The following is a 54,396-nucleotide window of genomic DNA, read 5'->3' as shown; positions in this document are numbered from 1 at the left end:
GCTCATGGGGGCGTTCGGGTTCGCCACCGTGCCGGCACTGCAGACGCGGGTGATGCAGTACGCGGACCACGCGCCGACCCTGGCGAGCGGGGCGAACATCGCGGCGTTCAACCTCGGGAACGCGCTCGGCGCCTGGATCGGTGGGCTCACGATCGCTGCGGGGCTCGGGTACACCTCGCCGATCTGGGCGGGGGCCGGGATCACGGCGGCGGCCGTGGTGCTGACGTCCGTCGCGGCGGGCGCGGCGCGGCGCGCGCGCTCGCGCGGCGCGGGGCCCCCCGGCAGCGGCGCGACGGTCTGACACGCGGGCGCGGGCGCGGGGGGCCCCGCGAGGTTTCGTGAGCAGAAATGGTCGGGTCACGTGCGCGCACCCGACCATTTCTGCTCACGACATGCGCGGCAGTAACGGCGCGCACGTACGGACGGGAGGCGCGGTGCGAGCTGGCACCGTGCCTCCCGTCCGGCGGTGGTCGCGCCGCGCACTGGATGCGCCCGGTGCTCCCGGTGTTCCTCGGGAACGACGAAACCCCCGTCCTGGAGGACCGGGGTTTCGTGTGCCGCGGAGACGGAGGGATTTGAACCCTCGGTCCCCTCAAAGGGGACTCCACCTTAGCAGGGTGGTGCACTCGGCCGGACTATGCGACGTCTCCAAGCACTCTCGCGAGCGCTCCCACCACCATACAGGAGGTCGAGCACTGTCTCGACACCGACCCTGTGTCGGGCGCACGGCAGGGTCCCCCGAAGTGGGGACAGTCGGGGGTTGTCCACCCGTACCCCGGTCAATAGCATCGTCGAGGCGCGGCCATCACATTCCGGGGTCTCACCCCGTCGCCGCGACACAGCACCGACGTCGCTCCTGGGCGGCGAGCCCGACGCGCGCCCGATCGCGCGAGGCTCAGACCGAGGAGTGACCAGGGGGCGCGGCCCACCACCGCGCCCCCGCTCTCGGTGGTTCGGGCGCGGTGGGCTCGCTGGATTCGCGGGCGGTTCTTCGCGCTGGGCGACATCTCACGGGCCGGGGAGCGCGTGGAGTGTCGGTGGGCGCGAAACCTCGGGGACCGGGGTCAGGAGCCGAACGCCTTCGAGCAGGTCTGCTCGTCGGCGGACTGCCCCTGCAAGCCGTCGAGGGTCTCGGCCGGAGCCGTCGCCGCGGGGCTGCTCGCGGGCGTGGAGGCTCCGCCGGCAGCGGCACCGGCTGCACCTGCGCTCGCACCATCCGTACCGAGGCCCGCACCCGTACCGGCAGCCGCGCCCGCGCCGCTCGCACCGGCACCCGATCCCACGCCGCTCGCACCGGCACCCGATCCCGCGCCGGCTGCCGAGCCGCGGGCGCCCGAAGCCGACCCCGCGCCGGCAGCCGAGCCGCCGGCGCCCGAGGCCGACCCCGCGGCCGCAGCGGACCCAGCGGCCGACGACCCCGCAGCGGACCCCGCAGCCGACGCGCCCGCGGCAGACCCCGCGCCCGCCGCGCGCTCCGCCCCGATCCCGGTACTGTCCGCGCCGAGCGAGAACGACTGGTCCGCCCGGATCTTCGCGAACAACTGCGCCGCGAGCTCCGCCGACGGCTGCACCTTCCCCGAGTACACCCCCGTGCCACCGGTCGTCCCCGGGTACTGCACGAAGTTGACCTGCGCGAGCGGGAGGTCCTGGAGCGCCCGCCCCATCTCCACCATTGTGCCGGCGTCGTTCAGGCTCTGCGACAGCTGCATGTTCGAGGCCGCTGCCCGGGCCAGCTTGTACAGGGTGGGCGGCGAGGTGAGGGTGTCGTTCGACTTCACCGTGCGGAGCAGCGAGGACAGGAAGGCCTGCTGGCTGGAGATCCGCCCGAGGTCCGAGCCGTCTCCCACACCGTGCCGGGAGCGGAGGAACGCCAGCGCCTGGTCGCCCTGCAGCGTCGAGGTGCCCTGCGGCAGGTCGAGCCCCGTGTAGCGGTCGTGGATCGGCTGCGCGACGCACACCGGCACACCGCCGATCGCGTTCGACATCTCGATGACGCCCTGGAACGACACCGCCGCCGAGTACTGCACGTCGAGGCCGGTCAGCCCCTGCACGGTCTGCACGACGCAGTTCAGCCCGCCCTCGCCCCACGCGCTGTTGATCGGCTGCGCAGCCATGGCGGGTGTCGTCCCGGAGCCGTCCTGCTTGCGGCACGCAGGGATCGGCGTGACGAGGTCGCGCGGGATGCTCACCGCGGTGGCGTTGGTGTGGTCGGCCGAGACGTGCAGCAGGATGTTGACGTCGTTCAACGTGGCGTCGCGTTCGCCGTACGCCGTGCCCTGCTCGGGGTCGTTGTCCGTGCCGACGACCAGCATGTTGAAGCCGCCCTGGTACGAACTCAGCGCTGCCGGTCCCTTCGCCGGCTGCGCGGGCTGCCCCTGGATCGCGACGCCGTCGCCGAAGTCATCGGTGACCTGCTTGGCGGCGATCGCGGCGACCGACGCCGTGCTCACGAGGGCGACCGCGGCCACGCCGGAGAGCGCCTTCATCGCGGTGCCGACGGGGTTGCGGTGCCGGAGACGTCCGTGCCGTGCGATCCCGGTCGCTCGGTTCAGCCGGTGGGATCGGTCGCGGACGTCGTTCACGGGCACTCCTGTCGTGTGCGGACACGGTGCGTGCTCGAGCGGACGAGCACGCGGGCAGTGCCCTCCCTGTCGGGCACCGAGGGGTCCCGCGCTGGCCCGGTCGATCCCGGTGCCGCGGGGACGGCAACCGGACCACCCTGCCATGCGCCCGCCTGTCGATTCGGTGCGAGCGGCCCCGGAATCCGCGGTGAGTGCTCAGGCGGCCGCCCGGAACCGTTCCGGCAGGCCGATCAGGGCATCGGCGAGCTCGACGAGTGCCACCGCGCACTCGTCGAGCGCGTCCCGCTCGGCCGCGGCGGTCGCGCGTTCGGCGATCTTCCGGCGTTCCCGACGAGCGACCACGGCGTCGATCCCGTTCGCCAGCGCCACGTCGTCCGTGAAGAACGCGTCGAGCACGGCACGCTGCGACAGGAGCCAGTCGGCACTGACGGCTGCACCGCTCCGGCGGAGCCACCACGAACCGAGCTCGACGAAGACCCCGCCCTCGGTCACGCACTCGCGGAGCCAGGCGACGTCGAAGCGATCCGCGCACCGCACCGCGCCGGCCGAGGGTTCGGTGATCATCGTCCGCGCGATCCTGATCCGCTCGATCATGTGGTCGACGGTCCAGTGCGCGACGACCACCCCGACGTACCGCTGCACCGAGACGAGCCGCAGGTTCTCGAGCGGCACGAGCGCTTCGCGCACCGGCGTCCGGGACACCCGCATGTCCGCCGCGATCGTGTCGAGCCGGATCCGCTGGCCACGCCTGTAGACCCCGCGCAGCACGTTGTCGAGCAGCCGCGCGAAGACCGCGTCCCGCAGCAGACTCCGTCGGATGCCGTGCGGATCGTCGTCGTCGCGACCCGGTCGGTGCTGTGCTCGCTCCATGCCGCCAGGATCACGCACGGCCCACGCCGCCGGCTTCGCGAGTGGTCGGCCCGTGGACCGTGCAGGACACTGTCGTGCTGTGGAGGACTGCCATGCGAGGACGATGACAGACCCCGGAGCGTGGCGCTAAACACTCCGCATACGGAATACTACTTCCGCGCCGCGTCCGCTTCCTTGGTCAGGACCGACAGGGGTTGCGTGACGTCCTCGAGCCCCTTCCGGGCCGCGTCGACGCCGAAGATCAGCGCCACGACACCGCCCGCGATCATCACCGCGGACCCGAGCAGGTACCCCCAGAACAGCGGCTCGCGGGACGACCCGTCGCCGATGAGCGCGCCGTAGATGAGCGGCGCGACGGCACCGAAGATCTGCGCCAGCGCGAAGAAGTACGAGATCGCCTGCGACCGGAGCTCGAGCGGGAAGATCTCGCTCACGGTCAGGTAGGCGCTGGACGCACCCGCCGAGGCGAAGAAGAACGAGATGCACCAGAAGACGACCTGCACCGGCGCGGTGATCGCATCGGCCTGGAACAGGAACGCCGAGGTGGCGAGCACGAGCCCGGACACCAGGTACGTCGAGAAGATCATCTGCCGACGACCCCAGGTGTCGAAGAACCGACCGAGGATGATCGGTCCGAGCAGGTTGCCGATCGCGAACGGGAAGAAGTACACGCTCGTCTCGGCGGTCTTCAGGCCGAAGAAGTTCGTGAGCACCAGTGCGTAGGTGAAGAAGATCGCGTTGTAGAGGAACGCCTGCGTGATCATCATCGTCGCGCCGACCAGGGTCCGGGTCGGGTACTGCCGGAACAGCACCTTCACGATCGTCCGGAACTTCACGTTGTCCGTCGGCGTGACGGTCATCGCCTTGGACTCGTCGACCTCCGGCAGCCGGTGCCCGGTGGACTTCTCGACCGACTCCTCGATCTGCGTGACCGTCGCCTCGGCTTCCTCTTCACGTCCGTGCGTCATGAGCCACCGCGGACTCTCCGGGATGTGCCGCCGCAGGAAGATGATCGCGATGCCGAGCACCGGGCCGAGGAAGAAGCCGATGCGCCAGCCGATGTTCTCGGCGAAGTTGGCCGTGTCGAGCAGGTAGATGTTCGCGAACGCGCCGAGTGCCGCGCCGCCCCAGTAGGTGCCGTTGATCGCGATGTCGACGTGCCCGCGGTACTTCGCGGGGATGAGCTCGTCGATCGCCGAGTTGATCGCGGCGTACTCGCCGCCGATGCCGAGCCCGGCGACGAACCGGAAGGCCGCGAGGAACCAGAAGTCCTGCGCGAGCCCCGCGATGCCGGAGCCGATGAGGTAGATGGCCAGCGTGAGGATGAAGAGCTTCCGACGACCCAGCCGGTCGGACATCCGACCGAAGACGATCGCGCCGACGACCTGGCCGACGAGGTAGATGGTGCCGAGCGAGGTCACCTGCTGCGTCGACAGGTTCAGGTCGGCCTGGAACCCGGCGTTCGACACGATCTGGATCTCGAGGCCGTCGAGGACCCACGAGACACCGAGTCCCACCACGACGCTCCAGTGGAACCGTGTCCACGGCAGTCTGTCCATCCTGGCGGGGACCAGGCTCTTGATCGCCCCGTTCGTCGTGCTGCTCACGAGAGGGGAACGTACGCCCAGATCGACGAGATGGTTCAGATCCGGAAACGAACGGGTCCCGGGCCCGGAGCCGGATCCCCCTAATCGAATCCGGCTCCGATGCCGGTTCCTCAATAATTGCAATTGCTATGAAAACTCACAAGCAGGAGGCCAGGAGGCGCGGTGCCAGCTGGCACCGCGCCTCCTGGCCCGAACGGCGTAACCTCGAAGAGGTGACCCGACCCGACATCAGAACGGTCGGCGAGCTCCGCACCTCTGGCCACGTCCAGAAGACGGTCCGCGCCGAGATCCGCGACAACCTGCTCAGCGCCCTCCGCGAGGGGCGCGACCCCTGGCCCGGCCTCCACGGCTTCGCCACCACCGTCGTCCCGCAGCTCGAACGCGCCCTGATCGCCGGGCACGACGTCGTCCTGCTCGGCGAACGCGGACAGGGCAAGACCCGACTCCTCCGCACCCTGCAGGGCCTGCTCGACGAGTGGACGCCGGTCATCACCGGCTCCGAACTCGGCGAGCACCCGTACGAACCGATCACGACCGCGAGCATCCGCCGGGCCGCGGACCTCGGCGACGCCCTGCCCATCAGCTGGCGGCACCGCGACGACCGCTACGTCGAGAAGCTCGCGACGCCGGACACGAGCGTCGCGGACCTCATCGGCGACGTCGACCCGATGAAGGTCGCCGAGGGCCGCAGCCTGGGTGACCCCGAGACCATCCACTTCGGCCTCGTCCCCCGGGGCCATCGCGGCATCGTCGCCATCAACGAGCTCCCCGACCTCGCCGAGCGCATCCAGGTCGCGATGCTCAACGTGATGGAAGAGCGCGACGTCCAGATCCGCGGCTACGTCCTGCGGCTCCCGCTCGACGTGCTCGTGGTCGCCAGCGCGAACCCCGAGGATTACACGAACCGCGGTCGGATCATCACCCCGCTGAAGGACCGCTTCGGCGCCGAGATCCGCACCCACTACCCGATCGAGCTCGAGGACGAGATCGCCGTGATCCGCCAGGAGGCGCGGCTCACCGCCGACGTGCCGGACGCGCTGGTCGAGATCCTCGCCCGGTTCACGCGTGCCCTGCGCGGATCGAGTGCGGTCGACCAGCGCAGCGGCGTCAGCGCCCGCTTCGCGATCGCCGGCGCGGAGACGATCTCCGCCGCCGCGGTGCACCGCGCTGCGCGGCAGGGCGAGGAGCACGCGGTCGCGCGGCCGATCGACCTCGAGACCGCGATCGACGTCCTCGGCGGGAAGATCGAGTTCGAGAACGGCGAGGAGGACCGCGCCGACGAGGTGCTCGAGCACCTGCTCCGGACCGCGACCGCCGAGACCGTCCGGGCGCGCTTCCGCGGGCTCGACTTCGCGGTCCTCGTCGAGGCGCTCGACGGGGGCACGATGGTGACCACGGGTGAGCAGGTCAGCGCCCGCGCCTTCCTCGAGGGCCTGCCGTCGATCGGCGAGTCCGACCTGTACGACCAGATCTGCGAACGGCTCGGTGCGACCGACGACGGCGAGCGTGCCGGCGCCATCGAACTCGCGCTCGAGGGGCTGTACCTCGCCCGGCGGATCAGCAAGGAGTCCGGCGGGGGCGAAGCCGTCTATGGCTAGGGCGAACCGACGCCTGGCGCGGGACGCGCGCTACGGGAAGTACGCGGACGGCCCGGACCCGCTCGCTCCCCCGGTCGACCTGGCCGAGGCGCTCGACGCCATCGGCGAGGACGTCATGGGCGGCACCTCGCCCGAGCGCGCCATCCGGGAGTACCTGCGCCGCGGCGGTCAGGACCAGCGCGGCCTCGACGACCTGGCCCGCCGCGTGGCCGAGCGACGTCGCGAGCTGACGGCGAAGAACAACCTCGACGGCACCCTGCAGCAGGTCAAGCAGCTGCTCGACGAGGCCGTGCTCGCGGAACGCGGACAACTCGCCCGCGACACCGAGATCGACGACGGCGACCGAGCCCTCGCCGAGATGCAGCTCGACAGCCTGTCACCGTCGCCCGCCACCGCGGTGCAGGAGCTGAGCGGCTACGACTGGACGAGCCCGACCGCGCGCCAGAAGTACGAGGAGATCAAGGACCTGCTCGGCCGCGAGGTGCTCGACCAGCGGTTCGCCGGCATGAAGCAGGCGCTCGAGGGTGCCACCGACCAGGACCGCGAGGACGTCGCCGCGATGATGCGCGACCTCAACACCCTGCTCGAGGACCACCGTGCGGGGACGGACACGCAGGAGCAGTTCGACGCGTTCATGGCCGAGCACGGGCAGTACTTCCCGTCGGACCCGCAGAACGTCGAGGAACTGCTCGACGACCTCGCTGCCCGGGCAGCCGCGGCGCAGCGCATGCGCAACTCGATGACCCAGGAGCAGCGCGACGAGCTCGACGCCCTCGCCCAGCAGGCGTTCGGCTCCCCCGACCTGATGGGACAGCTCGCCCAGCTCGACGACACCCTCCGCTCGCTCCGGCCGGGCGAGGACTGGGGCGGCTCCGAGCGGATGGAGGGCGAGCAGGGACTCGGCCTCGGCGACGGGACCGGGGTGTTCCAGGACATCGCCGACCTCGACGCCCTCGCCGACCAGATCGCGCAGGCCGGACCGGGCTCCGACCTCGACGACCTCGACCTCGACGCCCTCGGCCGCCAGCTCGGGAACGACGCCGTCGTCGACGCGAGGACCCTGCAGCAGCTCGAGAAGGCCCTGCGCAACTCCGGTGCGATGCGCCGCGGTGCCGACGGTCAGCTCCGGCTCACCCCGAAGGCGATGCGGCAGCTCGGGAAGAGCCTGCTCCGGGACGTCGCCGAGCGCATGTCCGGCCGCCAGGGCGCCCGAGACCTCCGCCGCTCCGGTGCGTCAGGCGAACCCTCCGGTGCGACCCGGCAGTGGCAGTACGGCGACACCGAGCCGTGGGACGTCACGCGGTCGATCACGAACGCGCTCACCCGCACCGCTGCCTCGGGACGGATGGGTCCCGGCGTCCGCCTGGAGATCGACGACGTCGAGGTGCAGGAGACCGAGGCGCGGACGCAGGCCTGTGTCGCACTGCTCGTCGACACGTCGTTCTCGATGGCGATGGAGGACCGGTGGGTGCCGATGAAGCGCACCGCGCTCGCACTCCACACCCTCGTGTCCACGCGCTTCCGCGGCGACGACCTGCAGCTCATCGCCTTCGGCCGCGAAGCCGAGGTGATGGAGATCGAGCAACTCGTCGGCCTCGACGCGATGTGGGACAAGGGCACCAACCTCCACCACGCCCTGCTGCTCGCGAACCGGCACTTCCGGAAGCACCCGACCGCCCAGCCCGTGCTGCTCATCGTCACCGACGGCGAGCCCACCTCCCACCTCGAACCGAACGGCCAGGTGTGGTTCGGGTACCCGCCGGACCCGATCACGATCGCGCTGTCCGTCCGGGAGCTCGAGAACGCCGGACGACTCGGCGCGCAGACGACCTTCTTCCGGCTCGGCGACGACCCGGGGCTGGCGCGCTTCATCGACGCGATGGCGAAGCGGGTGGACGGCAAGGTCGTCGCGCCCGAGAACGACGACCTCGGCGTCGCGGTGGTCGGGTCGTACCTGGGATCGCGCCGCGGTGGAGCGCTCTTCCGGGACGACTGGAAAATCTGACGGCAGGGTCTGTTCCTCCGGCTGTCTCGGTCGTATGCTGACGCCACAGCTGCCCCAGACCCCGGCCGCGATCACCGCTCCACCTGACCGACCTCGTCGGTGTACCGACCACGTCGGTGAACCGACGCTGTCGGGACACCGACAGCGTCGGTGAGGTGGTGATGACCGACCGATGGCACCTGATCCGTCCTCGGCCGGTCGACCCCCGTGGGGTCCCGGAGGACAACGGCGCCCTCCGTCCGACCGCCACGGGTCACCGCGACCCGGCAGGCGGGACGCGGTACGGGTCGGTGGGTTCCGCACCCGACGGAACCTGCCGACCCGATCTCCGCGCCGGAGGCCGAGCGGGTCGCTAGAAGAGCGGCCAGGGCACGGCGGGCCCGTGTCCCGGTGGCGGCGGGAAGACGCCGACGGCCCGCAGCGCCGCGCACCGGGCGCGCAGGGTGTCGACCTCGGCCACCGTGAGGTGTTCGTCGAGTGCGGCACCGAGATCGCCCTGCAGCGCGTCGGTCACCCGGTCGATGCCCTCGAGCTCGTCCGCGTCGAGCGGTTCGCCGATCCACCCCCACAGCACCGAGCGCAGCTTGTGCTCGACGTGGAAGGTCAGCCCGTGGTCGACGCCGAAGCGGTGACCGTCCGGCATCGCGAGGACGTGACCGCCCTTGCGGTCGGCGTTGTTCACCACGACGTCGAACACCGCCATCCGCCGCAGTGCGGTCGTGTCCTCGTGCACGAGGGTCACCGGACGGTCCGCTTCGTCGATCGCCTCGAGCACCGGCCGCCAGCGGGGTGCGCCGTCGCCGGACAGCTCGGCCTCGGCGTCCTCGGTGGGGACGAGGTCGACCGCGTCCTGCTCGGGATCGACGTCCTGCCACCGCTGGACCATGCCGCGGCCGAACGGCCCCTCGCCCATCCACGTCGGGGGGACGACGTCCCAGCCGAACGCCTCGGACACGAGGTACGCCGCGACCTCTCGATCGGCGAGGGTGCCGTCCGGGAAGTCCCAGAGCGGCCGCTCCCCCTCGATCGGCTTGTAGACGACCGCCTCGCCGTCGAGGTCGGCGAGGAAGGTGGCGTTCGAGGCTTCCCGGATGCGTGCCCGGATGGACAGCGACCCGTCGCTCATGCGGCCCCTGGGGGACGGCCGGCGGCCACGATCTCCCGCGTGCGCTCGACGAACGCGCGGGCGGTGCCGACCGGGATCTTCACCTGGAACAGCTCGGCGGGCTCGGGGATCTCGACCACGGCCTCGATCTCCTCGCCGTCCTCGGTCGTCTCGGCGACGATCTCGAGCTCGTCGTCGATGGGGTACGCCTCGATCACGACCTGAGCGGTCGCGGGGTCGAACCCGAGGCTCAGGGCGCCGGCACGGAACTCGGCCTCGACCGGCTGGTCGAGCGGTTCACCGTCACGGAGTTCTGCGGGCGCGGACGGCGGGACGCTGAACCGGTTGTCCTCGACGGTCGCGACCTCGTCCAGGAGCTCGTCGATCTTGTCCGCGAGGACGGCCGACTGCTCCTTCTCGAGCGCGACGCTCGTGACTCGGCGGCCGTCACGCGCCTGGATGTAGAAGGACCGCTCGCCCGGACGGCCGACGGTCCCGACGACGAGACGGTCCGGCCAGTCGAAGCCGTGCACGATGGTGGGCATACCCCGCATTGTAGGAGCGCCGGGCGACAGTCGTTCAGGCTCCGGCAGGAGCCGGCCCGGTGGCGGGGTCGTCGTGGCCGGCGCCGCCCCCGACCGCGGCGTCCGCACTCGGCGCCGGTGCGGCCGCGAGCCACGTCAGGTCGCCCGACTCGGTGTTCGACGCGACGACCTCGGGACGGTGCTCGCCGTAGCGCACGATGGACACCGATGCCGGTCCGACCGCGATGCGCTGGAACAGGTCGAGGTGCATGCCGAGGGCGTCGGCGAGCACGGACTTGATCACGTCGCCGTGGCTCACCGCGACCCAGACGGCGCCCGGACCGTGCGTGGCCTCGACCTCGGCGTCGATCCGGCGGACGGCGGCGACCGCGCGCGACTGCATCCCCTGCATGGACTCCCCGCCGGGGAAGACGACGGCGCTCGGGTTCGCCTGGACCGTCCGCCAGAGCGGCTCCTTCGCGAGGTCCGCGAGCTTCCGGCCCTGCCACTCGCCGTAGTCGCACTCCGTGATCGCCCGCTCGATGCGGGTCTCCGGCTCGCCGGCCTGGCGCCCGAGCAGCGCGCGGGCGGTCTGCCGACACCGTTCGAGCGGGCTGGACACGACCGCGGCGAGCGGGACCGCGGCGAGCCGCCCGGCCGTCCGTGCGGCCTGTTCGCGGCCGACGGCGTCGAGCGCCACCCCTGCCGTCCGTCCGGCGAGGACGCCGGTCGCGTTCGCGGTGGTGCGTCCGTGCCGGACGAGGAGGACGGTCGCCATGTGCCCGATCCTAGGCCGCCGACCGCGTTCCCTTGACTCGACCGGGGTGGGACGTTCTGATGGACCCATGATCGAGCGCCACCGCGCGGCACTCTTCGCCACGTCGACGATGACCGGGTTCGGGATCGCCTCGTGGATCACCCGCACGCCCGCGATCCGCGACGCGCTCGGGGCCTCGATCGAGGCGATGGGCATCGTCATCCTCGGGCTCTCGATCGGCTCGATGATCGGGATCCTCGGCGCCGGTGTGCTCGTCCGGCGCCTTGGGACCCGGCCGCTCATCGTCCTCGGCGGGGTCCTGCCCGTCGTCGGCATGCTCCTCGTCGCCCTGTCCGCCCCCGCGCAGCTCGCCGCCGGGGTGTGGGGCGGGCTGTTCCTCATCGGCTTCGGGTCCGGCGTCGCCGAGATCGGTCTGAACGTCGAGGCGGCCGCGGTCGAACGGCGGATCGGTCGGCCGGTCGTCCCGCTGCTCCACGCCTGCTTCAGTCTCGGCACGGTCCTCGGCGGGGTGGCGGGCATCGCGGTGACCGCTGCCCGGACGCCGGTCCTCGCGCACCTGCTCGGCGCCACCGTCGTCATGGCCGCACTCGCCGCGTTCGCCGCGCTGAACCTCCGTCCGGTCCCCCGCGCTGCGCCCGAGGCGTCGTCCGCGGTCGCACCGGCTCCGCGGCTCCGGGCCGTGCTCACGGTGCAGGTGCTGCTCATCGCCGTGATCACCCTGGCGATGGCGTTCGCCGAGGGTGCCGCGAGCGACTGGCTCCCGCTGCTCATGACGACCGACCACGGCGCCCCCGAGGCCGTCGGATCCCTGGTCTTCACCGGCTTCGCCCTCGCGATGTTCGTCGGGCGGACGGCCGGCACGCCCCTCGTCGCCCGGTTCGGTCGTGCACCGGTCGTCCGGGTGTGCGCGGCGGTCGGCACCGTCGGCGTGCTGCTCGTCGTGGTGTCGCCGAGCCCCGTGCTGACCGCGGCCGCCGCCGGGGTGTGGGGTCTCGGCATCGCCCTCGGCTTCCCGCTCGCGATCTCGGCCGCCGGCGACCACCCGACCGATGGTGACCGACGGGTGTCCGTCGTCGCGACCGCGGGCTACATCGCGTTCCTGGCCGGTCCTCCGGCACTCGGGTTCCTCGGCGAGCACCTCGGCCTGCAGGCGGCGATGCTCGTCCCCGCCGCACTCCTCGTCGTGGCGCTGCTCGCCGCCCCGGCGACCCGGAACCGCACCACGCTCGACGTGCGGGAGCCCCCGGTCGGCGCACCGGCCCCGTCCGCGGACTGACGGGACGGTTCCGACCCCGGACTACGTGTAGCGGACACCATTTCGTGTCGTCGACGGCCCGCGCCAAGATGGAGCCGTGCTCGTCTCCATCGTCTACATGAGCCGGGCGGCCACCCCCTTCGACGACGCCGCCCTGACCGAGCTCCTGCGTGGATCGCGGCTCCGGAACGAGGCGCTGGGGGTCTCCGGCATCCTGCTGGCGAAGGACGGCCGCTTCATGCAGCTGCTCGAGGGCCCGGCGTGGAGCGTGGACGACCGGTTCGCCGCGATCGCGCGCGACCCCCGCCACGGCGAGGTGAAGTCGCTCGTGCGCGAGGACATCGAACGCCGTCGGTTCGACGGCTGGTCGATGGCCTACCGGTCGCTCGACGACTCCGACATCGCCGCCGAGGAGGGCTTCAGCCCGTTCCTCACCGACGGCGTCGACTTCCCGCGGTCCTTCGACCGCACGAGCGCGGCCTGGCTGCTGAAGTGGTTCCGCGACCGCGAGCTCCACGACCGCTGACCCGCAGCAGCCCGGCCCCCGTGCCGTCCCGCGTCAGTGCGCTCGTCGGCGCCGGACACGGGTGACCGCGGCCGCACTGCCCGCAGCGGCGAGCACGACCAGCCCGAGCGCACCGACGCCCAGGCCGAACACCCCGAGGATCCCGGCGCCGATGTTCGCGCCGCCACCGTCGTCGACCGTGACGAACAGGGACCAGAGCGTCACCGCGACGGCGACGAACCCGACCGCGAGCAGCACGGTCGCGACGACGTGCAGCGCGACGACGCTCGCCGACCACCCCACCCGCTCGACCCCGGACGTCGCGAGCGCGGGGTCGCCGTATGGAGGGGTGCCGTGCTCGCTGGTGTCCACGGCGTCAGTCTGCCGTGCCGAACGCGTCCGCCACGACCCCCAGCAAGCGGGGCCGGTGCCGGGGGTCCGCGACGGCGGTGAGCACCATCCGCCACATCGTCGCGACCGCGGGGAAGAGGTCCTGCCGGCCGGTCCGCACCGCCGAGACGAGCTGGACCCCGGTGAACATCGGGACGACGGTCGCGCCGAGCTGCTCGGGTGTGAGGTCCGTCCGGAGTTCGCCGCTCGCGATCGCGAGGCGGAACAGGTCGCTGATCCCACCGATCCACTGGTCGTAGAAGGCGGCGGTCGCGGCACCGAACTCGCCGCGTTCGAGCGAGAGCCGGATGCCGGCGCTCACGACGGGGTCGGTCAGCAGCATGCCGGCGATGCCGCGGGAGGCCCGGACGAGCGCTTCCGTGGGCGACGCGTCGTGGTGGCTCACGACGTCGAACGTCCGCACGTTCTGCTCGTCGATCACGCCGAGCGCGAGGGACGTCTTCGTCGGGAAGTGGAAGTGCAGGGCGCCCTGCGAGACGCCCGCCTCGCGGGCGACGGCCGCGATCGTCGTGGCGGCGAAGCCGACACGCTCGAACTCACGGGCGGCGGCCTCCAGGATCAGTGCGCGTCGTTCCACGGTTCCAGTGTGCCGGTCGGGAGGCGCGGTGCGGGCCCGCACCGCGCCTCCAGACCGAGGGTGGTCACCGTCGGACCGCTCGCTCACCCGTGCAGCGAGTCGGTCCGCTCCTGCCGCTCCTCCGGACGCAGCCAGACCTTCACGACCGGGCCGGAATCGGGATCGGTGCCGGTCGGCACCACGACCTCGAGCGCCGTGGCGGTCTGCGTCCACTGCACCTCGCCGTCGGCGCCGAGCACCTCGACGCTGCGGACCGGCCGTCCGAGCAGGTTCGTCCCGCTGCCGAACGAGCGGATGCGCGCGACACCGTCCGCCGGGTCGGCGAGCAGGACCGCGTAGACGTACTCGCCGGTGACGTCGTGGCGGGTGGTGAACCGGACGTCCTCGGACGTGTAGGCCGGAGCGGCGCCGTCGACGAACGACCCCGCCTGCACGTGGGTCGGCCCCTCGCCGAAGACGCGCCAGGGACGGGTGCCGTAGATCGCCTCGCCGTTGGCGGTCAACCACCGGCCGATGCCCTCCAGCAGCCGCTGCTCGGGCTCGGCGATCGTGCCGTCCGGCTTCGGGCCGACGTTGAGCAGGAGGACGCCGTTCTTCGCGACGACGTCGACGAGCTCGGCGACGAGGTCGCGCGCGGTCTTGTAGTCGTGCCCCTCGATCCAGCACCAGGCGGACTTGGACACCGAGGTGTCGTTCTGCCAGACGACCGGCGGGATGTCCCCCATCGCACCGCGCTCGATGTCGTAGACCGCGGAGCCGTCCGCGAACGCCTGCCACTTGTAGTTGATGACGACCTCGCGCCCCCACTCGGCGGCACGGTTGTAGTAGTACGCGGCGAGCGTGCGCAGCCACGGCTCGAACGCGGGCTGCTCGATCCACCAGTCGAACCAGAGCACCTGCGGCCGGTACTTGTCGATGACCTCGACGGTCCGGAGCAGCCAGTCCTCGAGGTGTCGCTCGTTCGGCGCGGTCTCCTCGCGCTGGGCCGGGCCGTAGAAGTCGATGAACCGCGGGTCGAGCACGTCCGAGTCGAACCGGGCGCCCCCGTTCATGAAGAACCAGTGCTCGGCCCGGTGCGAGGAAGCGCCGCGGACCATGAACGCGTCGTCGACCGCCTGGAGCAGGTCGCCGAACACGTCGCGCTCCGGCCCCATCCGGGCCGCGCTCCACCGGGAGCGGTCGGTGTCGTACATCGCGAAGCCGTCGTGGTGCTCGGCAACGGGGACGACGAACTGCGCCCCCGCGCGACGGAACAGGGTCGCCCAGTCCTGCGGGTCGAAGTGCTCCATCGTGAACGACGGGATGAAGTCCTTGTACCCGAACTCCGACTGCGGTCCGTAGGTGGCCACGTGGTGCTCGAACTCGGGGGTGCCCGCGCGGTACATGTCCCGCGAGTACCACTCGTTCCGGAAGGCCGGCACCGAGTAGACGCCCCAGTGCAGGAAGACCCCGAACTTGGCGTCCTCGTACCAGCGCGGTGGCGTGTACCCGCGGAGCGACTCCCAGGTCGCCTCGTACGGGCCGGCAGCGACGACCGCGGCGACGGCGGCGAGCGCCGCGGAGTTGTCCGACACGTCGACCGGCTCCGGCAGGGCCGCCGGGTCGATCCGTGGCAGGTCGTGGGGTTCGGGCATGACTCCTCCTCGAGTCGAGCGAAACGTTTCGTCCTGGAGACGGTTCTACGGTAGCGTGCATTGCACCCGCATGGGTGAAACGTTGAGTGATGCGCGCCGACGCGCAGGAAGCAGGCCACCGTGGACGTCCCGACGAGCCGACCCCTGCGGACCGGCGCACACATCCCGACGATCGGGCTCGGCACGTTCGGCTCCGACCGGTACGGCCCGGACGAGGTGGCGGCGGCGGTCCGCGGCGGCCTCGACGCCGGCTACCGGTTGGTCGACTGCGCCTCGGTCTACGGCAACGAGCCCGAGGTCGGTGCGGTGATCGCGGCGAGCGGTGTCCCGCGCGAGGACCTCTTCGTGATGTCGAAGGTCTGGAACGACGCGCACGACCCGGCCGATGCGGTCGCGTCGGTCGAGCGATCGCTCCGGGACCTGCGGGTCGACCACCTCGACGCGGTGTTCGTGCACTGGCCGTTCCCGAACCACCACGCGCCGCACGCCTCGGTCGAGGACCGCGACCGGTCGGCCCGCCCCTACGACCACGCCGCGTACCTCGCGCTCTGGCGGGCGCTCGAGGGGCTCGTCGACGCCGGACTGGTCCGGCACCTCGGCACGTCGAACACGACGGTCCCGAAGCTGCGGCTGCTGCTCCGCGACGCCCGGGTCCTCCCCGCGCTCAACGAGATGGAGCTGCACCCGACGTTCCAGCAACCGGAGCTGTTCGACTTCTGCCGCGCGAACGACATCCAGCCCGTGGGCTACTCGCCGCTCGGGTCACCGTCCCGCCCGGAGCGCGACCGCGAGGACGACGACCCCGTGGACGTCGACCACCCCGTCGTCCGGCGGATCGCCGAGGCGCACGGCGTGCACCCCGCCGTGGTCTGCCTCAAGTGGGCGGTCGCACGGGGGCAGGTCCCGATCCCGTTCTCGGTGAAGCCCGAGCAGTACCGCGCCAACCTCGACGGCGCGCTGACGGACCCGCTCACCGACGAGGAACTCCGGGCGATGCAGGACGTCGACCGCGGCGTCCGGCTCATCAAGGGGCAGGTGTTCCTGTGGTCGGGCGCCGACAGCTGGCACGACCTGTGGGACGAGGACGGCACGATCCCCGGGGGCGTCGGGTGACGGCGACCTACAAGGACCTGCAGCGGGCGACGGGGCTCTCGCTCGCGACGATCTCGAAGTTCTACAACGGCGGCACCGTCCGTGACGAGAACGCACAGGCGATCGAACGGGCCGCGGCGACGCTCGGGTTCCGGCCCAACGGGTTCGCCCGGAGCCTGCGCTCCCGGCGGTCCGGCACGATCGGCGTCCTGCTGCCGGCGCTCGACAACGACTTCCACCTGACCGTGATCGCCGGGGTCGAGAGCGCACTCCGGGCGCACGGGACGAGCGTCATCGTCTCGTCGAGTCCGGACGCCGCCGCGGGCGCGGTCGACCTGCTCCTCAGCCGGATGGTGGACGGCATCATCGCGGTGCCGTCGGACCACGACGTCGAGGCGCTGGCGCGTGCGGCCGAGCGCGTGCCGGTCGTGCAGATCGACTGGCGTGCGGACGCCCTCGCCGCCGACGGCGTCTTCCTCGACAACCGCGGGGCCGGCGCCCTCGCCGCCCGGCACCTGCTCGACCACGGGCACCGGCGGGTCGGGGTCGTCGCGGGCGACCCCGCGGTCTCCACCATGCGGGAGCGCACCGCGGGCTTCCGTGCGGTGGTCGAACGGGAGGGCGGTGTCCTCGGACCGGACTCGGTCGTCGAGGGTCCCCTCACGGTGCAGCACGGGCAGGCGGCGATGCAGCGGCTCCTCGTGCAGCCGGACCGCCCGACAGCGGTCTTCTGCGCGAACTACGAACTCACCCTCGGAGCCGTCATCGCACTGAACGAGTCCGGGCTCACCCTCGGCCGGGAGCTCTCCGTGCTCGGGTTCGACGGCCTCGAACTCGCCCAGGCCACCGTCCCGAAGCTCACCGTCATCGTGCAGCCCACGCACGAGCTCGCCGTCCGCGCCGCCGACCTGATCCACGCGCGCCTGACGGACCCCGAGGCCGACCCGGCCCCCGTCGACGTCGTCGTCGCACCCCGTCTGGTCGCCGGTGGATCGGTCGCCCGACTCGTCACCCCCACGGAGGCATGATGCTGCGCTACACCCTCACCCACCAGCCGACGCTGAGCGCGCTCGCGTCGCTCGGGCACGGCTCCAAGGTGCTGGTCGCCGACGGGAACTACCCGTTCGCGACGGCGATGCGGCCCGGCGCCGCGCTCGTGCACCTCAACTTCCGCCCCGGACTGCTCGACGTCGACGAGGTCCTGACGACCCTGCTCGACGCGGTCCCGGTCGAGGCGGCGACGGTCATGGAGGCTCCGGCGGACACCGTCGTCGCGGCGCACGAGGGTTACCGGCGCATCCTCGGGCCGGACGTGCCGCTCGGTGCGCTCGACCGGTTCGCGTTCTACGACGCGGTCCGGGCGCCCGAGACCGGGTTGGTCATCGCGACCGGCGACCAGCGGTCGCACGCGAACCTGCTGCTCGAGATCGGCTTCCACGCGGCGTCGGAACGGTAGGGACCCCGCGGCGACGGGACGCGAACCGGCCACGTCGTCAGGCGGCGTGCCTCGCCAGGGTGATCCGCGCCTCCTGGACCTCCTGCAGGTCGCGTCCACGGAACCAGCGGAGCAACCAGTCCGCCGGCGACCCCGCGACCCCGGCCGGCAGGCCGGAGCGCTCGCTGAGGAACGTGCTGAAGCCGGGCTCGTCGCGGACCTCGGGGTCGGAGGGGTTGCCGAACGCCATCGCCCAGCCGTCGAACCGCCGCGCGTCGATGCGCTCGCGCGACAGCGACTTCACCTCGCGGTGCCTCGGGTCGCGCTGGATCGCGGCGAAACGGTCCTCGACGCTCCATGCCGGACCTTCGAGGACCTGCATGAACCGCCCGCCCTTCGCGAGGAGCAGACCGGAGACGCCGAGCGCCTCGTTGCGGAGCCGCGCCTCGCGCAGCATGGCGACCAGTTGGTCGTCGGTGAGGTCGTCGACGGCGACGGACATGTACACGAGTGATTCGAGGGAGGACATCGGCGTCAGTCTCGGACCTGGCCCCTGCGGCGTGCAAGGTTCGTCCGCACACCGCACCGGCGGGTGCGGTGTGCGGACGAACGCGGCTCAGGTGAGGGCGAGGAGGTTGTTGACCTGCTCGTTCACCCCGGTCAGCGTGCTGATCGGCTTGCCGTTCGCGTAGATGTCGTCGAACGCGGGTTGCACGATGGCCTGCACGTCGGCGGGGTTGCGGGTCACGGGGAACAGGAACGTCGTGCCGTCCTCGACCTGCTCGGTGAAGGCCGTCACGTCGAGGCCCCGCTTCGCGTACGCCGCCACCGCTGCGTCGGTCCCCGATCGGCGTGCCGGGAAGACGATGCCCGCCCGGCCGACGATCTCCTGGGCGGCAGCGCTGCCGAGGTACGCGACCCACTTCGCCGCTGCCTCCGGGTTCCGCGCCTGCTTCGTGATCGAGTCGCCGAGCCCGTTGAACATCGACGCGCGGTGCCCGATCGGTCCGGTCGGCGTCGGCGCGATCCCGACGTCGATGCCCGGGAGGTTCGCGTACGTCCCGATCATCCACGAGCCGTTGAACGAGAGCGCCACCTTCTTCGAGCCGAGCTGGACGTCCGGTCCGGTGGTCGTGGAGAAGACCCCGTACTTCGGCATGTAGCCCTTCTCGGCGAGCCCGAAGTACCACGAGATCGTCTTCTGGAACCCGGCGTCGTCGTAGCGGAACCGGTTCCCCCAGGGGTTCTTGTTCGTGTAGAACCAGTCGATCGACCCGGTGAACGGCGACCACTGGGTCTGCCCGAACCCGTCGCCCCCGCTGCCGTTGGCGCTCATCCCGTAGACGGCGACGTCCGTCTTGTCGAAACCCGGCTCGTCCCCGCGGCGCCCCTTGCCGTCGATCGTGAGGTGCGCGACGGCACGCTCGAAGGTGCCGCCGTCATCGGGGTTCCAGGACAGGGCGGCCAGGTCGTCTGCGGTGTACCCGGCCTTCGCGATGACCTTCTGGTCGTAGAACATCGCGACCGTGTCCCAGTCCTTCGGCGAGCCGTACCGGTGGCCGTCCCGCCCCTTCCAGAGCTGGGCGAGCCCGGACTGGTAGTCGTCGTCACGGATCCCCGACGTCGCCTCGAGCTCGTCGAGCTCGTACAGCACGTCGAGGTCGGCGAACTGCGGGAACTTCGACAGGTGGTCCGTGAACACGTCCGGAGCGGTGCCGGCGATGAACCCGGCGGTGAGCTTCGTCCAGTAGTCGGCCCACCCGAGCTGGGTGATCCTGATCGTGATGCCGGGGTTCTCGCGCTCGAAGGCCTTGGCGACGGCCTGGTACGCCGGCAGCTGGTTCGAGTCCCAGAGCCAGTAGGACACCGTGCCGGTCGCACCGCTCCGCGGGTTCGGGGTGCCCGTGGTGGAGCAGGCGGCGAGCGCACCGAGCGCCAGGGCGGACGCTCCGCCGGCGAAGAGGGCGCGGCGGGTGATGGAGTTCGTCATGTGCGGATCCCTACTTGATGCCGGAGAAGCCGATGGAGTTGACGATCCGCTTGGCGAAGACGCCGAAGAGCACGATCATCGGGAGCGCCGCCACGAGCGTCGCGGCCATGAGCCCGGCCCAGTCGGTGCCGGACTGCGGCGACTGCGACTTGAAGACCCCGAGCGCCACCGTGAGCACGCGGGAGCTGTCGGTGTACGACACCATCAGCGGCCAGAAGTAGTCGTTCCACGCCGTGATGTACGTCAGGACGGCGAGCGTCGCGATCGGGGCGGAGGCCATCGGGAGGATGAGCCGGAAGAAGACCCGGACCTTGCCGGCGCCGTCGATGAGTGCCGCCTCCTCGACCTCGCGGGAGATCCCGAGGAAGAACTGCCGGAGGAAGAACACCGCGAACGGTGTCATGAGCATCGACGGCAGGGCGATCCCGAACAGGGTGTCGACCAGGCCGAGCGACTTGATCAGCGTGAAGTTCGGCAGGAGCGTGAAGATCGTCGGCACCATCAGTCCGGCGAGGAAGACCGCGAAGACGCGGTCGCGCCCGGGCCACCGCAACCGCGCGAACGCGTAGGCCGCCCCGGCGGAGAAGAACACCTGGCCGACGGTGATCATCGTCGCGGTGAGCACGGAGTTCAGCAGGTACTGCCAGAAGTTGATGGCCGCGCCGGACCCGCCCTGGGCGAGCGCCTCCTTCGTGGACTGCAGGCCGAACACGCGCTCGAAGCCACCGAGGCTGAAGCCCGTGGGGAGGAGCGAGGTGGGGTCGGCCGAGATCGCACCGTTCGAGGACAGGGCGGTGCGGAGGATCCAGTAGAACGGGAACAGAGTCACGACGATGACGGCGATCATCGCGATCCAGGCGATGACCCGTCCAACGGAGGGCTTCCGACGAGGCGGTCGGGGGCCGCCGCGGGTGGTGATCGCGCGGGTGGTCTGCGGTTCGACCACCGGGGGCAGGGTGCTGGTCATCTTCGACTCGCTTCCGTGTGCTCTGGCCGTCAGTCCAGGTCGCTCTCGCCGGAACGCGAGAGTCGGTACTGGATGATCGTGATGATGCTGAGGACGATGAGGAGGGCCACCGAGACGGCGGACGCGTAGCCGAACTGGAACCGGCCGAACGCCAGGTTGTAGATGTAGTTCTGCACGACGTTCGTGGCGTTCGCGGGTCCGCCCTGGGTGGCGATGGCGACGGTGTCGAACACCTGGAACGACCCGATGATCGTGATGATGAGCACGAGCGAGAGGATCGGTCGGAGCAGCGGCACGGTGATGCGCCAGAACATCTTCCACTCGCTGGCGCCGTCGATGCGGCCGGCTTCGTAGACCTGCTCCGGCAGCGCCTGCAGGCCCGCGAAGATGAGGAGTGCCGTGTAGCCGACGTTCCGCCAGACGTTGATGAACGCGATGGTCGGGATGCCCCAGAAGTCGCTCTGCAGGAACGGGATGCGGCCCACACCGATCGCCGACAGGATCTCGTTGCCGATGCCGAGCTGCGTGTCGAGGATCCACAGCCAGATGAGCGCCGCGACGACGTTCGACACGAGGTACGGCGCGAGGACGATGCCCCGGACGAAGGTCGACTTGGTGAGGCGGTGCATCATCACGGCGATGAACAGCGCGAGGATCGTCTGGAACCCGATGTTCAGCAGGACGTACTCGACCGTCACCGCCATCGAGTGCCAGAAGATCGAGTCCTGCACCAGGCGCTCGTAGTTCTGCAGCCCGGTGAACACCGGCGGCGTGAGCAGGTTGAACGACGTGAAGCTGAGGTAGATGCCCCGGACGGTGGGCCACGCGAGGAACACGGCGAAGCCGACCGATGCCGGAGCGATGAAGATCAGCGCCAGCCAGAGGTCGTTCCTGGGCCGGCGTCGCGGGGAGGTGGTGCCGGCACGGGCGAGGTCGGTCGCCCGACTCCGCCGTCTCGTGCTGACCGTCGTCAAGGGTGACGACACAGGGCTCTCGGTGGCCATCGCGACTCCTTCGTCTGCGGTGGACTGACGTGCAGCAGTCCGTGAGCCGGGAATCTACACGTGGGGACAGCGGGTGGCAAGAGGCTTTTTCTTCGTTTGAATCGGGGGTTGTCACGTGTAGACATTGGTGTCAGGATGTCCCTCGATCGCATCGGAGCGACCTGCCCGGCGACGCATCCCCCACCTGGAAAGGTCACTGATGATCTCTGTCGGAATGGTCGGCGCGGGCCAGTTCGCCCCCCAGTTCGCCAAGCTGTTCAAGCTGCACCCGGACGTCGACCGCGTCTTCGTCACCGACCTCGTCGACGACCGGGCGTCCGAGCTCGTCGAGTCGCAGCACCTCGACGGCACGTTCCCGGACTTCGACGCCGTGCTCGCCTCGGACGTCGACGCCGTCGCGATCTTCACGCAGCGCTGGACGCACGGGCCGCTCGTGGTCAAGGCCCTCCGCGCCGGCAAGCACGTCTACTCGGCCGTGCCGATGGCGATCTCCGTCGAAGAGATCGAGGCCATCATCGAGGCCGTCCGCGAGACCGGGCTCACCTACATGATGGGCGAGACGAGCTACTACAACCCCGCGACGGTGTTCGCCCGCTCGAAGGTCGCCGAGGGTGCCTTCGGCCGCGTCTTCTACGCCGAGGGCGACTACGTGCACGACATGGACCTCGGCTTCTACGCCGCGTACCAGTTCAGCGGCGGCGAGGACTGGAAGCGCACCGCCAGCTACCCGCCCATGCTCTACCCGACACACTCGGTCGGCGGGGTCCTCGGTGCGATCCCGGGGCACGCGGTCAGCGTCAGCTGCATCGGCGTCAAGGACGACCGCGGCGACGGGGTCTTCGACAAGGACGTCAGCCAGTTCGACAACGACTTCTCGAACGCCACCGCCCTGTTCGAGCTCGACAACGGCGGGGTCATGCGGATCAACGAGATGCGCCGCGTCGGCTACCCGTCGCACATCCGCGAGTCCCGCTTCCGCTACTTCGGCACCGAGGCGAGCTTCGAGCAGCTCGCCAAGGTCAGCGTCTGGCAGGACAAGGAGGACTCGCACGACATCAGCGACCAGATCGACACCCAGGCCACGATGGAGCTCGACGACCCGCGCCTCGCCGGCGTCGACCCCTCGCTCCGTGACGCGTTCGTCTCCGGCTACGCGGCCGTGCACGACACGTCGCGCCTGCCCGCCGAGTACGCCGGCGTGCCGACCGGACACGAGGGCAGCCACCAGTTCCTCGCCGACGACTTCGTCCGCGCTGTCGTCGACCGGACCCTGCCGCCGGTGAACGCCTGGACCGCCGCCCGGTTCACGCTGCCCGGCATCATCGCCCACCAGTCCGCACTGCAGGGCGGCGTCCGCCTCGAGGTGCCGGACTTCGGCGACGCCCCGGAGACGGTCGAGGCGGTGGGCTCGTCTAGTATCGCCAGCGACTAGCAAGTGGTGTTCGGGTGTCGGTCCGCACGGGCCGGCACCCGAACGCGACTTCCGACCCGACGAAGGTGGCACCCGTGACCGTCCCGACGACCCCGAGGGCGGTCACCCGCGCCGACGTCGCCCGGTACGCCGGCGTGAGCACCTCCGTCGTGAGCTACGTCGTGCACGACGGACCCCGTCCGGTCGCAGCGGCCACCGCGGCACGCGTCCGCGAGGCGATCCGCGTCCTCGGCTACCGCCCGAACGCGAGCGCCCAGGCCCTCCGCACCGGGTCCTCGAAGATGCTCGGACTCATCGTCCCCGAGCTCGACAACCCGTTCTGGTCCGAGCTCGGTGTCGCGGTGACGCACGCCGCCGCCGCGCGCGGGTACGACGTCCTGCTCGCCAACAGCGACGGCGATGCCGCACAGGAACGGGAGCGCCTGCGCAGCCTCTCCGCCCGGCAGGTCGACGGCATCATCGTCACGAGCATCATGACGCGGCCGGACCTGTCCACCGTGACGGACCCCGGCATCCCGATGGTCCTGCTCAACACCTTCTTCGAGGTGCCCGACTACGCGAGCATCGGCGTCGACGCCCTGCGCGGCGCGTACGACGGCACGCAGCACCTCGTCGAGCACGGCTACCGCTCGATCGGCCTAATCATGGGACACGCCGGCTCGATGGAGCTCCGCGAGCAGGGCTGGATGCGCGCGCTCCGCGACGCCGGGCTGCCCGACGGCCCGATCGTCCGCTGCGACTTCACCCGACGGGGCGGCTACGAGGCCGGTCTCCGCATGTTCGGCGAGGGCTCCGGCCCCCGAGCGGTGTTCGTCAGCTCCGACATGCAGGCGGTCGGGCTCCTGCGCGCCCTCTTCGAGCTCGGACTGTCCGCGCCCGACGACGTCGCGATCGTCTCCTTCGACGGCGCGGTCGAGGCCGACTACACGAACCCGCAGCTCACCACGGTCCGGCAGCCGATAGAGACGATGGCGACCGCCGCCGTCGACCGGGTGCTCGGCCTCGACGCGGACAACCAGTGGCACCGGGACCTCGTCCCCGCCGAGTTGGTGCTCGGCGCCAGTTGCGGGTGCGGCGTGCGTCGCTGACGCACCCGCCTGTGGTCCGGGAGGCGCGGTGCGGGGCCGACCCGCGCCTCCCGTCCGACGCTGGTCACGCCAGCCCGCCTGCTCGCACCGTCAGCCCTCCATGACCGCCTCGAGCGCGTCGAGCGCGACGCGGCGGTGCCCGCTGCGCGTCACGGCGACCGCCTCGACCGGCTCGCCGGTGGTGGCCTCGACGAAGCGGAGGTCGGACGTGCGTTCGGACGGCCGGTGCCGGTCCGCCCACCCGCCCAGTGCGAGCAGCACGAGCGAGAGGTCGCGGCCGGCCTCGGTGAGGACGTACTCGTCACGGACGCGTCCACCGTCCGGCTTGTAGGCGTGGCGTTCGAGCACGCCGCCCTCGACGAGGGAGCCGAGGCGGGCCGTGAGGACCTCCCGCGGGACCCCGAGGCTCTGCTGGAACTGGCTGAAGCGGGTCGACCCCGCGAGGGCGTCGCGGACGATCATGAGCGTCCACTTCTCGCCGAGGACGTCGAGGGACCGCGCGATGGGGCAGCGCTCGTCGCCGCCGAGGATGCCGAGCATGTGTTCATCCTACCTGGGTTCGGAATCCAGACACACCGTGCTAGGTTCACTTTTCGTACCCAACCTCTTCGACAGGAGCACACCATGACCACCCTCACCGACGCGACCGTCCTCGTCACCGGAGCGAACGGCGGCCTCGGCGCCGCGTTCGTCCAGCAGGCCCTCGACCGCGGCGCCGCCAAGGTCTACGCCACGGCCCGGACCCCGCGCACCTGGGACGACGAGCGCATCGTGCCGCTCGCCCTCGACGTCACCGACCAGGCGAGCGTCGACGCCGCCGCCCGCGCGGCAGCCGACGTCACGGTCGTCGTGAACAACGCCGGCATCGGTGGCTCCGCGCCGCTCCTCGAGACCTCGGTCGACGAGGTGGAGCACGTCTTCGCCACGAACGTCTTCGGTGCGCTCCGGGTCGCCAAGGCCTTCGCGCCGTCGCTGGCCGGGGGCGCGCTCATCGACGTGCACTCGGTGCTCAGCTGGATCGCGCTGGCCGGGGGCTACTCCGCCTCGAAGGCCGCGTTCTGGTCGATCACGAACTCCCTGCGCCTCGAGCTCGCACCCCAGGGGACCCAGGTCCTCGGAGCGCACCTCGGTTACACGGACACCGGCATGACGGCCGACCTCGACGTCGAGAAGGCCGACCCGGCGGACATCGTGGCGGCGATCTACGACGCGCTCGAGGCCGGCGAGCACGAGGTCCTGGCCGACCAGGTCAGCCGCGACGTCCGCGCCGGGCTGAGCGCCCCGCTGACCGCGCTCTACCCGGCGCTGGCGTCTGCCTGACGCCTTCGCTGTCGACGGCGCCGGCGGGGCTCGCGACCCCGCCCGCCGTTCCGCGCGACGGCGAGGCGTCGGGACACGCCGCGGCGCGCTGCGGCGTCGGGACGGCCGGTTCCGCGGGGCGCGTGACCGTTCCGGTTCGCGGATCCCGTGATCCGCGAACCGGAACGGTCACGACGGCGGGAGGACACGCGCACGACCGCGGCGAGTCGGCCGATCGCAGCCGGTCGGGGCACACCCGCGCGTCAGGGGTCAGCCGTGGGCACCTCGGCCGGTGATGCCCGCGGTGGCGTCGGCGATCGAGGCGCGCTCGGAGTCGGTGAGGCCCGCCGCGCGCAGCACCCGGTCGAGCACCGCGGTCTTGCGCACGAGGTAGTCGTCGATGTCCAGCGCCTCGGCGGCAGCCCGACGCTTCACGGCGGCGTACTCCTCGCGGAGTACGCCGTCCGCGCGCAGGACATCACGCACGCCGAGGTGGTTGCGGAGCGCGAGCGATCCCTCGACCACGACGTAGGTGTTGCTCGGGGCGAAGCGCTCGGGCGTGCGGAACGCCTGCCGCCCCGGGATGCCGAGGTCGCCGCGCGGCACGAAACCGATCGCAGCGAGGGCCTCGACGGCCGCGGGCACGTCCGCCGCCCCGACGACCACGTCGACGTCGATCACGGGCTTCGCCGCGAGGCCGGGCACCGCCGTGCTCCCGACGTGCTCGATGCGGTGCGGGACGCCGGCGGCGAGGAGCGCCGCGCCGTACGCCGTCCGCAGCACCGCGAAGCGCCGCGGCCACTCCGCTCGGTACTCGACGACCCCGACCACACCGCCCCCTGGATCTCCTCGCGCACGGTGCACGGTACGCGTCCCGGTGTCCCGACGGTCGGCGGCCCGTGCGATCATCGATCAGTGCAACTCCCTCCCCCGATCGCGGTCGTCATCGCCGCCATGAGCGAAGAGGTGTCCGCGTTCGCCGGGCTCCTCGGCGGTGTCCCGATCCTCGACGGTCCGGTCGGCGGCCACGACGAACACCACCTGCTCGACGTCGGTGGCGCCACGGTCGCCGTGCGCCGCAGCGGCATCGGGTTCACGAACGCCACGGCAGCGGTCGCCCACGCGTTCCACGACTTCGGCTCGGGCATCCCGGTGATCAGCGTCGGGACCGCCGGTGGGCTGATGCACGGCGTCGAGATCGGCGACGTCGTCGTCGGGGACCGCTACGTCAACCTCAACGCCGACGCGACGACGTTCGGGTACGCGCTCGGCCAGGTCCCGGGCATGCCCACCGGGTACGAGCCCGACGACCGGCTCGTCGAGCTGGCACTCGCCTCGGACGCCGGGTACCGCCTCCGCTCGGCCACGATCGGCTCGAGCGAGATCTTCGTCACCGAGGGTCGAGCACGTCTGCTCCGGACGGCGTTCCCCACGGTCGCGGCGGTCGACATGGAGTCGGCGGCGATCGCGCAGTTCGCGCACGTCCACGCCATGCCGTTCGTCTCCGTCCGGTGCATCAGCGACCTGTGTGCGCCGGACGGCGACGAGTTCAAGGAGCACCTCGACGATGCGGCCGCCCGTGCCGCCCGCGTGGTGCACGACGTCGTGACGGGGCTCGTGAGCTGAACCGGGGGCTCACCGGTCGGTCGGAGCGAGGAGCTGGAACATGACGTGGTCGCGCCACGCCCCGGCGATCCTGAGGTACTCGGGCGCCAGGCCGTAGCGCGTGAACCCCGCTGCCTGCAGTGCACGCTGCGAGCCCACGTTCTCGGGCAGGGTCTCCGCCTGGACACGGTGGAGCCGCAGCACCTCGAACGCGTGCGCCGCAGCCGCCCGGACAGCCCGGGAGGCATGCCCCTGCCGGACTCGGTCGGCGCGGATCCAGTACCCCATCGCACACGACTGCAGGGCACCGCGGGTGATGCCGCTCAGCGTGATCCGGCCGAGCAGTTCGCCGTCGACCGACTCGATCACGAACGGGACGGACGTGCCGGCACGCTCGGCCGCGAGGGCCTGGACGATGACGTCGTGCTGCCCCGCCTCGGTGAAGTAGGCGGGCGAACGGGTCGGTTCCCACGGCCGCAGGTGGTCGGCGCTCGCACTGACGACGGCCGCGAGCGTCGCGGCGTCGTCGACGCGGATCAGGCGCAGGCGTGTGTCCATGGCGGAGGGTGTGGGATTCGAACCCACGAGACATCTCTGCCCACCTGTTTTCAAGACAGGCTCCATCGGCCGCTCGGACAACCCTCCAGCGACGCGACCACGTGGCGAGACGTGATCGCGTCCCGGGAAGTCTACCGGGCTAGCGCGGCAGGGAGTCGAGCGCAGCCGCCAGGCCGTCGTCGGTCACGCCACCCGTGAGCTCGTTGCCCGCGTCCACGACGTCCTCGGGTGCCTGCCCCATGACGACGCCGCGCCCCGAGGTCGAGGCCCACCGGAGCATGTCGATGTCGTTCCGACCGTCGCCCGCGGCGAACACGCGGGAGCGCGGGATGTCGAGCCACTCGCGGACCCGTTCCATCGCGGTGGCCTTCGTCACGCCCTCGGGAGCGATGTCGAGCCACGACGTCCAGCCCACCGAGTACGAGACCTTGTGCAGGCCCATCTGCTCGACGATCTGCAGGAAGTCCTCGGTGTCGTGCCCGGGAGAGATGACCACGACGCGGGTCGCCTCGACGCCGAGCAGCCGCTCGAACGGGACGTGCTCACCGGCGACGGTCATCGTGTCGTCGGGGAAGTTGCCGGACAGCAGGAAGTGGCCGGTCTGGTCCTCGACGCCGAACGCGGCGTTCTCGAGGGCGCCGTGGATGGTCTGCAGGACCTCGCTCGGGTCGAACTGCTCGACGTGCACCCGCTCGTAGGAGCCGTCGGGACGTCGTGCGAGCGTCAGCGCTCCGTTCGCGCAGACGAGGTACTTCGGCTGGATGCCGAGCGTGTCGAGCAGCGGGACGGTCATGCCCTCGCTGCGACCGGTGCTGAGCATGACCTCGTGTCCGGCCGCCTCGGCATCGCGGAGCGCGGCGATCACGGTGTCGGTGACGACACCGTCCTCGCGCATGGTGGTGCCGTCGATGTCGAGCGCCACCAACCAGCGCTTCGTCCGGGCCGGCGCACCCGCACCGGCCGAACCGTCGACGAACCGACCCTGCGTGCTCATCGGGGCTCGATCACCTCGACGCCGCCCAGGTAGGGACGGAGGACCTCGGGCACGACGACCGAACCGTCGGCCTGCTGGTGCGTCTCGAGGATCGCGACGATCCACCGGGTGGTCGCGAGGGTGCCGTTCAGGGTCGCGACCGGCGCGGTCTTCCCGCTCTCGGTGCGGTACCGGATGTCGAGGCGACGAGCCTGGAACGTCGTGCAGTTCGACGTCGACGTGAGCTCGCGGAAGGTGCCCTGCGTCGGGACCCACGCCTCGATGTCGTACTTGCGCGCCGCACTCGTGCCGAGGTCGCCACCCGCCACGTCGATCACGCGGTAGTGCAGCCCGAGGTCCTGCAGCATCTGCTCCTGGTACCCGACGAGCTTGGCGTGCTCGGCCTCGGCCCGGTCTGGGTGGACGTAGGCGAACATCTCGAGCTTGTTGAACTGGTGCACGCGCAGGATGCCGCGGTTGTCCTTGCCCGCCGACCCCGCCTCGCGCCGGTAGCAGGTCGACCAGCCGGCGTACCGCAGGCCGTCGCCACCGTCGAAGGAGAGGATCTCGTCGGCGTGGAACCCGGCGAGGGCGACCTCGCTCGTGCCGGTCAGGTAGAGGTCGTCCGCCTCGAGCCGGTAGACCTCGGCCGCGTGCTCGCCGAGGAAGCCCGTGCCGGCCATGGTCTCGGGGCGCACGAGCGTCGGGGTGATGAGCGGCTCGAAGCCTGCGGCGATCGCACGGTCGAGGCCGAGCGACATCAGGGCGATCTCGAGCCGTGCACCGAGGCCGCGCAGGAAGTAGAACCGCGAGCCGGAGACCTTCACGCCGCGCGGGATGTCGATGATGCCGAGGTGCTCGCCGAGGTCGGCGTGGTCCTTCGGCTCGAAGTCGAACTCCGGCTTCGTGCCGACGGTGCGGAGCGTGACGAAGTCGTCCTCGCCGCCCTTCGGCACGTCCGGCAGCACGACGTTCGGGATGCTCCGGACGACCGCGCTGAAGGACTCCTCGGCGGCGGTGACGGTCGCCTGCGCTTCCTTCACCTTCGCGGCGAGCGCCTGGGCCTGCTGCACGAGCGCGGCCTTCTCGTCCTTCGGGGCCTTCGCGACGGTCTTGCCGAAGGCGTTCTGCTCGGCCCGGAGGGACTCGAACGAGGTGATCGCGCTCCGCCGTGCCGCGTCCGCGGCGACGGCCTCGTCGACGACGGCGACGGAGGCGCCGCGCGCCTCCTGCGAGGCCTTGATGACGTCCGGGTTGTCACGCAGCAGCTGGGGATCGATCACCGCACCATCCTAAAGGGGCGCAGTTGCGGACGGACTGGAGGCGCGGTGCGGGCCCGACCCGCGCCTCCAGGCCCGAGACGGGTCGTCACGACCGTCCGCTCGCAGCATCCGATCGGTACCGTTGGTGCATGTCGACCCCTTCGGAGACCGCGCCCGCGGACCAGGACGCCCTCCAGACCGAGCAGCGGACGGCCGCGGTGGTCTACAACCCGGTCAAGGTCCACCTGCCGACCCTCAAGCGCACCGTCGAGAAGCACCAGCAGGAGGCCGGCTGGGCCGAGACCCTCTGGTTCGAGACGACGGAGGAGGACCCGGGCGGCGGCATGGCCCGCGCCGCACTCGAAGCCGGAGCTGACGTCGTGGCCGCCGCGGGCGGGGACGGGACCGTCCGCGCCGTGGCCGAGGTGGTGCACGGGTCCGACGCCTCGCTGGCGCTGCTGCCGAGCGGCACGGGCAACCTGCTCGCGCGGAACATGAAGTTGCCGCTGGACGACCTCGGCGGGATGGCCAAGGCGATCTTCACCGGGCACGACCGTTCGATCGACTTCGGACTGCTCGGTGTCGAGCGTCCCGACGGCTCCCGCGACCGGTTCGGCTTCGTCGTGATGGCCGGCCTCGGGCTCGACGCCCGCATGCTCGCGAACACGCGCCCCGAGCTGAAGAAGCGCGTCGGGTGGCTCGCCTACCTCGACTCGCTGTTCCGCTCCGTCCGGGACACCGACGGCTTCGAGTTCAAGTACCGGCTCGACGAGTCGGCGCGCAACGGCTCGGTGCGGGCGCACTCGGTCATCGTCGGCAACTGCGGCATGCTCCAGGCCAACGCGATGCTCCTGCCCGATGCCGAGATCGACGACGGGGTGTTCGACATCGTCGTGATGCGGCCTCGGGGGTTCTTCGGCTGGGTGCGCATCGCCGCCCGGGTGTTCTGGGAGAACGGGATCCTGCGGTGGTTCCGCCGGTCGGCCCTGTCCGACACCGTGATCGGCCGCCGGATCACGACGGCCGCGAAGCAGGAGCGCCCGCTGCGGTACCTGCGCGGCGAGGAGTTCACGCTGCGCCTGGCGAAGCCGGACGAGTTCGAGATCGACGGCGACCCGGTGGGCGAGATCGTTGCGTTCCGCGCGAAGATCGACCCGGGCTCGCTGGACGTCCGGATCCCCGCGGTCGAGCCGGCGACGGGCCGCGGCCGCCGGCGGTAGCCGCGCGCGCCGCGCGCGCCGCGGCGCTCCGCACGACGAAAGTCCCTCGGAACCACGCGACGACGTGGTTCCGCGGGACTTTGGTTGTGCGGGAGCAGATCGCGCCGGTGCACGAGGGGCACGCGCAGCGCGCGGAGCCAGCGCTCAGCGCGCCTCGGGCTCGCCGGACACGATCGCGCGCAGCCAGTCGCGGGCTTCGACGAACGCGACGTCCGAGTATCGCGCGGGCACCTCGGGCCGGACCCCGTCGGCCCGCGGGTACGACCCGAGGAACGTCACGCGCGGGCTGAACCGCCGCAGGCCGAGCAGTGCGTCCGCCACGCGCTCGTCCCGCACGTGCCCGTCGAGGTCGATGACGAACCGGTACCGCCCGAGCTCGTCGCCGATCGGCCGCGAGGACAGCAACCCCATGTTGATGCCCCGCGTCGCGAACTGCTCGAGCATGTCGACCAGGGCGCCGGGGTGGTCGGCGGGGAGCTCGACGATGACGCTGGTCTTGTCGGCCCCGGTCGGCTCGGGCAGCGCCAGGGTCTTCGACACGAGCACGAACCGGGTGACCGCCGAGGCGTTGTCCCCGATGGACGAGGCCAGGACCTCGAGCGCGTAGTGGTCGGTGATCCCCGGGGGTGCGACCGCGGCGTCGGCGGTGGGGTGCTCGTCGAGCAGGGCGGCCGCGGCCGCCACGTTCGAGGACGCCGGGATGTGCCCGTGGCCGCGGACGTTCGCCTCGAGCCAGTTGTGGGTCTGGGCGTAGGCCACGGGGTGCGCGTTCACGGTGCGGACGTCGGCGAGCGCGGTGCCGGGGCGGGCGACGAGCACGAAGTCGACGGGGACGAGGTACTCCCCCACGATGCGCACGCCGGGGATCCGGGCGAGGGCGTCCTGCGTCGCGCTGACCCCGCCGTCGACGCTGTTCTCGATGGCGATGACAGCACCGATCGACCGGCCGCTGACGACGTCGTCGAGGGCCTCGCCGACGTTGTTGACACTCCGCCAGGGCTTGCCGGCCGCGGCGTCCACGAGCTTGAGCGCGGCCTCGGTGAAGGTCCCTGCGGGTCCGAGGTAGGAGTACGTGTCGGACGGCGCGGCGGACTCGGTCATGCGGCGAGCCTATTGCAACGCCCACGGCCCGCAGGCGTGCGTGACGGTGGCGTCAGTCGGTGGCCGTGCCGGTCAGCCGGGCCTCGCAGATGGCGGGCTCGTCATCGTCGCGCGGGTAGGTCAGGGCGGCGAACCGTCCCTCGGGGTCGAGCCGGCTGAGGAGCGCCGCGGCGATGCCGTCGAGCTGCCCGACCTGCTCGTCGCTCAGCGCGTCGATCACCACGCGACGGGCGGTCCGGACGTGGTCAGGGGCCGCGTCGACGATGGTCGCGTAGCCGGCGTCGGTCAGCCGGACGTCGGTCGCGCGCCGGTCGTCGGTCGAGGGACAGCGCGCCACGAGGCCGCGCTTCTCGAGCCGGGACACCACGTGGGACAGCCGCGGCAGCGAGGCGTTCGTCGCCGAGGCGAGCGCCGACATCCGGAGCGTCCGGGAGTCGGTCTCGGAGAGCATCGCGATGACCATGTAGTCGAAGTGCGTCAGGTCGGCGTCGCGCTGGAGCTGCTGGTCGAGCGCGGCCGGCAGGAGCTCCATGACCGCGACGAGCTTCATCCACGCGCGCAGCTGGTCGCGGGTGAGCCACGGGGTGTCGTCGGTCATGCGTCGAGTCTACCGAAAGGTTGTCGGTTCAACCAGTACTCGCGCGAACGCGTGCCGGACGACGTGCGGCGACCACGAGCACCGCCACGACGACGAGCAGCAGGACCCCCTCGACGAGGAGCAGCCGCGCGCCGTAGTCGAACGGCAGCACCGTCGGGTTCTTCTGCCCGTGCGCCTTCGCCGCGATCTCCGGCAGGACCACGAGCGCGAGGACGCTCCCGAGCACGACGACCGCCTGCACGACGACGAGCGCCCAGGCACGCAGCGTCCGCCCGGTCCGGCGGAGCAAGAGCCCCACTCCGACGACGAACGGCGACAGGATCGCGTCGTGCAGGATCACGGCCCCGAGGAGCCAGGTCGCCAGCCCCCAGATCCGGTTCGGTCGGACCGTCGTCACGAGGACGTACGCCCCGAACGCGATGACGAGCACCCCGACCACGACGAGCACGATGCGTGCGGCCCTCATGCGATCACCTCGATCTTCTCGATCCACTTGGTCTGCAGCACACCGGGTCGTCCGGGAGCGATGATCCGCGCCGGGAACCCGTGGTCGAGGTCGAGCGTCGCGCCGTTCAGCTCGAGCGCGATGAGCGTCGTCGGGTCCTCGGCGTACTCGGGGCCCATGTCCATGATGCGGTAGCCGCCGTGCCGCTCAAGGCTCGTCACCCGCACGTGCGACCCCGGCGCCGCCTGCACGGCATCGAGCAGGTCGCGCATCCGCACGCCCTTCCAGGTCGCCATCTGGCTCCAGCCCTCGACGCAGGAGATCGGGAGCTCGGCGTCGGCGGTGCCGAGCGCCACGAGCTCGGCACGCGAGAAGGTGCGGACCACGTCGTGCCCGACGACGGTCAGGGACCAGTCGGCGGCGGTGGCGGTGGCCAGCACACCGGCGGCACGAGCCGTGCGGTTGACCGGCAGGTCGTTCGGCCCGCGGTGCCGCTGTCGGGCGCCGAACACGTTGAACGGCTCGGCGAGCGTGCTCGACTGTCCGGCGGTCAACGCCACGACACCGACCGTCGCGGCGGTCACACCGGCGAAGAACCCGCGCCGGGCGATCCGCTCACGTCGACCGTCGGTCGCCTCCGGCGTGGCCCTGGAGGCGCGGCTCGCCTCCGCCGCACCGGCCTGCGGCACGCCGAGACTCGGCTCTGCGGACGCCGCTCGGGTCGCGGACGCCGAGTCCGGTCCGCCGGGACGAGTCTCGGCAGCGTCCGCCGGGACGGCCGGGACGGCCGGGACGGCCGGCTCGGCCGGGAAGCCGTCGACCCAGCGGAGCACACGCCCGGTGATGCCGCGGGGGTAGGACGCGACCGCCTGCGGAGCCGCATCCGGCCCGGTGGAAGCGCCCCGTTCCTCCTGGATGGGCGAGAGCAGCTCGCTCCCCGCGGCCGGGTCGACCACGAACCGGCCGTGCTCGTCGTACGAGTCCCGCTTCCGCCAGTACCGGGTGATCAGCGGGAGCTTCACGCCGATGTGCAGCACGAGCGACCCGATGAGCACGTACGCGAGCGCGTTGTGGACCTGCTTGAACGGGAACGGCCACGGGTACCACTGGTACGTGTTGAGCAGGCCCGTCGTCACCTGCACGATCGCCGACGCCACGAACACCGCGATGGACAGCCGCTCGAGCAGGTGCAGGGGCCCACGCAGCGGCGGGGTCTGCACGAGTGCCGGCATGACCGTGTTGAGCTTCGCGAGCAGCAGCGGGATGATCGCGATCCCCGCGGTGATGTGCACGCCCTGCGTGAACTGGTAGAGCTGCGCGGGACGGGTCGGGAACCGCATCCACGGCAGCGGCTGCTGGAGGAAGTAGCTGTAGACGCCGGTCGCGAAGCAGACCAGGAACGCCACCCCGAGCAACCGCCCCAAGACGACCGCCGTCCGCGCGTTCCGGTTCGGCGACGCCATCGCGGATCGTGCATCCAGGAGCAGCCCGCGGACCATGGATAGCCTCGTCGCACCATGAGAGAACGACTTCGCCCCGGCCGACTCCTGCCGACCGTGCTGGCCGTGGTCGGCGTGCTCGCTCTGTCGGGCGTCATCGCCTTCGGCGTCACGCATCTGGGGTTCCTCCGGTCCGGTCATCGTTCCCCATTCGTTGCGTGGACCCTGATCGCTTGGACGGTGTTCGCGATCGCGGTGCTCGCGCTGCGGTTCGTCCCGGCGAAGTGGATGACGTGGCTCGTGGTCGGCGGTGGCCTGGTGGTCGGGCTCGCCGCCATCGCCGGGCCGCCCAACACCAGCACCGACTCTGCTCGCTACGCCTGGGACGGCATCGTGCAACACGCCGGGATCTCGCCGTACGCGCACACGCCGCAGTCGACCGCGTTGTCCGGTCTGCGCCCCGACTGGCTCTTCCCCGACAAGGTCGACGGCACGTGCAAGCCGCTCGAACCCCGGTTCCGCGGGCTCGGCGACGGCGCGGACGGGCACTGCGTCGCGATCAACCGCCCGGACGTCGTGACGATCTACCCGCCGATGGCCCAGCTCTGGTTCGCGGCGGTGCGGGCGTTCGTGCCGGCCACCGCGCAGTACATGCCGTTCCAGGTCGCGGGGCTGCTCCTGTCGCTCGGCGTCACCGTGGGCCTGGTCGTCGTGCTCCGCAAGCTCGGTCGTCCGACGTGGTGGGCCGCACTGTGGGCGTGGTCCCCGCTCGTCGCGTCCGAGGCCGTCACCAACTCGCACGTCGACGCCCTCGGTGCGGCCCTGGCCACCGCCGGCGCCGTGCTCGTCGCCTTCGGCCGCCCGATCTGGGGCGGGATCGCCCTCGGCGCCGCGACCGCGACGAAGCTCATCCCCGCGCTCGTGTACCCGCCACTGCTCGGTCGGTGGCGGAACTGGTGGGCGATCCCGGTCGGCATCGCGGTGTTCGGGCTGCTCTACGTGCCGTACGTGCTGACCACGGGCCTCGACGTCCTCGGCTACCTGCCCGGGTACCTGTCGGAAGAGGGCTACGAGGACGGCTCCCGGTTCGCCCTGGTCTCGCTCGTCTTCCACGGCGACGCGGCGACGCTCGTGGTCGGGCTGCTCGTCCTGCTGGCGGCGTTCGCGGCGTGGCGGCTGTCCGACCCCGCGCGGCCGTGGTCCGGCGAGGTCCTCCTCATCGGCGTGACGTTCCTCGCGGTGAGCCCGCGCTACCCCTGGTACGCGCTGCTCCTCATCCCCTTCGTGGTGCTCTCCGGCCGCTGGGAGTGGCTGTCGATCGGGCTCGCCATCGCACTGCGCGGGGTCTGGCCGTCGGCGGACGCGTACCACTGGTGGCTCGCCGCCGCGGTCGCCGTGATCATCGTCGTCACGCTGGTGCGCACCCGGCGGTCCGACTGGGAGCGCTGGGGGCGCCGGCTCGCCTTCCGGGAACGAGCGCTCGCGATGTCATCAGGTGGAGGACCCGCCGACCCCGTACGCTGACGCTCATGGCACCCGCGACCATGCTCGGCTCCACCGGCGGCCTGCTCGACCGGTTCGGGCGGCGCGCGGTCGACCTGCGCGTGTCGCTCACCGAGCGCTGCAACCTGCGCTGCACCTACTGCATGCCGGCGGCTGGGCTGCCGTTCGCCCCTGACGACGCACTCATGACCGCGGCCGAGATCGAGCGGCTCGTCCGGCTCGCGACCGACCGCTTCGGCGTACGCAAGGTCCGCTTCACCGGCGGTGAGCCGATGCTCCGCCACGACCTCGTCAACGTGATCGCCCGGTGCGCCGCGCTCCCCGACGCCCCGGAGCTGTCGCTCACCACGAACGCGATCGGGCTCGCCCACCGCGCAGCCGCCCTGTACGACGCCGGCCTCCGACGTGTGAACGTGTCGCTCGACACCGTCGACCCGGACGTCTTCACCACCGTCACCCGGCGCCCGTTCCTCGACAAGGTCATCGCCGGGCTCGAGGCCGCCCGGGCAGCGGGGCTGGCGATCAAGGTCAACGCGGTGCTGCTGCGCGGCGTGAACGACCACCTGGCGCCCGACCTCATGCGGTGGTGCCTCGACCGCGGCTACGAGCTCCGGTTCATCGAGCAGATGCCGCTCGACCCCGACCACGCCTGGGACCGCACGTCGATGGTGACCGCGGCCGAGACGCGCGCGATGCTGTCCGAGTCGTTCGCGCTGGTGCCGGACGAGGCACCCCGCGAAGGTGCCCCGGCCGAGCGCTTCCGAGTGCTCGCGCGGACGGCCGACGGCGGCGTCGGTGCGGAACTCGGCACGATCGGCATCATCGCGAGCATCACCGAGTCGTTCTGCGCCGACTGCACCCGCACCCGTCTGACGGCCGACGGCAACGTCCGCAGCTGCCTCTTCTCGGACGACGAGACCGACGTGCTCGGCCCGATGCGCCAGGGAGCCTCCGACGACGAGGTCGCCGAGCTCTGGCGCCTGGCGATGTGGGCGAAGCCCCGCGACCACGGCGACGACAGCGACGACCTGGTGCACCCCACCCGGGGCATGAGCGCGATCGGCGGATGACGGTGACGACGATCCGGTTCTTCGCCGCGGCACGGGCAGCGGTGGGCGTGGACGACGTGGCCGTGCAGGCAGCGACACTCGACGAGGCCCTGCGGTCGGTGACGGCGGACGACCCCGATCGGTGGCGGGCGCTGCAGGAGCGCTGCTCGTACCTCGTCGACGGGGTGACCACGCGCGACCGGGCGACCGGGCTCGACGGCGTGGCGGTCGTCGACGTCATGCCGCCCTTCGCCGGCGGCTGAGCCCGACGACTGAGCCCGGCAGCCGAGTCCGGCAGCCGAGTCCGGCAGCCGAGTCCGGCAGCTGAGCCCGGCGGCCGAGTCCGGCTCAGTCCGGGGTGGGTCCGTCCGGCCGGTAGACCGTCAGTTCGTCCGCCGGGACCGCGATCCGCACGGCATCCCCCGGCGCGAGCCCCAGCGCCGCAGCCACCGCGACGGTGACGTCCGCCACGAGGTCGCCGGTCCGCACCCGGACGAGCCCGTCCCGCGGTTCGAGTCCGGTCACCCGGCGCTCCGGCCCGGCACCGTCGCGCGTCACGACCGCGGCCGTCGGGTGGTAGACGGCGAGGGCGGACGAGCCAGGAGGCGCGGTGCCGGTCGACGACGCGAGCGCGCCCCCGTCGTCGAGGGCGATCCCACCCCGGGTGGCGGTGCCGCGCAGGAGCGTCAGACCCGAGAAGGACGCCGCGAACGCGCTGGTCGGACGCCCGAGGACGACGGCGGTCGACCCCTGCTCGGCGACCCGGCCGCCCTCGAGCACGACGATGCGGTCCGCGAGGGTGACGGCCTCGAGCGGGTCGTGCGTGACGAGGACCGTCGGTCGACCGGTCCGGGCGGTCCCGAGGGCGGAGCGGACCTCGGCCCGGGCGTCGACGTCGAGCGCCGAGGTGGGCTCGTCGAGCAGCAGGAGCGCCGGCTCGGTGGCGAGGGCCCGGGCGATCGCCACGCGCTGGGCCTGCCCTCCCGAGAGCGTCCCCGGTGCGCGGTCCGCCAGACCGGCCACGCCGACGGCGGCGAGGGCCGCGTCGGAGCGGAGCCGCGCCTCCTGGCCCCCGGACCCGGCCGCGCGCGGTCCGTAGCCGACGTTGCGGGCGACCGACAGGTGGGGGAAGAGGTCCGCGCGCTGGGCGACGAGCCCGACCCCGCGGCGGTGCGCTCGGACGCCCGTGAGCTCGCGGTCGCCGAGCAGGACCGATCCGGACCGGATGCGCAGCAGTCCGGCGAGGGCCTCGACGACCGTGGACTTGCCCGCGCCGTTCGGCCCGACCAGCGCGACGCACTCGTCCGGTGCGACGTCGAGGTGGACGTCGACGCCGCGGTCGGGGACGACGACGTGGGCGCGGAGGCCGCGGTGCGCCGGACGCTCGCGGCTCATGCGAGTGCCGTCCGGGTGCGGAGCGCGGAGGCGCCGATGACCACGAGCGCGACGACGACCAGCACGAGCGCCAGCGCGACCGCGGTGTCCGGGTCGATCTCGCGCTGCAGGTAGATCTCGAGGGGCAGCGTCCGGGTGACGCCCTGCAGGCTGCCGGCGAACGTGAGGGTCGCGCCGAACTCCCCGAGGGCACGGGCGAAGCAGAGGACGAGGCCGGCCAGGATGCCCGGGAGCACCCGCGGTGTCGTCACCGTCAGGAACGTCCGGGTCGGGGACGCACCGAGCGTCGCGGCGACCCGCTCGAACCGGTCGCCCCCGACGCGCAGCGCACCCTCGATCGAGGACACCAGGAACGGCATCGCGACGAAGGTCTGCGCGATCACGACCGCGGCCGTGGTGAAGGCGATCCGGAGACCGTGATCGTCGAGCCACGCCCCGACGACGCCGAGCCGACCGAACGCCGCGAGCAGGGCCAGTCCCCCGACGACCGGCGGCAGCACGAGCGGCAGCAGGACCAGGGCGCGTGCGGCCCCGATCCACCGCGACGTGGACCGGGCGAACAGGACGGCGAGCGGGTAGCCGAGCACGAAGGCGATGCCCGTCGCGGCGGCAGCGGTCCCGAGGCTCAGTCCGAGGGCGGTGAGCGACGCGGGCGACGTGACGAGTGCGCCGAACGACCCCCAGTCGACGCGGCCGACCATCGCCAGGACCGGGACCACCACGAACAGGCCGCCGAGGACCGCCGGGACCGGCAGCCACCACGGCACCGGGGTGCGGACGGACGGGCTCGCCCGGGGTGTTCGATCAGTGTGGTCGGGCACGGGTCAGGGGGCTCCGAAGCCGGCGTCGGCGAGCACCCTCTGGCCGGCGTCGGAACGCACGTACGCCGTGAACGCCGCCGCGAGGTCGGGGTTCGACGCGTCCTTCAGGACACCGATCGGGTAGGTGTTCACGGCCTTCGACGCCGCGTCGAACCGGACGCCGTCGACCTTGCCGCCGGCACCCTCGACGTCGGTCACGTAGACGAGTCCCGCGTCCGCCTGGCCGGACTCGACCTTGCCGAGGACGTCGGTCACCGACTGCTCCTCGCTGACCGGCTGCAGGTCGACACCGGTGGCCTGCTCGACCTTCGCGGTCGCGGCACCGCACGGCACCGGGATGGCGCAGGTGACGAGCTGCACGTCCGAGGCGGTCAGGTCGTCGAGGTCCTTGATGCCCTTCGGGTTGCCGGGCGCCACGGCGATCTCGAGGACGTTCGTGGCGAAGTCCCGCGGCGAACCGGCGGCGATGTCGGTCTTCACGAGCTTGTCCATGTTCGCCTCGTCGGCGGACGCGAACACGTCGGCGGGGGCGCCGTTCTGGATCTGGGTGACGAGGTCGCTCGAGCCGGCGAACGAGAAGGTGATCGTGGTCACCGGGTGGGCGGCCTCGTACTGCTCGCCGAGGGTCGTGAACGTCTTCTGGAGCGACGCCGCGGCGAAGACGGTGATCTTCCCGGTCGGGGCCCCGGCCGTGCTGCTCGCGCTGGCGCTCGGGGCGGTGGTGTCCGTCGTGCCGGCCGTGCCAGCCGTGTCGGCCGTGCTGCAGCCGGCGAGGCCGACGGTGACGAGGGCGGTCGCGGCGATCAGGAGGGCGGCGTTCCGCACGTGCGTCGTCATTGCTCGATCGTATCCGCATCTGCGGTCGCTGTGGGCCGGATCGTCGGCAGGCCCTCCCGGTCCCAGGCCTGGATGCCCCCGTCGAGGACCATCGCGTCACGACCTGCGGCACGGGCTGCGCGTGCCCAGGCGGTCGCGCGGACGCCACTGGCGCACACCACGACGACGGGTCGGTCGTCGTCCGCGGCGAGGTCGTCCGGCGGGATGCTGCCGGCGACGATCCCGGTGGCGCGTTCGGCCGGGGTGCGGACGTCGACGAGGACGGGTCCGCCGCTGCCGCCGGTGGTCCGGTCGAGTCGGGCGGCGAGTGCCGCCGGGGCGATCCGGGGCGGGGCCTCGTCCACCGAGGGGGCCGGACGCCGGGAACCCGGGCCGCGCCGCAGCGTGCTCTCGGTCCAGCGCCACCGCCGGGCGTCGACCGTGAGCACCCTGCCGGTCAACGGCTCCCCGATGCCGGCGACGAGCGCGGTCACCTGGGCCGCCATCACCGAGCCGACGGCGCCGCACAGCGCGGGCAGCACGCCGTCGAGCGCGCAGGACCCCTCGTCCGGCAGGGCGTCCGGGTGCAGGTCGTGGAAGTCGATCGGCTCCGGCCCGGCGTCGTGGAACACGGACACCTGCCCGTCGGTGCCGAGGACCGTGCCCCACACGAACGGCACCCCGGCCGTGGAGCAGGCGTCCGAGATCGCCCGGGTGACCTCGACGCTGTCCGCGGCGTCGACGACCACGTCGTGGCCCGCGACGTGGTCGGCGTGGAACGGCTCGGCGAGTGCGACGACCTCGAGCTCCGGGTCGACGCCCCGCACCCGCTCGGCCGCGCACTCGGCCTTGGGTCGCCCGACGTCCGCCGCGGCGAAGAGCGTCTGCCGTGCCAGGTTGGACGTGTCGACGACGTCGTGGTCGACGATGGTGACGCGGCGGAGCCCCGACCCGGCCAGGTACGTGAGCACGGGCGCGCCGAGGCCACCGGCGCCGACGACGAGGATGCTCGCCTCGGACAGCGCCCGGACGGCCCGGTCCCCCGCGCCCTGGAGCGCCGCGGTCCGGGACAGCAACCGACGGCGGTCGTCGCTCGTGTGCCGGTCGTCGGTCATGCGTCGGTCGGTTCCGCCGGCACCTCGACCGACACCATCGTCGCCTTGACCGACGCGACGGCGACCGTCCCGACCTCGAGCCCGAGGTCGCGGACGGCCTCGGCGCTCATGAGCGACACGACCCGGTGTGGGCCGCTCTGCAGCTCCACCTGCGCCATCACGCCGTCGACCACGAGGTCGGTGACGATCCCGACGAACCGGTTGCGCGCCGAGCTCTTCGTCCCCGACGGGTCGTCGAGCTGCCCGCCGACGCCGCGGATGTGCGCCGCGAGTTCCCGCCCGTCCACGACGGTCCGTCCGGAGGGGTCGGTCCCCCGCGTGAAGGTCCCGGCGTCGACCATCCGCCGGACGGTGTCGTCGCTGACGCCGAGGTACCGCGCGGCGTCGCGGATGCGGAGCTTCGTCATGGTCCTCCGCACGATACCGGTATGTGGAACTCTCAGTCTGGGCTGCGGGGACGCCGGGCACCTGCCCAGCCGCCGCGGATACCGTCCTCACCGTGACTGCACCACGGACCGGCACCATCAGCATCCCCCGGACGACGGGGATCGCGCCGGTCCGTGCCCGCTCCGGGTTCCGGGGCCTCGTGTCGAGCATCGGCACCGCCGTCGTCCGCACGCCCGAGCTGACGGTCGGCGCGTTCGGCGTGATCGTCTGCGCCGCCTTCGCCTGGGTCCCCTCGCTCTGGTACGACGAGGCGGCGACGGTCACGAGCGCCCAGCGGACCTGGCCGCAGCTGTGGGCCGAGCTGCACAGCGTCGACGCCGTGCACGGGCTCTACTACTCGCTGATGCACGTCTGGTTCTGGCTCGTCGGGTACACGCCGTTCACGCTGCGGTTCCCGAGCGCCCTGGCCATCGGCGTGGCGGCGGGGCTCGTCGTCGCGCTCGGGCGCCGGCTCGGCGGACTTCGCCTGGGCATCACCGCCGGGCTCGTGTTCCTCGCGCTGCCCCGCGTGCAGTGGGCCGGGTCCGAAGGTCGGCCGTACGCCACGATCACGACCCTGGCCGTCTGCCTCACCCTCGTCGGTCTGACCGCGGTCCGCCGCACCCGGTCGGGTCGCAGCCTGCACTGGTGGGCGGCCTACGGAGCACTCGCACTCGTCTCGGTGACCTTCAACGTCTACCTCTCGCTCGCGGTCGTCGCGCACGCCGTGACCCTGCTGTGGACGCTGGTCGCCCGCCGCGCCGCCGCCCGTCGCGCCACGGTGTCCCGCCGCGGCCACGACCTGGGTCCGGCGCTCGTCACCCGCGGGGTCCTGGTCCGCTGGGCCGTCGCAGCCGTCTTCGCCGCCGTGGCCGTCTCGCCGCTCGTCGTCGAGGTCGCCTCGCAGTCGAAGCAGGTCGCGTGGATCGCCGGCATCGGCGAACGTACGGGCGTGCAGGTGTTCGCCACGGCGTGGTTCGGCGGCGTCGACGTGTACGCCGCGGGCGCGTGGGCGCTCATGCTCGTCGGCACGGTGTTCGCCCTCGTCGAGGCGCACCGGCGCTCCGCCACGGTCCGGTCCCTGGTCCGTGCGCAGTCGGTCCGCGTCGCCGTGCCGCTCGTCGTCATCCCCACGGCCGCGCTCGTCCTCGCCACGGCGATGGGGAAGCACCTGTACTCGCCGAAGTACGCCACGCTCAGCCTGCCGTTCGTCGCACTGCTCATCGCCCTCGCCCTGACGCTGGTCCGGCCGAAGGCACTGCTCGCCGCCGCCGTGGCCGCCGTCCTCGTGCTGTCGGTGCCGACGGCCGTCGCCGTGAAGGAGCCGCTCGCGAAGCAGGATTCGACCTGGGCCCGTGCCGCCTCGATCATCGCCGCCGAGCGGAGCACCAACCGCGCCGACGCCGACGAGGGTGTCGTGTTCGGCAGCGTCTACGGGCACCCCGGCACCACCGCCGACGTCATCCGCATCTCCTACCCGTCGGCGTTCGCGGGCATGACCGACCTCGGCGTGCGCAAGGTCGGAACCGAGTCCGGCGTCCTGTGGAACCAGACCGGGGATCTCGAGACGACGATCCCGAGCCGCCTGGGCGACATCGACACGGTCTGGTTCGTCGGCGGGACGGTGAAGGCGCGCAACATCGAGCCGGAGACCGCCGCGGTGCTCGCGGAGCACGGCTTCACGGCGAAGGAGCACTGGAAGACCGGCACGGTCGTCATCACGGAGTACGTCCGGAACTGACCGGCCGACGGGGCCCGCCGCCCGACGGGACCGTGCCGCCGTCGGTGCAGGACGGTCAGTGCAGGACGCGGGCGCCGTGCACCGGTCCGGCGGCACGCACCGCGACCATGCCGGCGGCGCTGAGCTCGACCTGCACCTCGAGCGCGGCATCACGGTCGGCGACGAGGAACGCCACCGTCGGCCCGCTGCCCGATACCAGTCCGGCGAGGGCACCGGCCTTCTCCCCGATCTCGAGCGTCGTCGCGAGCGCGGGCTGGAGGCGCATCGCCGGGGCCTGCAGGTCGTTGTGCAGGCAGTCCGCGAGCAGGTCGGGATCGCCCGCGCGGAGGGCCTGCAGCACGTTCGCCTCGACCACGGGCGTGGTGGGTGCCGGCGCGATGTCCGCACGGTACCGCTCACGGTGTTCGTCGAGCGCCCGGTACACGGCGGGCGTCGAGAGGCCGGCGTCACTCAGGGCGAGCACCCAGTGGAACTCGCCCTTGGCCAGCGCCGGGCTCAGCTCGTCACCGCGCCCGGTCCCGACCGCGGTCCCGCCGGCGAAGGCGAAGGGCACGTCGGCGCCGAGCTGCGCGGCGAGGCGCAGCAGTTCCTCACGCCCGAGCGCAGTCCCCCACAGCGTGTCGACGGCGAGCAGGGTCGCTGCGGCGTCGGCCGATCCACCGCCCATCCCACCGGCGACCGGGACCTGCTTGTCGATGGTGAGCCGGACGCCCCCGCGGTACCCGGCGGCGTCGGCCACGAGGCGCGCGGCCCGGATCGCGAGGTTCGACTCGTCGACCGGGACCGACCGCGAGTCGATCGGCCCGGTGAAGGTCACCGAGAAGTCGTCCGCCGGCTCGGCCGAGACGTCCTCGTACAACGAGACCGCCTGGTACGCCGTCGCCACGTCGTGGTAGCCGTCGTCCTGCAGGGCCCCGACCGACAGGTAGACGTTGATCTTCCCGGGGGCGCGCGTCCGCACACGGGTCGGTGCGGCCAGCGTGGTCATGCCCCCAACCTATCCCGACGCAGCCGCGAAGCCGCGCGTGAGGTCCGCGAGGATGTCGTCCACGTGCTCGAGTCCGATGGACAGCCGGATCAGCCCGTCCCCGACCCCCGCGGCCGCCCGCTCCGCCGAGGTCATCTGCACGTGGGTCGTCGACGCCGGGTGCACGACGAGCGAGCGCACGTCGCCGATGTTCGACACGTGGTCGAACAGCTCGAGCGCCGCGACGAACCGCCGCCCGGCGTCGACCCCGCCGTCGAGGTCGAACGCGAGCACCGCCGACGGACCCGCCGGCACGTACCGCTGGGCGAGTTCGTGCCACGGCGACGACGGCAGCCCGGCGTAGTGCACGCCGAGCACCTGGTCGTGCGCGTCGAGCCACGTCGCCACCGCGGCCGCGTTCGACACGTGCCGGTCCATCCGGAGCGACAGGGTCTGGATGCCCTGCAGCACGAGGAAGGCGTTGAAAGGGGCGATCGCCGGCCCGAGGTCGGCGGAGAGCTTCGAGCGGGTGCGCTGGATGAAGGCGCGCCGCCCGAACTTCTCCGCGAAGTTCGTGTTCGCGAACCCGGACTGCTCGGTCGTCGCGAGCTGCGGGTACCGCTCGGCGTGCGCCGCCCAGTCGAAGTTCCCGCTGTCGACGATGAGTCCGGCGATGGCGCTGCCGTGCCCGGCGAGGTACTTCGTCGCCGAGTGCACGACGATGTCCGCACCGTGCTCGATCGGCCGGACGAGGTACGGCGTGGCGATGGTGTTGTCGACGATGAGCGGCACGCCGTGCTCGTGCGCGACACCGGCCACCCCCGCGAAGTCGAGGACGTCGCCGCGCGGGTTCGGGATCGACTCGCCGAAGAACGCCTTCGTCTCCGGACGGACCGCCGCCGCCCACTCGTCGAGGTCGGTCGGGTCCTGCACGAACGTGAACGCGATGCCGAGGTCGCCCAGGGTGGAGGCGAAGAGCGTGTAGGTCGCGCCGTAGAGCGACGCACTCGACACGATGTGGTCTCCGGCGCGGGCCAGGCCGAGGACGGCGAGCGAGGTCGCAGCCTGCCCGGACGCGAGCGCGAGGGCGCCGACACCGCCCTCGAGGTCCGCGATGCGTCGCTCGAGCGCCGCAGCCGACGGGTTGTTCACCCGCGAGTACGTGTGACCGGGCGCGTTGAGCATGAACCGGTCGGCCGCGTCCTCGCCCGACGGGTACACGAACGCGGCGCTCTGCGCGATCGGCGGCACGTTGGCGCCGAACCCGGGGTCCGCCCGGAAGCCGGCACGGATCTGCCGGGTCTCGAACGCCCAGCCGGCTTCGGTGCCGTCGGAGGCGTCGCCCATCAGACGACCGCCCCGGACGGCGCGGCCACGGACGGCCGGACGAGCGGGATGACCTGCTCGCCGAACCGGTCCATCTCCTCGAGCTGCGGCGAGAACTGCAGCAGCAGCGTGTCCACCCCGGCGTCCTCGAACTCGCGGATCCGCGCGGCCACCTGCTCCGGCGTCCCCACGAACCCGGGGCGGAGCCCACGGTTCGACACCGAGTAGTCCTCGAGCGACGGCACGTGCTCGAGCTGCGACTTCGAGATGAAGTCCTGGTACGACTCGTACGCGTGCCCGTGCTGCACGTCGGTGATCCGCGCGAGCTCGGCCTGCGCCTCCTCCTCGGTCTCGCGGACGATGACGTAGGCGGCCATGCCGAACGCCTCGAACGGCGGCAGCCCCGCGTCGACACGGCGCTGCTTCATCTCGGCTATCTTCGTCCGGAGCTCCTCGACGGTGCCGCCGTGGGTCACGTAGGCGTCGGCGTACCCGGTGATCGCCGCCTTGCCGGCCTCGCTCTCGCCGCCGGCGTAGATGCGGGGGGTGACCCGGGGCTTCGGCTCGAGGTGGCTGTTCTCGATGTCGTAGTACTCGCCGTGGAAGGAGTACGGCGTCTCCCGCCAGAGCCCCTTCATGATCTCGACGAACTCCGCCGTGCGCTTGTACCGGTCGTCGTGCTCCGAGAAGATGCCGCCGTACTGCTTGGCCTCTTCCGCCCACCACGCGCTCACCACGTTGAACGTGAACCGGCCGCACGAGATGTCGTCGATCGTCGCCGCCTGCTTCGCCGTCACCGCGGGCAGGTGGTACCCGGGACGCATCGCCGCCATGATCTCGAGGCGCTCGGTCGTCGCCGCGATGGCCGCGGCGAGCGACCAGGCCTCCAGCGAGGGCGCGGCCGTGCCCTTGATGTCGTTGAGGTTGAGCTCCGGCACGAGCGTCAGGTCGAAGCCGATCCGCTCGGCGCGCTGCGCCAGCCGCTTCACGTAGTCGAAGGTGACCGGCATGTTCTCGTTGTCGACGTTGCGCAGCCAGCCGCCGAAGAGCGGGGTCCAGTATCCGAATCGCACGGGGTGAGTTCCTTGGGGAGGTGGGGAGGGTCGGACTGGAGGCGCGGGGCGGGCCCGCACCGCGCCTCCAGTCCGGTGGATCTTGCGTTCTCAGGCCGTGAGCTGCGCCGCGTACTGCGTCTCCAGCAGGCCACCGAGGTACCGCGCGATGGAGCGCGGGCCGGAGGCCGGCGCGGTCTCCTCGACGGCGGGGTTGTAGTTCGTGTTCGTGTTGATGTCGTAGACGACCGTGCGACCGTCCGTCGTCTCCATGAACTCGACGCCCGCGATCTGGATCCGCTGCTCCGCGAGGAACCCGCGGAGCTGCTGGACGAGCGGGTGCTCGGCGGTGACCTCCGTGCGGACGCTGAACGCCGGGGGTGCCCCGGCGGCCTCGGTGCCGGGGACGTCGCAGACCGCACCCGCGATGACCTGGGGGACCTCGCACGCGTCGGCCGGGCACAGCTCGAAGCTGCCGGCGCTCGTGTCGACGCGGACGGCGTAGACGAACTCGCCGCCGACGAACTCGACGCGCGTGATGAACGGCTCGCGGGCCGTGAGGTACTCCTGCAGCAGGGTGATGCCGTCGACGGGCTCCTCGAACTCCGGGCTGTCGACGTAGGCGTCGAACTCGGCGAGCGAGTCGAACCGGCGGACGCCGAGGCCCTTGCCGCCCTGGTTGTGCTTCGTGATGAACGGCACGTCCTGGCCGCCGGTGAAGTCGTGGGCGGCCTGCTTCAGCGTCTTGCGCCCGAAGACGGCCGTGGTGCGGGGCACGTCGAACCCGGCGTTCCGGAGCAGTCCGTGCTGGGCCACCTTCGAGACCTCGAGCTCGAGGACGTGGCTGCCGCCGACGACCGGTCGACCGGCACGCTCGAGCCAGCCGAGGACCGCGCGGGTGTACTCCTTCGAGTGCTCGTGCCCGCGCGTGTGGGAGCTCGCCGACATCCGCGACCAGTACACGCCCGGTTCGGGGTCGGCTCCGAGGTCGATCTGTCCCTCGGTGAGGAGGATCTCCTCGACGGGGACCCCCTCGGCCTCGAAGGCAGCGGCGAGCGGCGGGAACCACTCGGGGTTCTCGTGGATGACGTACACGCGGGGAGTGCTCACCTCGCCACCCTAGGCACGGCCTGCCGGGAGTCGCCAGGTGTGTGACGCGGGTTTACTCCGTCAGCGGGCAAAGGTCTGCTGGCCGACGACGCCGAGGAGCTCGAGCTTCTGCGCGTCCTCGCTGCCCGTCGGTGCGGTGAAGAGCAGCAGCGCCTGCGTCTGGCTCGTCGTGTGGAGCACCTGGCAGTCCACGGTGATGCGGCCGAGCTCGGGGTGGACGAACGTCTTGTGGTCCTCCCACCGGCTCGCCACCTCGTGCAGGGACCACAGCGCTCGGAAGTCCGCGCTGTTCGCCTCGAGGTCGGCGATGAGCTCCGCCGCCCGGGTGTCCGTCGGTCCCGCGGCGCCGACCGCTGCACGGAGTGCGGCGACCTGTGCCCGGGCGAGCCGCTCGTGCTCCTCCGGCGCGTACTTCGCCCGTTCGTAGCCCGTCATGAACCAGCGCCACGGCTGGTACCGCTCGTTGCCCGGCAACCCCGTGGTCGTGCCGAGGAGCGCCGCCCCGAGCCGGTTCTCGACGAGGGTCTCGCCCAGGTCGTTCACCACGATCGCCGGGGTGTCCTCGAGGCGGTCCAGCACCCGGAGGATCGCGGGGTCGACGTGGTCGGAACGGTGGACCCGAGCGGGCGCGTTGTGCCCGGCGAGGCGGAACAGGTGGTCGCGCTCGTCGAGGCTGTAGCGGAGCGCCCGGGCGATCGCCGCCACCATCTGCTCGGACGGCTGCGGTCCGCGCTGCTGCTCGAGGCGCGTGTAGTAGTCGGCGGACATCCCCGCCAGCGCGGCGACCTCCTCGCGCCGGAGGCCCGGCGTGCGGCGGCGCTGCCCGGAGCCGAGCCCGACGTCCTCGGGGCGCAGCAGTTCGCGGCGGCGGCGGAGGAAGTCGGCGAGCCCGGGGCGGTCCATGCCTTCATCGTGCACCGGGCCCGGCGACCGTGCCAGGGATCGGCGGTCCCCCGATGACGGCGCTCTGGTTCGGGCGGTCGGGCGGGTGGATCGTGGTCGTCATGGACATCACGAACTCCACCGTCTTCATCCCCGGCGCGACCTCGGGCATCGGCCTCGGGCTGGCCCAGCGCCTGCAGGCAGCGGGCAGCACCGTCGTCATCGGCGGCCGACGTCGCGCCCTGCTCGACTCGCTGCACGACGAGTACGGCTTCGGCACCGTCGAGCTCGACGTCACCGACCCGGCGTCGATCACCGCCGCGGCCGCCTCCGTCATCGACGCCTACCCGTCGCTCGACGCCCTCGTCACGATGTCGGGCATCATGCGCGCCGAGGACCTGCGATCGTCGGAACACCTGGCCGACGCCGTCGCCACCGTCGAGACGAACCTGCTCGGCACCATCCGCCTCATCGACGCGTTCCTGCCGCACCTGCTCGGTCGTCCGGCGTCGACGATCGTCACCGTGTCGTCGGGGCTGGCGTACACACCGCTCGCCGCGACCCCGACCTACAGCGCCACGAAGGCCGCGGTGCACTCGTACACGCAGTCGCTCCGCCAGCAGCTGACCGGGTCACCCGTCTCGGTGCTCGAGCTCGTGCCGCCGGCGGTCGCCACGGATCTGATGGGCGAGGGCGTCGACTTCGGCGGGATGCCGCTGTCCTCGTTCCTCGACGAGGTGGTGTCGCTGCTGCAGGCCGGCGCGGCGCCGGAAATCCTGGTGCAGAACGTGCTGCCGCTGCGGTGGTCGGAGCGGGACGGGACGCAGCAGCAGCTCATCGAGGCGCTGGCGTCGCGGGGGCACTGACGACCGGCTCGCCGGCCTCCGCTGGCGAGTCGGCGGTGGCGCCGTCCGCCTCGTTCAGTCGGTGGCGCCGTCCGCCTCGCCGCGGGCTCCGCGCCGTCGGATCACGCCGTCGAGGATCCGGTTGACGAGTCGCCAGGCCGGCCACGCGAGGGCCCCGACCAGCGCCGTGTCGACCGGGCGGCCGAGCGCGCGGATCACGACGTACGCGCCCGTCATCGCCAGGCCGGTCGACAGGGCGGCGTTGAGGCGGCGGGGTGTCCAGCCCTGGCCGTGGCTGTGGTCGTGGTCGTGGTGGTCGCCGTCATCGTCATCGTCGTCGTCGGGGAGGCGGTCGAACGTGATCCCCCACGCGACGAACAGCCCGCCCAGCACGACGGCCACCCACGCGGCGTCGTCGGACGGATCCCGGAGCAGCGCGAGCACGGCGAAGACCACGATGGCACACCCCGCGACCACTGCCATGAGCAGGAGGACGAGTGCGGAACGGGGACGCGGTGCAGACACCCGTCGAAGCCTAGGGCCATCCGGTCGATCCGCGCGTGCCCCGTTCGGGACCCCGGTTCAGAGTGCCGCGAGCAGGTCCTGGAGCTCCGCCTTGGCGTCGGGCATGCGTTCCGGTCCGGTGAGCCGTTCCCGCTGCACGGCGATCCGGACCGTGCCCGCCCGGGAGCCGTCCTCGGTGGTGAGCAGCACCGACTCGCGATCGGGGAACGTCCACCGCGCCGACGGCCGCTTCCCGCCCCGGCGTTCCGAGGTCGGGGCGAACCCGAACGCCGTCGTGCAGACCGGCACGACCCTGTCGAGCACCGTCTCGCGCTCCCCGGGGACCTGGCGCGACGCCGACACCGCGAACGAGCCGTCCGATCGTTGCCCGGGGATCCGGAGGCCCCTCGCCTGCTCGTACCCGATCGTGACGCCCTGCGCCCACCACGGCTCGACGCCCTGTTCGACGAGCCAGACGGCGATGGCGGCGTGCCCGATCGTCCGTCCGTCGATCTCGTCGATGCGGGCGTACCAGTCGTCCGGCGTGCGACCGGTCGCCGCGAGCACGTTGTCGGCGGCCATCCCCTGCGCGTGCGATCGCACCGTCCCGTCGGTCATGCCGCCATCGTAGGGGCGGTGCGATCGCTTCACGCTCGTGATCTCGTCAGGGACTCGTCCAGCCGCTCGAGCGTCGACGCGCTCGGGTACCACGGACGAACTGCTGGGGTGTGAAGATCGGGAGCAGCGAGGGATCGACCTCTCCGAAGGACTGGTCGACGGTCACGATGCCGTCCGCGCCGGACGCCATCACCATCGCCGCCTGGACCGAGTCGAGGGCGGGGAGACCGAAGCGCTCGTGGTAGTACATGACGTCCTCGAGCAGCGGTGTGAGCAGACGGATGCCTCCGAGCGTGTCCCCGTGAGACGCACTTCTCGGAGGGCAAGGTCGAAGGCAGCGTCCTGGAGCTGGAGCTCGAGGACGTCGTTGAAGAACAGCGTCGTGTCCGTCAGCACCATCCGTTCGAGGAAGCCGGCGGCCGAGTCGTGCCCAGGAGCGCTGCGCTCGAGTGCGGCGACGACGAAGCTCCGCTCGAGCACCACCGCAGCGGGCATCCGCACCACGTCCTCCATCGGGAAGACACGGTACGGCTCGTCGATCGGAGCGAACTCCAGCGGCATGTCCTCAGACACCCCGCCAGGTGTGACGAGTGGGACGGGGAGCGATCGTGAAGGTCGACGTGCTGAGGATCTCGCGGACCCGGTTTGCGCGTTCCGCCGGGGTGCCGGTCGGTCGGGTACGACGTGCTTCGATCTCAGCAGGAGTGAGCGTGCGATGTGCGAAATGCGGACGACCGGTGCTGGTCATGGTGTCTCCTTCGGTTCGTGGGGACGACCGTAGGCGGGTGCGGAGCCGGTCGGCAAACATGTTGGATTTCCATGACTTCGGGGCAAGTGCTCGCGCTGGACATCGCTTCCCGCGAGGATGGACGGTGATGAACGACCGCCTCGCCACCGTCCAGCGCATCGTCGCCGAAGCCGGCATCGACGCGACCGCCCGGGAACTCCCCGACTCGACCCACAGCGCCGCGCAGGCCGCCGCCGCGCTCGGCACCGAACCGGGAGCGATCGCGAGCAGCCTGCTGTTCCTCGCCGACGGGGAACCGCTGCTCGCGATGACGTCCGGCCGGCACCGGGTCGACACCGACCTGCTCGCCGCCCAGATCGGCGCGACCGAACTCACGATGGCCACCGCGAAGCAGGTCCGCGAGATCACCGGGCAGCCGATCGGCGGCGTCTCCCCCGTCGGGCACCCGGCCCCGATCCGCACGGTGGTCGACGAGGCGCTCCGCGAGTACGACACGGTCTGGTCGGCGGCGGGGACCGCGAACAGCGTGCTCCCCCTGACCTTCGAGCAGTTGCTGTCGCTGACCGGTGGGACGGTCGTGCGGGTCAACGACCAATGATGGCGACGCGGACGCGGGTCGAGCTGGGGCGACGCGAGGACCTCGGCGCCGACTGCGCGAACTGCTTCGGCCTGTGCTGCGTCGCCCTGGCGTTCGCGAAGTCCGCGGACTTCCCGTTCGACAAGGACGCCGGCGACCCGTGCACGAACCTCGACGACGCGGACGGCTGCCGGATCCACCCGCACCTGCGTGAGCGGGGCTTCTCCGGCTGCACGGTGTTCGACTGCTCGGGGGCCGGGCAGAAGGTCTCCCGGCACACCTTCGCGGGCTGCTCGTGGCGCGACGACCCCGAGACGCGGCGGTCCATGTTCGCCACGTTCCCGGTCGTCCGACGACTCCACGACCTCCTGCGGTACCTCGACGAGGCGATCACCCTCGTGCGAGCGACACACGACGGGGCCCCCTGGGTCGGGGCCTTCGAGCACGTCCGTCTGCTGAGCGACGGGACACCGGAGGACCTCGCCACCCTCGACGTCGACGCGGAGTACGACCGTGCCCGTCCGCTCCTGTTCGAGGCGAGCGCGATCGCACGTCGGCAGGGTCCGGTCGGTGCCCACGGCCAGCGGGTCGGTCCGGGGACGGACCTCGTCGGCGCGGACCTGCGCGGGGCCGACCTGCGTGGGGCGACGCTGCGCGGGTCGCTCGCCATCGCAGCAGACCTCCGGGGCGCCCGGTTGGACCGTTGCGACCTGCTCGGCGTGGACCTCCGCGACGCGGACCTGCGCGGCACCGATCTCCGTGGCGCGGTGTTCCTCACCCAGATGCAGGTCAACGCGGCGCGGGGCGACTCGGCCACGGTCCTGCCGGAGGGGTTCCAGCGCCCCGGGCACTGGAGCTCGACGCCGGACGCGGCCGCCGGGGTCACTCCGCCGCGGCGAGGACCGTCCGGCCGAGGCGCACGAAGTCGACGGCGCTGAGCATCTCGCCCCGAGCCGTCGGGTCGACCCCACCGGCGGTGAGGAGTTCCGACGCCCGGGCACTGCTGCCGAGGACACCGGAGAGGCTCTGGCGGAGCATCTTCCGCCGCTGCTGGAACGCCCCGTCGACGAGCGCGAAGACCTGCGCCCGCAGTGCTTCGTCCCCGGGCGGGTCGTGCCGATCGAACCCGACGAGCACGCTGTCGACGTTCGGCACCGGCCAGAACACCTGCCGGCTGACCTGTCCGGCGATCGACCACGACCCGTACCAGGCGGCCTTCACGCTCGGCGCCCCGTAGACCTTGCTGCCGGGGCCCGCGGCGATGCGGTAGCCGACCTCGGCCTGCACCATGACGAGCGCCCGTTCGATCGACGGGAAGGTCGCGAGCAGGTGGAGCAGCACCGGGACGGAGACGTTGTAGGGCAGGTTCGCGACGACGTGCGTGGGCGCCTCGGGCAGGTCCGTCGCGGCGACGGTGAGGGCGTCCTGGTGGATGACCTCGAGCCGGGCCGCCGGTTGCATCGTGGCGACCGTGTTCGGCAGCTGGGCGGCGAGCCGGCCGTCGATCTCCACCGCGGTGACGGACGCGCCCGTCTCGGTCAACCCGAGCGTCAGCGAGCCGAGACCGGGACCGATCTCGAGCACCTTCGAGTCGGCGGTGACCCGACCCGACGCCACGATGCGACGGACCGTGTTCGCGTCGTGCACGAAGTTCTGGCCGAGCTTCTTCGTCGGCGTGACGTCGAGCTGGGCCGCGAGGTCCCGGATCTCCGCCGGGCCGAGGAGCGATGCCACTACTGCTCCACCGTCACGGGCTCGGCGTCCCACGCGCCGTAGACGAGCTCGGTGTTCGAGGCGATCTGTGCCGCGAGCATCGAGGCGTCGGTCCCGAGGGTCTCGGCCATCGACCGGAGGGTGAGCGGGATGAGGTACGGCGCGTTCGGGCGGCCGCGGAACGGCGTCGGCGTGAGGTACGGGGCGTCGGTCTCGACCATGATCAGGT

The 54,396-nt window shown here is 71.9% G+C and carries 57 protein-coding genes and 2 tRNA genes (2 of these 59 only partly in view); 20 read left to right on the top strand and 39 right to left on the bottom strand.

The genetic code is table 11. From position 1 onward, the window contains the following. Nucleotides 1-301, top strand: partial view of an MFS transporter gene (locus ACEN8D_RS15585; protein ID WP_495601066.1) — the 3' end only. The gene continues 893 nt to the left of window position 1, outside the view; 301 of the gene's 1,194 nt are visible here — the last part of the coding sequence; its start codon lies beyond the left edge, outside the window; it ends in the stop codon at nt 299-301. A gap of 259 nt (nt 302-560) precedes the next feature. On the opposite strand, the gene ACEN8D_RS15580 is transcribed toward ACEN8D_RS15585, so the two are convergent. From ACEN8D_RS15580 to ACEN8D_RS15565, 4 genes are all read right to left on the bottom strand, one after another. After that, nucleotides 561-650, bottom strand: a tRNA-Ser gene (locus tag ACEN8D_RS15580). 414 nt (nt 651-1,064) lie between these two features. Next, complete coding sequence (locus ACEN8D_RS15575; RefSeq protein ID WP_495601065.1) at nt 1,065-2,582, bottom strand: LCP family protein; 1,518 nt, start codon at nt 2,580-2,582, stop codon at nt 1,065-1,067. 195 nt (nt 2,583-2,777) lie between these two features. Beyond that, nucleotides 2,778-3,452, bottom strand: a complete 675-nt coding sequence (locus tag ACEN8D_RS15570; protein WP_413399774.1) for a GntR family transcriptional regulator — start codon at nt 3,450-3,452, stop codon at nt 2,778-2,780. A gap of 149 nt (nt 3,453-3,601) precedes the next feature. After that, on the bottom strand, nt 3,602-5,059 hold the full coding sequence (locus ACEN8D_RS15565) for an MFS transporter (RefSeq protein WP_413399775.1): 1,458 nt from the start codon (nt 5,057-5,059) through the stop codon (nt 3,602-3,604). 212 nt (nt 5,060-5,271) lie between these two features. Between ACEN8D_RS15565 and ACEN8D_RS15560 the strand changes: the two genes are divergently transcribed. Beyond that, complete coding sequence (locus tag ACEN8D_RS15560; protein WP_309780345.1) at nt 5,272-6,657, top strand: MoxR family ATPase; 1,386 nt, start codon at nt 5,272-5,274, stop codon at nt 6,655-6,657. Further along, nucleotides 6,650-8,662, top strand: a complete 2,013-nt coding sequence (locus ACEN8D_RS15555) for a vWA domain-containing protein (protein ID WP_413399462.1) — start codon at nt 6,650-6,652, stop codon at nt 8,660-8,662. The genes ACEN8D_RS15560 and ACEN8D_RS15555 overlap by 8 nt, the downstream gene beginning before the upstream one ends. 352 nt (nt 8,663-9,014) lie before the next feature. On the opposite strand, the gene ACEN8D_RS15550 is transcribed toward ACEN8D_RS15555, so the two are convergent. The 3 genes from ACEN8D_RS15550 to ACEN8D_RS15540 are packed head-to-tail and all read right to left on the bottom strand — an operon-like array spanning nt 9,015 to nt 11,069. After that, nucleotides 9,015-9,788, bottom strand: a complete 774-nt coding sequence (locus tag ACEN8D_RS15550) for an SCO1664 family protein (protein WP_309886166.1) — start codon at nt 9,786-9,788, stop codon at nt 9,015-9,017. Further along, nucleotides 9,785-10,312, bottom strand: coding sequence for a DUF3090 domain-containing protein (locus ACEN8D_RS15545; protein ID WP_070418140.1), 528 nt, complete (start codon nt 10,310-10,312; stop codon nt 9,785-9,787). The genes ACEN8D_RS15550 and ACEN8D_RS15545 overlap by 4 nt, the downstream gene beginning before the upstream one ends. Before the next feature lie 34 nt (nt 10,313-10,346). Continuing rightward, nucleotides 10,347-11,069: a histidine phosphatase family protein gene (locus ACEN8D_RS15540; RefSeq protein ID WP_413461515.1), complete on the bottom strand. Its 723-nt coding sequence runs from the start codon at nt 11,067-11,069 to the stop codon at nt 10,347-10,349. On the opposite strand from ACEN8D_RS15540, the gene ACEN8D_RS15535 reads away from it, so the two are divergent. Then, on the top strand, nt 11,068-12,345 hold the full coding sequence (locus ACEN8D_RS15535; RefSeq protein WP_413461516.1) for an MFS transporter: 1,278 nt from the start codon (nt 11,068-11,070) through the stop codon (nt 12,343-12,345). The genes ACEN8D_RS15540 and ACEN8D_RS15535 overlap by 2 nt on opposite strands. Before the next feature lie 76 nt (nt 12,346-12,421). After that, entirely contained in the window at nt 12,422-12,850 is a 429-nt protein-coding gene (locus tag ACEN8D_RS15530) for a BLUF domain-containing protein (protein WP_083295228.1), read from the top strand. A gap of 33 nt (nt 12,851-12,883) precedes the next feature. Here ACEN8D_RS15530 and ACEN8D_RS15525 read toward each other — a convergent pair whose 3' ends face one another. The 3 genes from ACEN8D_RS15525 to ACEN8D_RS15515 all read right to left on the bottom strand — a co-directional run bounded on the left by ACEN8D_RS15525 (nt 12,884) and on the right by ACEN8D_RS15515 (nt 15,451). After that, complete coding sequence (locus tag ACEN8D_RS15525; protein WP_071302801.1) at nt 12,884-13,201, bottom strand: hypothetical protein; 318 nt, start codon at nt 13,199-13,201, stop codon at nt 12,884-12,886. Nucleotides 13,202-13,205: 4 nt separating this feature from the next. After that, on the bottom strand, nt 13,206-13,817 hold the full coding sequence (locus tag ACEN8D_RS15520; RefSeq protein ID WP_413399920.1) for a ScbR family autoregulator-binding transcription factor: 612 nt from the start codon (nt 13,815-13,817) through the stop codon (nt 13,206-13,208). Between the two features lie 83 nt (nt 13,818-13,900). Next, nucleotides 13,901-15,451: an alpha-L-fucosidase gene (locus ACEN8D_RS15515; RefSeq protein WP_413398807.1), complete on the bottom strand. Its 1,551-nt coding sequence runs from the start codon at nt 15,449-15,451 to the stop codon at nt 13,901-13,903. Between the two features lie 120 nt (nt 15,452-15,571). On the opposite strand from ACEN8D_RS15515, the gene ACEN8D_RS15510 reads away from it, so the two are divergent. From ACEN8D_RS15510 to ACEN8D_RS15500, 3 genes are read left to right on the top strand one after another with little or no spacing between them, the layout of a single operon-like run. Beyond that, entirely contained in the window at nt 15,572-16,564 is a 993-nt protein-coding gene (locus ACEN8D_RS15510) for an aldo/keto reductase (protein WP_413398808.1), read from the top strand. Then, nucleotides 16,561-17,571: a LacI family DNA-binding transcriptional regulator gene (locus tag ACEN8D_RS15505; RefSeq protein WP_413398809.1), complete on the top strand. Its 1,011-nt coding sequence runs from the start codon at nt 16,561-16,563 to the stop codon at nt 17,569-17,571. Before ACEN8D_RS15510 ends, ACEN8D_RS15505 begins: the two co-directional genes overlap by 4 nt. Continuing rightward, on the top strand, nt 17,571-17,999 hold the full coding sequence (locus tag ACEN8D_RS15500; protein WP_309886157.1) for an RbsD/FucU domain-containing protein: 429 nt from the start codon (nt 17,571-17,573) through the stop codon (nt 17,997-17,999). Before ACEN8D_RS15505 ends, ACEN8D_RS15500 begins: the two co-directional genes overlap by 1 nt. Nucleotides 18,000-18,036: 37 nt before the next feature. On the opposite strand, the gene ACEN8D_RS15495 is transcribed toward ACEN8D_RS15500, so the two are convergent. The 4 genes from ACEN8D_RS15495 to ACEN8D_RS15480 form a co-directional block, all read right to left on the bottom strand. Beyond that, nucleotides 18,037-18,507: a BLUF domain-containing protein gene (locus ACEN8D_RS15495; RefSeq protein ID WP_309886155.1), complete on the bottom strand. Its 471-nt coding sequence runs from the start codon at nt 18,505-18,507 to the stop codon at nt 18,037-18,039. An 87-nt stretch (nt 18,508-18,594) separates the two neighbouring features. Further along, on the bottom strand, nt 18,595-19,968 hold the full coding sequence (locus ACEN8D_RS15490; protein WP_309780355.1) for an ABC transporter substrate-binding protein: 1,374 nt from the start codon (nt 19,966-19,968) through the stop codon (nt 18,595-18,597). Nucleotides 19,969-19,978: 10 nt separating this feature from the next. Next, the gene (locus ACEN8D_RS15485; RefSeq protein WP_083295227.1) at nt 19,979-20,935 is read right to left on the bottom strand and encodes a carbohydrate ABC transporter permease; all 957 of its coding nucleotides are present in this window, start codon (nt 20,933-20,935) and stop codon (nt 19,979-19,981) included. A 29-nt stretch (nt 20,936-20,964) separates the two neighbouring features. After that, a complete protein-coding gene (locus tag ACEN8D_RS15480) occupies nt 20,965-21,939 on the bottom strand; it encodes a carbohydrate ABC transporter permease (protein ID WP_413398811.1) in 975 nt (324 codons plus the stop codon). A gap of 199 nt (nt 21,940-22,138) precedes the next feature. Between ACEN8D_RS15480 and ACEN8D_RS15475 the strand changes: the two genes are divergently transcribed. Then, complete coding sequence (locus ACEN8D_RS15475; RefSeq protein ID WP_396127746.1) at nt 22,139-23,371, top strand: Gfo/Idh/MocA family protein; 1,233 nt, start codon at nt 22,139-22,141, stop codon at nt 23,369-23,371. 74 nt (nt 23,372-23,445) lie between these two features. Beyond that, nucleotides 23,446-24,459 carry a LacI family DNA-binding transcriptional regulator gene (locus tag ACEN8D_RS15470; protein ID WP_402716447.1) on the top strand — a complete coding sequence of 338 codons (1,014 nt, stop codon included), beginning with the start codon at nt 23,446-23,448 and terminating at the stop codon, nt 24,457-24,459. A 90-nt stretch (nt 24,460-24,549) separates the two neighbouring features. Here the strand turns inward: ACEN8D_RS15470 and ACEN8D_RS15465 are convergent, their stop codons facing one another. Continuing rightward, complete coding sequence (locus tag ACEN8D_RS15465) at nt 24,550-24,999, bottom strand: winged helix-turn-helix transcriptional regulator (protein WP_071302807.1); 450 nt, start codon at nt 24,997-24,999, stop codon at nt 24,550-24,552. Nucleotides 25,000-25,083: 84 nt separating this feature from the next. Between ACEN8D_RS15465 and ACEN8D_RS15460 the strand changes: the two genes are divergently transcribed. After that, nucleotides 25,084-25,779, top strand: coding sequence for an SDR family oxidoreductase (locus ACEN8D_RS15460; protein ID WP_413400298.1), 696 nt, complete (start codon nt 25,084-25,086; stop codon nt 25,777-25,779). A gap of 249 nt (nt 25,780-26,028) precedes the next feature. On the opposite strand, the gene ACEN8D_RS15455 is transcribed toward ACEN8D_RS15460, so the two are convergent. Beyond that, complete coding sequence (locus ACEN8D_RS15455; protein ID WP_413461771.1) at nt 26,029-26,589, bottom strand: GrpB family protein; 561 nt, start codon at nt 26,587-26,589, stop codon at nt 26,029-26,031. A gap of 84 nt (nt 26,590-26,673) precedes the next feature. On the opposite strand from ACEN8D_RS15455, the gene mtnN reads away from it, so the two are divergent. After that, entirely contained in the window at nt 26,674-27,384 is a 711-nt protein-coding gene (gene mtnN, locus ACEN8D_RS15450; RefSeq protein WP_413399460.1) for a 5'-methylthioadenosine/S-adenosylhomocysteine nucleosidase, read from the top strand. 9 nt (nt 27,385-27,393) lie between these two features. Here mtnN and ACEN8D_RS15445 read toward each other — a convergent pair whose 3' ends face one another. The 4 genes from ACEN8D_RS15445 to serS form a co-directional block, all read right to left on the bottom strand. Beyond that, nucleotides 27,394-27,921 carry a GNAT family N-acetyltransferase gene (locus tag ACEN8D_RS15445; protein WP_309780362.1) on the bottom strand — a complete coding sequence of 176 codons (528 nt, stop codon included), beginning with the start codon at nt 27,919-27,921 and terminating at the stop codon, nt 27,394-27,396. Next, nucleotides 27,921-28,008 (bottom strand) — tRNA-Ser (locus ACEN8D_RS15440). Before ACEN8D_RS15440 ends, ACEN8D_RS15445 begins: the two co-directional genes overlap by 1 nt. Before the next feature lie 52 nt (nt 28,009-28,060). Then, the gene (locus ACEN8D_RS15435) at nt 28,061-28,915 is read right to left on the bottom strand and encodes an HAD family hydrolase (RefSeq protein ID WP_309780363.1); all 855 of its coding nucleotides are present in this window, start codon (nt 28,913-28,915) and stop codon (nt 28,061-28,063) included. After that, nucleotides 28,912-30,177: a serine--tRNA ligase gene (gene serS / locus ACEN8D_RS15430; protein ID WP_413399461.1), complete on the bottom strand. Its 1,266-nt coding sequence runs from the start codon at nt 30,175-30,177 to the stop codon at nt 28,912-28,914. The genes ACEN8D_RS15435 and serS overlap by 4 nt, the downstream gene beginning before the upstream one ends. 128 nt (nt 30,178-30,305) lie before the next feature. On the opposite strand from serS, the gene ACEN8D_RS15425 reads away from it, so the two are divergent. After that, complete coding sequence (locus ACEN8D_RS15425; protein ID WP_083403430.1) at nt 30,306-31,376, top strand: diacylglycerol/lipid kinase family protein; 1,071 nt, start codon at nt 30,306-30,308, stop codon at nt 31,374-31,376. Between the two features lie 144 nt (nt 31,377-31,520). Here ACEN8D_RS15425 and pheA read toward each other — a convergent pair whose 3' ends face one another. From pheA to ACEN8D_RS15405, 4 genes are read right to left on the bottom strand one after another with little or no spacing between them, the layout of a single operon-like run. Next, nucleotides 31,521-32,477, bottom strand: coding sequence for a prephenate dehydratase (pheA, locus tag ACEN8D_RS15420; RefSeq protein ID WP_071296051.1), 957 nt, complete (start codon nt 32,475-32,477; stop codon nt 31,521-31,523). A gap of 52 nt (nt 32,478-32,529) precedes the next feature. Next, the gene (locus ACEN8D_RS15415; protein WP_070418120.1) at nt 32,530-33,075 is read right to left on the bottom strand and encodes a MarR family winged helix-turn-helix transcriptional regulator; all 546 of its coding nucleotides are present in this window, start codon (nt 33,073-33,075) and stop codon (nt 32,530-32,532) included. A gap of 28 nt (nt 33,076-33,103) precedes the next feature. Next, on the bottom strand, nt 33,104-33,541 hold the full coding sequence (locus tag ACEN8D_RS15410) for a hypothetical protein (RefSeq protein WP_070418119.1): 438 nt from the start codon (nt 33,539-33,541) through the stop codon (nt 33,104-33,106). After that, a complete protein-coding gene (locus ACEN8D_RS15405) occupies nt 33,538-34,983 on the bottom strand; it encodes a molybdopterin-dependent oxidoreductase (RefSeq protein ID WP_495601064.1) in 1,446 nt (481 codons plus the stop codon). Before ACEN8D_RS15405 ends, ACEN8D_RS15410 begins: the two co-directional genes overlap by 4 nt. A gap of 54 nt (nt 34,984-35,037) precedes the next feature. Between ACEN8D_RS15405 and ACEN8D_RS15400 the strand changes: the two genes are divergently transcribed. Genes ACEN8D_RS15400 through ACEN8D_RS15390 form a run of 3 tightly spaced genes read left to right on the top strand, consistent with a single transcriptional unit; the run spans nt 35,038 to nt 37,774 of the window. Further along, nucleotides 35,038-36,483, top strand: coding sequence for a glycosyltransferase 87 family protein (locus ACEN8D_RS15400; protein WP_413399686.1), 1,446 nt, complete (start codon nt 35,038-35,040; stop codon nt 36,481-36,483). A gap of 5 nt (nt 36,484-36,488) precedes the next feature. After that, nucleotides 36,489-37,532 carry a GTP 3',8-cyclase MoaA gene (gene moaA / locus ACEN8D_RS15395; RefSeq protein ID WP_413461712.1) on the top strand — a complete coding sequence of 348 codons (1,044 nt, stop codon included), beginning with the start codon at nt 36,489-36,491 and terminating at the stop codon, nt 37,530-37,532. Beyond that, nucleotides 37,529-37,774: a MoaD/ThiS family protein gene (locus ACEN8D_RS15390; RefSeq protein ID WP_070418116.1), complete on the top strand. Its 246-nt coding sequence runs from the start codon at nt 37,529-37,531 to the stop codon at nt 37,772-37,774. Before moaA ends, ACEN8D_RS15390 begins: the two co-directional genes overlap by 4 nt. A gap of 85 nt (nt 37,775-37,859) precedes the next feature. On the opposite strand, the gene ACEN8D_RS15385 is transcribed toward ACEN8D_RS15390, so the two are convergent. From ACEN8D_RS15385 to ACEN8D_RS15365, 5 genes are read right to left on the bottom strand one after another with little or no spacing between them, the layout of a single operon-like run. Then, nucleotides 37,860-38,906 carry an ABC transporter ATP-binding protein gene (locus tag ACEN8D_RS15385; RefSeq protein WP_309886130.1) on the bottom strand — a complete coding sequence of 349 codons (1,047 nt, stop codon included), beginning with the start codon at nt 38,904-38,906 and terminating at the stop codon, nt 37,860-37,862. Continuing rightward, a complete protein-coding gene (locus ACEN8D_RS15380; protein WP_070418114.1) occupies nt 38,903-39,727 on the bottom strand; it encodes an ABC transporter permease in 825 nt (274 codons plus the stop codon). Before ACEN8D_RS15380 ends, ACEN8D_RS15385 begins: the two co-directional genes overlap by 4 nt. Nucleotides 39,728-39,730: 3 nt before the next feature. Beyond that, nucleotides 39,731-40,564: a molybdate ABC transporter substrate-binding protein gene (gene modA / locus ACEN8D_RS15375; protein WP_413461651.1), complete on the bottom strand. Its 834-nt coding sequence runs from the start codon at nt 40,562-40,564 to the stop codon at nt 39,731-39,733. Then, nucleotides 40,561-41,658: a ThiF family adenylyltransferase gene (locus tag ACEN8D_RS15370; protein WP_309886126.1), complete on the bottom strand. Its 1,098-nt coding sequence runs from the start codon at nt 41,656-41,658 to the stop codon at nt 40,561-40,563. Before ACEN8D_RS15370 ends, modA begins: the two co-directional genes overlap by 4 nt. After that, nucleotides 41,655-42,065 carry a TOBE domain-containing protein gene (locus ACEN8D_RS15365; protein WP_309780372.1) on the bottom strand — a complete coding sequence of 137 codons (411 nt, stop codon included), beginning with the start codon at nt 42,063-42,065 and terminating at the stop codon, nt 41,655-41,657. The genes ACEN8D_RS15370 and ACEN8D_RS15365 overlap by 4 nt, the downstream gene beginning before the upstream one ends. Before the next feature lie 92 nt (nt 42,066-42,157). Between ACEN8D_RS15365 and ACEN8D_RS15360 the strand changes: the two genes are divergently transcribed. Continuing rightward, the gene (locus ACEN8D_RS15360; RefSeq protein ID WP_309780373.1) at nt 42,158-43,825 is read left to right on the top strand and encodes a glycosyltransferase family 39 protein; all 1,668 of its coding nucleotides are present in this window, start codon (nt 42,158-42,160) and stop codon (nt 43,823-43,825) included. A gap of 55 nt (nt 43,826-43,880) precedes the next feature. On the opposite strand, the gene ACEN8D_RS15355 is transcribed toward ACEN8D_RS15360, so the two are convergent. From ACEN8D_RS15355 to ACEN8D_RS15335, 5 genes are all read right to left on the bottom strand, one after another. Further along, nucleotides 43,881-44,813, bottom strand: coding sequence for a 4-(cytidine 5'-diphospho)-2-C-methyl-D-erythritol kinase (locus ACEN8D_RS15355; RefSeq protein ID WP_309886123.1), 933 nt, complete (start codon nt 44,811-44,813; stop codon nt 43,881-43,883). 9 nt (nt 44,814-44,822) lie between these two features. After that, nucleotides 44,823-46,139 carry an O-acetylhomoserine aminocarboxypropyltransferase/cysteine synthase family protein gene (locus tag ACEN8D_RS15350; protein WP_309780374.1) on the bottom strand — a complete coding sequence of 439 codons (1,317 nt, stop codon included), beginning with the start codon at nt 46,137-46,139 and terminating at the stop codon, nt 44,823-44,825. After that, nucleotides 46,139-47,191, bottom strand: coding sequence for an LLM class flavin-dependent oxidoreductase (locus ACEN8D_RS15345; protein ID WP_071302821.1), 1,053 nt, complete (start codon nt 47,189-47,191; stop codon nt 46,139-46,141). The genes ACEN8D_RS15350 and ACEN8D_RS15345 overlap by 1 nt, the downstream gene beginning before the upstream one ends. A gap of 90 nt (nt 47,192-47,281) precedes the next feature. Beyond that, nucleotides 47,282-48,280 carry an ATP-grasp domain-containing protein gene (locus ACEN8D_RS15340; RefSeq protein WP_413400156.1) on the bottom strand — a complete coding sequence of 333 codons (999 nt, stop codon included), beginning with the start codon at nt 48,278-48,280 and terminating at the stop codon, nt 47,282-47,284. Nucleotides 48,281-48,340: 60 nt separating this feature from the next. Next, entirely contained in the window at nt 48,341-49,183 is an 843-nt protein-coding gene (locus tag ACEN8D_RS15335; protein ID WP_413461318.1) for a helix-turn-helix transcriptional regulator, read from the bottom strand. A 53-nt stretch (nt 49,184-49,236) separates the two neighbouring features. Here ACEN8D_RS15335 and ACEN8D_RS15330 point away from each other — a divergent pair, with 53 nt between their 5' ends. Beyond that, entirely contained in the window at nt 49,237-50,028 is a 792-nt protein-coding gene (locus ACEN8D_RS15330) for an SDR family oxidoreductase (protein WP_254790896.1), read from the top strand. A gap of 54 nt (nt 50,029-50,082) precedes the next feature. Here the strand turns inward: ACEN8D_RS15330 and ACEN8D_RS15325 are convergent, their stop codons facing one another. From ACEN8D_RS15325 to ACEN8D_RS15315, 3 genes are all read right to left on the bottom strand, one after another. Continuing rightward, the gene (locus tag ACEN8D_RS15325; RefSeq protein ID WP_413398469.1) at nt 50,083-50,532 is read right to left on the bottom strand and encodes a hypothetical protein; all 450 of its coding nucleotides are present in this window, start codon (nt 50,530-50,532) and stop codon (nt 50,083-50,085) included. A gap of 57 nt (nt 50,533-50,589) precedes the next feature. Further along, complete coding sequence (locus ACEN8D_RS15320) at nt 50,590-51,129, bottom strand: hypothetical protein (protein ID WP_413398468.1); 540 nt, start codon at nt 51,127-51,129, stop codon at nt 50,590-50,592. Nucleotides 51,130-51,318: 189 nt separating this feature from the next. Continuing rightward, nucleotides 51,319-51,702 carry a hypothetical protein gene (locus tag ACEN8D_RS15315; protein ID WP_413398466.1) on the bottom strand — a complete coding sequence of 128 codons (384 nt, stop codon included), beginning with the start codon at nt 51,700-51,702 and terminating at the stop codon, nt 51,319-51,321. Between the two features lie 302 nt (nt 51,703-52,004). On the opposite strand from ACEN8D_RS15315, the gene ACEN8D_RS15310 reads away from it, so the two are divergent. Continuing rightward, entirely contained in the window at nt 52,005-52,475 is a 471-nt protein-coding gene (locus ACEN8D_RS15310) for a YbaK/EbsC family protein (RefSeq protein WP_413398465.1), read from the top strand. After that, nucleotides 52,475-53,392: a pentapeptide repeat-containing protein gene (locus ACEN8D_RS15305; RefSeq protein ID WP_413398464.1), complete on the top strand. Its 918-nt coding sequence runs from the start codon at nt 52,475-52,477 to the stop codon at nt 53,390-53,392. The genes ACEN8D_RS15310 and ACEN8D_RS15305 overlap by 1 nt, the downstream gene beginning before the upstream one ends. On the opposite strand, the gene rsmA is transcribed toward ACEN8D_RS15305, so the two are convergent. Further along, nucleotides 53,337-54,188: a 16S rRNA (adenine(1518)-N(6)/adenine(1519)-N(6))-dimethyltransferase RsmA gene (gene rsmA, locus ACEN8D_RS15300; protein WP_309886108.1), complete on the bottom strand. Its 852-nt coding sequence runs from the start codon at nt 54,186-54,188 to the stop codon at nt 53,337-53,339. The two genes, ACEN8D_RS15305 and rsmA, sit on opposite strands and share 56 nt — an antisense overlap. After that, on the bottom strand, nt 54,188-54,396 hold the end of the coding sequence (locus ACEN8D_RS15295; RefSeq protein ID WP_413398463.1) for a TatD family hydrolase. It continues 700 nt past the right edge of the window; 209 of the gene's 909 nt are visible here — the last part of the coding sequence; its start codon lies off the right edge, out of view; its stop codon occupies nt 54,188-54,190. Before ACEN8D_RS15295 ends, rsmA begins: the two co-directional genes overlap by 1 nt.

Source organism: Curtobacterium sp. Curtsp22 (assembly GCF_059492135.1).
The sequence above is the reverse complement of the archived record's forward strand: the minus strand, read 5'-3'. Positions and strand labels throughout refer to the sequence as shown.

What these genes read in the sequence shown, in the direction of transcription:
- ACEN8D_RS15390 (WP_070418116.1), top strand. Translation starts at nt 37,529, where the DNA reads ATGACGGTGACGACGATCCGGTTCTTCGCCGCGGCACGGGCAGCGGTG.
- ACEN8D_RS15365 (WP_309780372.1), bottom strand. Translation starts at nt 42,065, where the DNA reads ATGACGAAGCTCCGCATCCGCGACGCCGCGCGGTACCTCGGCGTCAGC.
- ACEN8D_RS15305 (WP_413398464.1), top strand. Translation starts at nt 52,475, where the DNA reads ATGGCGACGCGGACGCGGGTCGAGCTGGGGCGACGCGAGGACCTCGGC.
- ACEN8D_RS15535 (WP_413461516.1), top strand. Translation starts at nt 11,068, where the DNA reads ATGTGCCCGATCCTAGGCCGCCGACCGCGTTCCCTTGACTCGACCGGG.
- ACEN8D_RS15485 (WP_083295227.1), bottom strand. Translation starts at nt 20,935, where the DNA reads ATGACCAGCACCCTGCCCCCGGTGGTCGAACCGCAGACCACCCGCGCG.
- ACEN8D_RS15465 (WP_071302807.1), bottom strand. Translation starts at nt 24,999, where the DNA reads ATGCTCGGCATCCTCGGCGGCGACGAGCGCTGCCCCATCGCGCGGTCC.
- pheA (WP_071296051.1), bottom strand. Translation starts at nt 32,477, where the DNA reads ATGACCGAGTCCGCCGCGCCGTCCGACACGTACTCCTACCTCGGACCC.
- ACEN8D_RS15475 (WP_396127746.1), top strand. Translation starts at nt 22,139, where the DNA reads ATGATCTCTGTCGGAATGGTCGGCGCGGGCCAGTTCGCCCCCCAGTTC.
- modA (WP_413461651.1), bottom strand. Translation starts at nt 40,564, where the DNA reads ATGACGACGCACGTGCGGAACGCCGCCCTCCTGATCGCCGCGACCGCC.
- ACEN8D_RS15570 (WP_413399774.1), bottom strand. Translation starts at nt 3,452, where the DNA reads ATGGAGCGAGCACAGCACCGACCGGGTCGCGACGACGACGATCCGCAC.
- ACEN8D_RS15425 (WP_083403430.1), top strand. Translation starts at nt 30,306, where the DNA reads ATGTCGACCCCTTCGGAGACCGCGCCCGCGGACCAGGACGCCCTCCAG.
- ACEN8D_RS15370 (WP_309886126.1), bottom strand. Translation starts at nt 41,658, where the DNA reads ATGACCGACGACCGGCACACGAGCGACGACCGCCGTCGGTTGCTGTCC.
- ACEN8D_RS15335 (WP_413461318.1), bottom strand. Translation starts at nt 49,183, where the DNA reads ATGGACCGCCCCGGGCTCGCCGACTTCCTCCGCCGCCGCCGCGAACTG.
- ACEN8D_RS15460 (WP_413400298.1), top strand. Translation starts at nt 25,084, where the DNA reads ATGACCACCCTCACCGACGCGACCGTCCTCGTCACCGGAGCGAACGGC.
- ACEN8D_RS15540 (WP_413461515.1), bottom strand. Translation starts at nt 11,069, where the DNA reads ATGGCGACCGTCCTCCTCGTCCGGCACGGACGCACCACCGCGAACGCG.
- ACEN8D_RS15435 (WP_309780363.1), bottom strand. Translation starts at nt 28,915, where the DNA reads ATGAGCACGCAGGGTCGGTTCGTCGACGGTTCGGCCGGTGCGGGTGCG.
- ACEN8D_RS15490 (WP_309780355.1), bottom strand. Translation starts at nt 19,968, where the DNA reads ATGACGAACTCCATCACCCGCCGCGCCCTCTTCGCCGGCGGAGCGTCC.
- ACEN8D_RS15330 (WP_254790896.1), top strand. Translation starts at nt 49,237, where the DNA reads ATGACGGCGCTCTGGTTCGGGCGGTCGGGCGGGTGGATCGTGGTCGTC.
- ACEN8D_RS15405 (WP_495601064.1), bottom strand. Translation starts at nt 34,983, where the DNA reads ATGGCGTCGCCGAACCGGAACGCGCGGACGGCGGTCGTCTTGGGGCGG.
- ACEN8D_RS15350 (WP_309780374.1), bottom strand. Translation starts at nt 46,139, where the DNA reads ATGGGCGACGCCTCCGACGGCACCGAAGCCGGCTGGGCGTTCGAGACC.
- ACEN8D_RS15415 (WP_070418120.1), bottom strand. Translation starts at nt 33,075, where the DNA reads ATGACCGACGACACCCCGTGGCTCACCCGCGACCAGCTGCGCGCGTGG.
- ACEN8D_RS15500 (WP_309886157.1), top strand. Translation starts at nt 17,571, where the DNA reads ATGCTGCGCTACACCCTCACCCACCAGCCGACGCTGAGCGCGCTCGCG.
- ACEN8D_RS15310 (WP_413398465.1), top strand. Translation starts at nt 52,005, where the DNA reads ATGAACGACCGCCTCGCCACCGTCCAGCGCATCGTCGCCGAAGCCGGC.
- ACEN8D_RS15515 (WP_413398807.1), bottom strand. Translation starts at nt 15,451, where the DNA reads ATGCCCGAACCCCACGACCTGCCACGGATCGACCCGGCGGCCCTGCCG.
- ACEN8D_RS15550 (WP_309886166.1), bottom strand. Translation starts at nt 9,788, where the DNA reads ATGAGCGACGGGTCGCTGTCCATCCGGGCACGCATCCGGGAAGCCTCG.
- moaA (WP_413461712.1), top strand. Translation starts at nt 36,489, where the DNA reads ATGGCACCCGCGACCATGCTCGGCTCCACCGGCGGCCTGCTCGACCGG.
- ACEN8D_RS15410 (WP_070418119.1), bottom strand. Translation starts at nt 33,541, where the DNA reads ATGAGGGCCGCACGCATCGTGCTCGTCGTGGTCGGGGTGCTCGTCATC.
- ACEN8D_RS15445 (WP_309780362.1), bottom strand. Translation starts at nt 27,921, where the DNA reads ATGGACACACGCCTGCGCCTGATCCGCGTCGACGACGCCGCGACGCTC.
- ACEN8D_RS15480 (WP_413398811.1), bottom strand. Translation starts at nt 21,939, where the DNA reads ATGGCCACCGAGAGCCCTGTGTCGTCACCCTTGACGACGGTCAGCACG.
- ACEN8D_RS15320 (WP_413398468.1), bottom strand. Translation starts at nt 51,129, where the DNA reads ATGACCGACGGGACGGTGCGATCGCACGCGCAGGGGATGGCCGCCGAC.
- ACEN8D_RS15355 (WP_309886123.1), bottom strand. Translation starts at nt 44,813, where the DNA reads ATGACCACGCTGGCCGCACCGACCCGTGTGCGGACGCGCGCCCCCGGG.
- ACEN8D_RS15400 (WP_413399686.1), top strand. Translation starts at nt 35,038, where the DNA reads ATGAGAGAACGACTTCGCCCCGGCCGACTCCTGCCGACCGTGCTGGCC.
- ACEN8D_RS15555 (WP_413399462.1), top strand. Translation starts at nt 6,650, where the DNA reads ATGGCTAGGGCGAACCGACGCCTGGCGCGGGACGCGCGCTACGGGAAG.
- ACEN8D_RS15545 (WP_070418140.1), bottom strand. Translation starts at nt 10,312, where the DNA reads ATGCCCACCATCGTGCACGGCTTCGACTGGCCGGACCGTCTCGTCGTC.
- ACEN8D_RS15385 (WP_309886130.1), bottom strand. Translation starts at nt 38,906, where the DNA reads ATGAGCCGCGAGCGTCCGGCGCACCGCGGCCTCCGCGCCCACGTCGTC.
- ACEN8D_RS15495 (WP_309886155.1), bottom strand. Translation starts at nt 18,507, where the DNA reads ATGTCCTCCCTCGAATCACTCGTGTACATGTCCGTCGCCGTCGACGAC.